Origin of the sequence: Virgifigura deserti (genome assembly GCA_003576685.1) — a bacterium.
In the GTDB taxonomy this organism is placed as follows: domain Bacteria; phylum Pseudomonadota; class Alphaproteobacteria; order Dongiales; family Dongiaceae; genus Virgifigura; species Virgifigura deserti.
Window position 1 is genome coordinate 112931 of record QOZR01000007.1, and the last position, 57671, is coordinate 170601.

52 protein-coding genes and 2 tRNA genes (2 of these 54 running past the window's edge) are annotated in these 57671 nt (G+C 66.2%); 31 read left to right on the forward strand and 23 right to left on the reverse strand.

Translation table 11 applies throughout. The annotated features are described in order from the left end of the window. Both gltB and DT069_RS13650 read right to left on the reverse strand, forming a co-directional pair. Nucleotides 1-2736 carry the 5' portion of a glutamate synthase large subunit gene (gene gltB, locus DT069_RS13645; RefSeq protein WP_119460862.1) on the reverse strand. 1815 nt of this gene lie to the left of the window's left edge, so 2736 of the gene's 4551 nt are visible here — the first part of the coding sequence; the start codon lies at nt 2734-2736; the stop codon falls past the left edge of the window. A gap of 10 nt (nt 2737-2746) precedes the next feature. After that, nucleotides 2747-4201 carry an NAD(P)-dependent oxidoreductase gene (locus DT069_RS13650; RefSeq protein ID WP_119460863.1) on the reverse strand — a complete coding sequence of 485 codons (1455 nt, stop codon included), beginning with the start codon at nt 4199-4201 and terminating at the stop codon, nt 2747-2749. Nucleotides 4202-4494: 293 nt separating this feature from the next. Here DT069_RS13650 and DT069_RS13655 point away from each other — a divergent pair, with 293 nt between their 5' ends. Next, nucleotides 4495-5292 (forward strand): undecaprenyl-diphosphate phosphatase, encoded by a 798-nt coding sequence (locus DT069_RS13655; protein WP_119460864.1) that lies wholly within the window; start codon nt 4495-4497, stop codon nt 5290-5292. 64 nt (nt 5293-5356) lie between these two features. Here DT069_RS13655 and DT069_RS13660 read toward each other — a convergent pair whose 3' ends face one another. Beyond that, a complete protein-coding gene (locus DT069_RS13660) occupies nt 5357-6307 on the reverse strand; it encodes a complex I NDUFA9 subunit family protein (protein WP_119460865.1) in 951 nt (316 codons plus the stop codon). Nucleotides 6308-6508: 201 nt separating this feature from the next. On the opposite strand from DT069_RS13660, the gene DT069_RS13665 reads away from it, so the two are divergent. The 9 genes from DT069_RS13665 (at nt 6509) to ptsN (ending at nt 13732) form a co-directional block, all read left to right on the forward strand. After that, nucleotides 6509-6595: transfer RNA gene (locus DT069_RS13665), tRNA-Leu, on the forward strand. 140 nt (nt 6596-6735) lie between these two features. Continuing rightward, entirely contained in the window at nt 6736-7353 is a 618-nt protein-coding gene (locus DT069_RS13670) for a ribonuclease D (protein WP_119460866.1), read from the forward strand. A gap of 100 nt (nt 7354-7453) precedes the next feature. Further along, nucleotides 7454-8467, forward strand: a complete 1014-nt coding sequence (locus DT069_RS13675) for a KpsF/GutQ family sugar-phosphate isomerase (RefSeq protein ID WP_119460867.1) — start codon at nt 7454-7456, stop codon at nt 8465-8467. Nucleotides 8468-8481: 14 nt separating this feature from the next. Continuing rightward, on the forward strand, nt 8482-9222 hold the full coding sequence (lptC, locus tag DT069_RS13680) for an LPS export ABC transporter periplasmic protein LptC (protein WP_119460868.1): 741 nt from the start codon (nt 8482-8484) through the stop codon (nt 9220-9222). Further along, entirely contained in the window at nt 9219-10106 is an 888-nt protein-coding gene (locus DT069_RS13685; protein WP_119460869.1) for an LptA/OstA family protein, read from the forward strand. The genes lptC and DT069_RS13685 overlap by 4 nt, the downstream gene beginning before the upstream one ends. A gap of 86 nt (nt 10107-10192) precedes the next feature. Further along, complete coding sequence (gene lptB, locus DT069_RS13690) at nt 10193-10915, forward strand: LPS export ABC transporter ATP-binding protein (RefSeq protein ID WP_425450243.1); 723 nt, start codon at nt 10193-10195, stop codon at nt 10913-10915. Between the two features lie 11 nt (nt 10916-10926). Beyond that, nucleotides 10927-12441, forward strand: coding sequence for an RNA polymerase factor sigma-54 (gene rpoN / locus DT069_RS13695; RefSeq protein WP_119460871.1), 1515 nt, complete (start codon nt 10927-10929; stop codon nt 12439-12441). Nucleotides 12442-12587: 146 nt separating this feature from the next. Then, the gene (gene hpf, locus DT069_RS13700) at nt 12588-13238 is read left to right on the forward strand and encodes a ribosome hibernation-promoting factor, HPF/YfiA family (protein WP_119460872.1); all 651 of its coding nucleotides are present in this window, start codon (nt 12588-12590) and stop codon (nt 13236-13238) included. A 29-nt stretch (nt 13239-13267) separates the two neighbouring features. Further along, nucleotides 13268-13732 carry a PTS IIA-like nitrogen regulatory protein PtsN gene (ptsN, locus tag DT069_RS13705; RefSeq protein ID WP_119460873.1) on the forward strand — a complete coding sequence of 155 codons (465 nt, stop codon included), beginning with the start codon at nt 13268-13270 and terminating at the stop codon, nt 13730-13732. A 49-nt stretch (nt 13733-13781) separates the two neighbouring features. On the opposite strand, the gene DT069_RS13710 is transcribed toward ptsN, so the two are convergent. Then, the gene (locus DT069_RS13710) at nt 13782-13970 is read right to left on the reverse strand and encodes a DUF1150 family protein (protein WP_119460874.1); all 189 of its coding nucleotides are present in this window, start codon (nt 13968-13970) and stop codon (nt 13782-13784) included. Nucleotides 13971-14090: 120 nt separating this feature from the next. Then, entirely contained in the window at nt 14091-14591 is a 501-nt protein-coding gene (locus DT069_RS13715; protein WP_119460875.1) for an Hsp20 family protein, read from the reverse strand. Between the two features lie 417 nt (nt 14592-15008). Between DT069_RS13715 and DT069_RS13720 the strand changes: the two genes are divergently transcribed. Then, the gene (locus DT069_RS13720) at nt 15009-16334 is read left to right on the forward strand and encodes a DEAD/DEAH box helicase (protein ID WP_119460876.1); all 1326 of its coding nucleotides are present in this window, start codon (nt 15009-15011) and stop codon (nt 16332-16334) included. 59 nt (nt 16335-16393) lie between these two features. Here DT069_RS13720 and DT069_RS13725 read toward each other — a convergent pair. Next, nucleotides 16394-16469 (reverse strand) — tRNA-Ala (locus tag DT069_RS13725). Between the two features lie 180 nt (nt 16470-16649). Further along, nucleotides 16650-17018, reverse strand: coding sequence for a TIGR02300 family protein (locus tag DT069_RS13730; protein WP_119460877.1), 369 nt, complete (start codon nt 17016-17018; stop codon nt 16650-16652). 339 nt (nt 17019-17357) lie between these two features. Between DT069_RS13730 and aroA the strand changes: the two genes are divergently transcribed. From aroA to DT069_RS13800, 14 genes are all read left to right on the forward strand, one after another. Then, nucleotides 17358-18722 carry a 3-phosphoshikimate 1-carboxyvinyltransferase gene (gene aroA, locus DT069_RS13735; protein WP_119460878.1) on the forward strand — a complete coding sequence of 455 codons (1365 nt, stop codon included), beginning with the start codon at nt 17358-17360 and terminating at the stop codon, nt 18720-18722. Then, nucleotides 18722-19411 (forward strand): (d)CMP kinase, encoded by a 690-nt coding sequence (gene cmk, locus DT069_RS13740; protein ID WP_119460879.1) that lies wholly within the window; start codon nt 18722-18724, stop codon nt 19409-19411. Before aroA ends, cmk begins: the two co-directional genes overlap by 1 nt. A 202-nt stretch (nt 19412-19613) precedes the next feature. Further along, entirely contained in the window at nt 19614-21362 is a 1749-nt protein-coding gene (gene rpsA, locus DT069_RS13745; protein ID WP_119460880.1) for a 30S ribosomal protein S1, read from the forward strand. A 193-nt stretch (nt 21363-21555) separates the two neighbouring features. Further along, nucleotides 21556-21843 carry an integration host factor subunit beta gene (gene ihfB, locus DT069_RS13750; protein WP_119460881.1) on the forward strand — a complete coding sequence of 96 codons (288 nt, stop codon included), beginning with the start codon at nt 21556-21558 and terminating at the stop codon, nt 21841-21843. Nucleotides 21844-21903: 60 nt separating this feature from the next. Beyond that, nucleotides 21904-22284: a lipopolysaccharide assembly protein LapA domain-containing protein gene (locus DT069_RS13755; protein ID WP_119460882.1), complete on the forward strand. Its 381-nt coding sequence runs from the start codon at nt 21904-21906 to the stop codon at nt 22282-22284. 84 nt (nt 22285-22368) lie between these two features. Continuing rightward, nucleotides 22369-23505 carry an NAD(P)/FAD-dependent oxidoreductase gene (locus DT069_RS13760; RefSeq protein ID WP_119460883.1) on the forward strand — a complete coding sequence of 379 codons (1137 nt, stop codon included), beginning with the start codon at nt 22369-22371 and terminating at the stop codon, nt 23503-23505. An 11-nt stretch (nt 23506-23516) separates the two neighbouring features. Continuing rightward, nucleotides 23517-24245: an orotidine-5'-phosphate decarboxylase gene (pyrF, locus tag DT069_RS13765; RefSeq protein WP_119460884.1), complete on the forward strand. Its 729-nt coding sequence runs from the start codon at nt 23517-23519 to the stop codon at nt 24243-24245. A 106-nt stretch (nt 24246-24351) separates the two neighbouring features. Then, a complete protein-coding gene (locus DT069_RS13770; protein WP_119460885.1) occupies nt 24352-25164 on the forward strand; it encodes a hypothetical protein in 813 nt (270 codons plus the stop codon). Between the two features lie 8 nt (nt 25165-25172). Further along, the gene (locus DT069_RS13775) at nt 25173-25817 is read left to right on the forward strand and encodes a phosphoribosylanthranilate isomerase (RefSeq protein ID WP_119460886.1); all 645 of its coding nucleotides are present in this window, start codon (nt 25173-25175) and stop codon (nt 25815-25817) included. A gap of 192 nt (nt 25818-26009) precedes the next feature. Beyond that, nucleotides 26010-26372 carry a response regulator gene (locus tag DT069_RS13780; protein WP_119460887.1) on the forward strand — a complete coding sequence of 121 codons (363 nt, stop codon included), beginning with the start codon at nt 26010-26012 and terminating at the stop codon, nt 26370-26372. 164 nt (nt 26373-26536) lie between these two features. Next, nucleotides 26537-27748: a tryptophan synthase subunit beta gene (gene trpB, locus DT069_RS13785; protein ID WP_119460888.1), complete on the forward strand. Its 1212-nt coding sequence runs from the start codon at nt 26537-26539 to the stop codon at nt 27746-27748. A 23-nt stretch (nt 27749-27771) separates the two neighbouring features. Continuing rightward, complete coding sequence (gene trpA, locus DT069_RS13790; protein ID WP_119461030.1) at nt 27772-28617, forward strand: tryptophan synthase subunit alpha; 846 nt, start codon at nt 27772-27774, stop codon at nt 28615-28617. 94 nt (nt 28618-28711) lie between these two features. Further along, nucleotides 28712-29644, forward strand: coding sequence for an acetyl-CoA carboxylase, carboxyltransferase subunit beta (accD, locus tag DT069_RS13795; RefSeq protein ID WP_119460889.1), 933 nt, complete (start codon nt 28712-28714; stop codon nt 29642-29644). Nucleotides 29645-29952: 308 nt separating this feature from the next. Further along, nucleotides 29953-31389, forward strand: a complete 1437-nt coding sequence (locus DT069_RS13800) for a bifunctional folylpolyglutamate synthase/dihydrofolate synthase (protein ID WP_119460890.1) — start codon at nt 29953-29955, stop codon at nt 31387-31389. A gap of 148 nt (nt 31390-31537) precedes the next feature. Here the strand turns inward: DT069_RS13800 and DT069_RS13805 are convergent, their stop codons facing one another. Then, nucleotides 31538-31756, reverse strand: coding sequence for a hypothetical protein (locus DT069_RS13805; protein ID WP_119460891.1), 219 nt, complete (start codon nt 31754-31756; stop codon nt 31538-31540). 474 nt (nt 31757-32230) lie between these two features. On the opposite strand from DT069_RS13805, the gene DT069_RS13810 reads away from it, so the two are divergent. From DT069_RS13810 to DT069_RS13830, 5 genes are read left to right on the forward strand one after another with little or no spacing between them, the layout of a single operon-like run. Then, nucleotides 32231-33118 carry an IclR family transcriptional regulator gene (locus tag DT069_RS13810; RefSeq protein ID WP_119460892.1) on the forward strand — a complete coding sequence of 296 codons (888 nt, stop codon included), beginning with the start codon at nt 32231-32233 and terminating at the stop codon, nt 33116-33118. Continuing rightward, on the forward strand, nt 33115-33879 hold the full coding sequence (locus tag DT069_RS13815) for an ABC transporter substrate-binding protein (protein WP_119460893.1): 765 nt from the start codon (nt 33115-33117) through the stop codon (nt 33877-33879). The genes DT069_RS13810 and DT069_RS13815 overlap by 4 nt, the downstream gene beginning before the upstream one ends. A gap of 24 nt (nt 33880-33903) precedes the next feature. After that, entirely contained in the window at nt 33904-34557 is a 654-nt protein-coding gene (locus DT069_RS13820; protein ID WP_119460894.1) for an amino acid ABC transporter permease, read from the forward strand. Continuing rightward, nucleotides 34554-35285, forward strand: coding sequence for an amino acid ABC transporter ATP-binding protein (locus DT069_RS13825; protein ID WP_119460895.1), 732 nt, complete (start codon nt 34554-34556; stop codon nt 35283-35285). The genes DT069_RS13820 and DT069_RS13825 overlap by 4 nt, the downstream gene beginning before the upstream one ends. A 14-nt stretch (nt 35286-35299) precedes the next feature. Beyond that, the gene (locus DT069_RS13830; RefSeq protein WP_119460896.1) at nt 35300-36610 is read left to right on the forward strand and encodes an NAD(P)/FAD-dependent oxidoreductase; all 1311 of its coding nucleotides are present in this window, start codon (nt 35300-35302) and stop codon (nt 36608-36610) included. A gap of 130 nt (nt 36611-36740) precedes the next feature. On the opposite strand, the gene trxA is transcribed toward DT069_RS13830, so the two are convergent. The 6 genes from trxA to tsaE form a co-directional block, all read right to left on the reverse strand. After that, on the reverse strand, nt 36741-37061 hold the full coding sequence (gene trxA, locus DT069_RS13835; RefSeq protein WP_119460897.1) for a thioredoxin TrxA: 321 nt from the start codon (nt 37059-37061) through the stop codon (nt 36741-36743). An 80-nt stretch (nt 37062-37141) separates the two neighbouring features. Then, nucleotides 37142-40648, reverse strand: a complete 3507-nt coding sequence (gene addA / locus DT069_RS13840; protein ID WP_119461031.1) for a double-strand break repair helicase AddA — start codon at nt 40646-40648, stop codon at nt 37142-37144. Further along, on the reverse strand, nt 40645-43689 hold the full coding sequence (addB, locus tag DT069_RS13845; RefSeq protein ID WP_119460898.1) for a double-strand break repair protein AddB: 3045 nt from the start codon (nt 43687-43689) through the stop codon (nt 40645-40647). The genes addA and addB overlap by 4 nt, the downstream gene beginning before the upstream one ends. Continuing rightward, nucleotides 43686-44429, reverse strand: coding sequence for a nucleotidyltransferase family protein (locus tag DT069_RS13850; protein WP_425450228.1), 744 nt, complete (start codon nt 44427-44429; stop codon nt 43686-43688). Before DT069_RS13850 ends, addB begins: the two co-directional genes overlap by 4 nt. 69 nt (nt 44430-44498) lie before the next feature. After that, on the reverse strand, nt 44499-45512 hold the full coding sequence (locus DT069_RS13855; RefSeq protein WP_119460900.1) for an aminoglycoside phosphotransferase family protein: 1014 nt from the start codon (nt 45510-45512) through the stop codon (nt 44499-44501). After that, entirely contained in the window at nt 45505-45996 is a 492-nt protein-coding gene (gene tsaE, locus DT069_RS13860) for a tRNA (adenosine(37)-N6)-threonylcarbamoyltransferase complex ATPase subunit type 1 TsaE (protein WP_425450229.1), read from the reverse strand. Before tsaE ends, DT069_RS13855 begins: the two co-directional genes overlap by 8 nt. A 188-nt stretch (nt 45997-46184) precedes the next feature. Between tsaE and DT069_RS13865 the strand changes: the two genes are divergently transcribed. After that, nucleotides 46185-47204 (forward strand): NAD(P)/FAD-dependent oxidoreductase, encoded by a 1020-nt coding sequence (locus tag DT069_RS13865; protein ID WP_119460902.1) that lies wholly within the window; start codon nt 46185-46187, stop codon nt 47202-47204. Nucleotides 47205-47209: 5 nt separating this feature from the next. Here the strand turns inward: DT069_RS13865 and DT069_RS13870 are convergent, their stop codons facing one another. From DT069_RS13870 to DT069_RS13910, 9 genes are all read right to left on the reverse strand, one after another. Continuing rightward, nucleotides 47210-49597 carry a sensor histidine kinase gene (locus DT069_RS13870; protein WP_162913188.1) on the reverse strand — a complete coding sequence of 796 codons (2388 nt, stop codon included), beginning with the start codon at nt 49595-49597 and terminating at the stop codon, nt 47210-47212. Between the two features lie 224 nt (nt 49598-49821). Further along, nucleotides 49822-51222 (reverse strand): adenosylhomocysteinase, encoded by a 1401-nt coding sequence (ahcY, locus tag DT069_RS13875; RefSeq protein ID WP_119460903.1) that lies wholly within the window; start codon nt 51220-51222, stop codon nt 49822-49824. A gap of 113 nt (nt 51223-51335) precedes the next feature. Beyond that, a complete protein-coding gene (ptsP, locus tag DT069_RS13880; RefSeq protein ID WP_119460904.1) occupies nt 51336-53138 on the reverse strand; it encodes a phosphoenolpyruvate--protein phosphotransferase in 1803 nt (600 codons plus the stop codon). Continuing rightward, on the reverse strand, nt 53128-53430 hold the full coding sequence (locus DT069_RS13885) for an HPr family phosphocarrier protein (RefSeq protein WP_119460905.1): 303 nt from the start codon (nt 53428-53430) through the stop codon (nt 53128-53130). Before DT069_RS13885 ends, ptsP begins: the two co-directional genes overlap by 11 nt. Before the next feature lie 88 nt (nt 53431-53518). Next, nucleotides 53519-53926 carry a PTS sugar transporter subunit IIA gene (locus tag DT069_RS13890; RefSeq protein ID WP_119460906.1) on the reverse strand — a complete coding sequence of 136 codons (408 nt, stop codon included), beginning with the start codon at nt 53924-53926 and terminating at the stop codon, nt 53519-53521. A 37-nt stretch (nt 53927-53963) separates the two neighbouring features. Beyond that, entirely contained in the window at nt 53964-54920 is a 957-nt protein-coding gene (gene rapZ / locus DT069_RS13895) for an RNase adapter RapZ (RefSeq protein WP_119460907.1), read from the reverse strand. Between the two features lie 99 nt (nt 54921-55019). After that, nucleotides 55020-55493, reverse strand: a complete 474-nt coding sequence (locus tag DT069_RS13900) for an HPr kinase/phosphorylase (protein ID WP_162913189.1) — start codon at nt 55491-55493, stop codon at nt 55020-55022. After that, nucleotides 55490-57112: a stimulus-sensing domain-containing protein gene (locus DT069_RS13905; RefSeq protein ID WP_425450230.1), complete on the reverse strand. Its 1623-nt coding sequence runs from the start codon at nt 57110-57112 to the stop codon at nt 55490-55492. Before DT069_RS13905 ends, DT069_RS13900 begins: the two co-directional genes overlap by 4 nt. Nucleotides 57113-57262: 150 nt before the next feature. After that, a protein-coding gene (locus DT069_RS13910) for a response regulator (protein WP_119460910.1) crosses the window boundary here: on the reverse strand, nt 57263-57671 show its 3' portion. The gene runs 293 nt beyond the window's last position; only the last 409 of its 702 coding nucleotides appear in the window; the start codon falls outside the window, past its right edge; it ends in the stop codon at nt 57263-57265.

The window sequence follows — 57671 nt, forward strand, 5'->3', positions numbered from 1 at the left end:
CCGGTTCATCGCGATGTTGAGCGTGCCGTGCGCCTCGGGGCTCAGCGCGCCCAAGGACATGCCCGGCGTGACGAAGCGCTTACGAATCTCGGTGATCGACTCGACCTCATCGGCGGAGATGGGGGCGCCGCCCGGCTTGAAATCGAGCAGGTCGCGCAGGCTGACCGGCGGCAGCTTCGTCAGCCCCTCGCTGTACTTCTTGTAGGTCTGATAGGACTCGCTGGCGACCGCGGCCTGGAGCGTATGGATCAGGTTCGCCTCCCAGGCATGCGTTTCGCCGCCGCGGCGATAGCGATAGAAGCCGCCGATCGGCAGAGCCAGAAAATCCTCGCTCCAGGCCCGCTCGTGGAGCTGCAGCACCTTCTGCTGAATGCCCGTCATGCCGATGCCGGAGATCCGCGAGGGCATGCCGGGGAAGAACTCGGCGACCAGCGTGCGCGACAGGCCGACCGCCTCGAAATTGCAGCCGCCGCGATAGGAGCTGATCACCGAAATGCCCATCTTCGACATGATCTTGAGCAGCCCCTGGTCGACCGCCTCGCGGAACGACAGCAGGCAATCCTCCAGCCCGCGGTCGCCGAACAGGCCGCGCCGATGGCGCTCGGCGGTGCCGGCCTCGGCGAGATAAGCGTTGACCGTGGTCGCGCCGACGCCGATCAGCACGGCGAAATGATGCACGTCGAGGCATTCGGACGCGCGCACGTTCAGTGAGGTGAAGGTGCGGAGCTGCTGGCGCAGAAGGTGCGTATGCACGGCACCGGTCGCGAGAATCATCGGAATCGCCGCCCGGTCCGGGCCGATCCGCTCGTCGCTCAGGATGACATGCACGCAGCCGCCGCGAACCGCGTCCTCGGCTTGGCGGCGGATGGCCTGAATCGCGTCGCGGAGCGCGTTGTCGCCGCCGTTCGCGTCGAAGGTACAGTCGATCTCGACCGCGGTGTCGCCCATATAGGCGCGCATCGCAAGGAACTCGGAGGTCAACAGCACCGGCGAGTCGAGCTGCAGCAGCCGGCACTGGCTCTCGTCCTGATCGAGGATGTTGCCGAGATTGCCGAGCCGGGTCTTCAGCGTCATCACCCGCTTCTCGCGCAGGGAGTCGATCGGCGGGTTGGTGACCTGGCTGAAATTCTGGCGAAAGAAGTGATGCAGGCCGCGATACTGGTCGGACAGCACGGCCAGCGGCGTGTCGTCGCCCATCGAGCCGACCGGCTCCTTGGCGTCCTCCACCATCGGATGGAGGATCAGCTCCAGATCCTCCATGGTCGTGCCGGTGGCGAGCTGACGACGGCGCAGCTCGTCGCGCTCGAAGCCCGCCGGCTGTCCGGGGGCTGAACGAACGAGGCTGTCGATCACCGTTACGTTCTTCACCCAATCGCCGAACGGCGCCTGGGCCGCGAGGTGGTCCATCAACTCCCGGTCGTGATAAAGCCGGCCTTCGGCCAGATCGACGGCGATCATCTGCCCCGGCCCGAGCCGCCCCTTCTCCACCACCTGCGCCTCGTTGACCCGGACCATGCCGGTTTCCGAGCCGGCGAGCAGCAGCCCGTCGCCGGTCAGCGTATAGCGCAGCGGCCGAAGCCCGTTGCGATCCATGCCGGCGACCACCCAGTTGCCGGCAAAGCCGCAGATCGCGGCGGGCCCGTCCCAGGGCTCCATCACCGCGTTGCAGTAGCTGTAGAAGTCGCGATGCGCCTGCGGCATGGTTTCGCGATCGCCCCAAGCGTCGGGAATCATCAGGCATTTGACCATCGGCAGGGTCCGGTCCATCCCGACCATCGCCTCGAACACATTGTCGAGCGCCGCCGAATCCGAGCCGCCCGGCTGGATCACCGGTTTGATCTCGTCCATATGCCCGGCATAGACCGGCGTCGCCATGCGCGTCTCGTGCGCCTTCATCCAGTTCAGATTGCCCTTGAGGGTGTTGATCTCGCCGTTATGGGCGATCACCCGGAAGGGCTGCGCCAGATGCCAGGTCGGGAACGTGTTGGTCGAATAGCGCTGGTGATAGATCGCGAAGTTCGAGACGAAGCGCTCGTCGAGCAGGTCCGGATAGAACGCGCTCAGCTGCTCGGCCAGGAACATGCCCTTGTAGATCACCGAGCGGCAGGACAGCGAACAGATATAGAAGTCCTTGATGCTTTCCTCGACGGCGCCCTTCTCGATGCGCCGGCGGATCACATAGAGGTCGGTCTCGAACTGCTCCTCGCTGGTGCCGAGATTGTTGCAGATCATGATCTGCTCGATCTCGGGCCGGGTCGCGTTCGCCTTCTCGCCGACGATCTCGACATTCACCGGCACCTGGCGCCAGCCATAGATCGTGTAGCCGTAAGTCAGGATCTCACGCTCGACGATGACGCGGCAGCGCTCTTGCGCGCTCAAATCCGTGCGCGGCAGGAACACCATGCCGACCGCGATGCGGCCATTGCCCGCGGCGTGCCCGGTGCGGCGGACATGCTCCCGGAAGAAGTCCTGCGGAATCTGGACATGGATGCCGGCGCCGTCGCCGGTCTTGCCGTCGGCATCGACCGCACCGCGGTGCCAGACGGCCTTCAGCGCGGCGATCCCGGCCTCGACAACCTGCCGGCGCGGCTTGCCGTCGATTGCGGCCACAAGTCCCACGCCGCAGGCGTCATGCTCGTCGGCCGGATCATAGAGGCCGCGGCGCGCGAGATGGTCGGCATTGGCGTGCCAATGCCGCAGAAAGTCGCGCCCTTCGACGGAACTCCGATCTGTCATGACGCTCCCCTTATTCCGCGGCGACAGCCGTCTGCCGGCCCGCCATCTTCGCGCTGAGATAGGTGTCGATATGCTCGGCGGCGTCGCGGCCGTCGCGGATCGCCCAAACGACCAGCGAGGCGCCGCGCACGATGTCGCCGGCGGCGAAGACGCCGTCGAGATTGGTCATCATCGTTCGATAGCTGATCTTCACGGTGCCCCACCGGGTGACCGTCAGATCGGGCGTGCCGAACAGCGTCGGCACCGGCTCGGCGTCGAAGCCAAGCGCCTTGATCACGAGGTCGGCGGACAGGGTGAAATGCGACCCCTCGATGACCCGCGGCGTCTGGCGACCCGAGGAATCGGGTACCCCGAGATGAATCCGCGAAGCCCGCACCGTCGTCACCCGATCCGCATCGTCGCCGACGAAGGCTTCCGGCGCGGCGAGCCAGACGAACTCGACGCCCTCCTCCTCGGCATGGCCGACCTCGCGCTGGGAACCCGGCATGTTCACGCGGTCGCGGCGGTAGAGGCATTTGACCGACTTCGCGCCCTGTCGCACGGCGGTACGGACGCAGTCCATCGCGGTGTCGCCGCCGCCGATCACCACGACATCCTTGCCAGCCGCGTTGAGGCTTCCGTTTTCGAACGCCGGAACCGTATCGCCCAGCCCCTTCCGGTTGCTGGCGACCAGATAGTCGAGGGCGGGAACGATGTTGCCGAGCCCCACGCCCGGCGCCGCCAGTTCGCGCGCCTTGTAGACGCCGCAGGCGATCAGCACGGCGTCGTGCTTGCGTCGCAGATCCGCCAGACTCGCATCGCGGCCCACTTCGAAGTTCAGCGAGTAGCGGACCCCAGCATCGGCGATCAGCCGCGCGCGCCGCTCGACCACCTGCTTCTCGAGCTTGAAGTTGGGGATGCCGTAGATCATCAACCCGCCGATGCGATCGTAGCGATCGTAGATATGCACCTGATAGCCCTTGCGGCGAAGCTGCTCCGCCGCCGCGAGGCCGCCCGGCCCGCCGCCGATGATGCCGACCGACTGGTCGAGCTCGCGCCGAGGCTTCGCCGGCTTGACCCAGCCACGCTCCCAGGCTGTATCGGTGATGTACTTCTCGACCGAGCCGATCGTGACGGTGCCATGCCCGGCCTGCTCGATGACGCAATTCCCCTCGCACAGCCGATCCTGCGGGCAGATGCGGCCGCAGATCTCCGGGAAGTTGTTGGTGGCGGACGAGACTTCATAGGCTTCTTCGAGGCGTCCCGCTGCGGTCAGCATAAGCCAGTCGGGGATGTTGTTCTGCACCGGGCAATGAACCTGACAGAAGGGAACTCCGCATTGCGAGCACCGGCCGGCCTGCTCGGCGGCGCGCACAGGATCGAATTCGTCGAAAATCTCGTCGAAATCCGTGCGGCGAGCCGCTGCCTCGCGCTTCTCCGGAAGCTGCCGGCCAACGGTCACGAATTTCAGCATGCGCGGCGCCATTGCTGCCCTTTCCTCTCTTCATTCCTTGGGCATTGCGCAGAGCCGACCCGCAATGCCCCGGATCTTGTTTCCATCGCTATACGCGATTCCGCGGCCGGCGGCGAGGGGAAAACGGCCACAAGGTCAGTTTTATTGCCCTATTTGTCAAAGTTACTCCTCGCTGAACCATTTACCAACCAAGCTCGTGTGGGAACGGTGCCTCAGTAGTCCCAATTCGAGACTATCTATCCGCTTTGGCGTCATTTCGTCCGATGATATAAGCGGCGGCGATCGCCGCGGGGGGGGGGGCAAGCGTGCCCACATTACATATTTTCGTCCTAGCCTTGGTCCAGGGCATCACCGAATTTCTTCCCATCAGCTCCTCCGGCCATCTGATCCTGGTGCCTTATTTCACCGGGTGGCCCGATCAGGGGCAGGCAATCGACGTCGCCACGCATGTCGGCACGCTGCTGGCTGTCCTTGTGTATTTCTGGCGGGACATTGGCGGGATGCTGACGGGCCTTGGCCGATTGACGACGGGACGGATGGACCCTGGGGCACGACTGGCCGGCTATCTTCTGATCGGCACGATCCCGGCGCTCGTCGTCGGCTTCCTGGTGGACCGTTATGTCGGTAACGGCGTCCGGCAGATGGAGGTGGTCGCCTGGGCGCTGATCGGCTTCGGAATTCTGCTCTATATCGCCGATCGCATCGGGCTGAGAATCCTGCGCGTCGAGCATCTGAAATTGAACCAAGCCATCGTCGTGGGCTGCGCCCAGGCCTTCGCCTTCATACCGGGGACCAGTCGGTCGGGAGTGACGATGACGGCGGCGCGCCTGCTCGGCTATGAGCGCGCCGAAGCCGCGCGCTTCTCGTTCCTTCTATCGATCCCGGCGATCAGCGCCGCCGGCCTGTGGGAAGGCTTGAATCTGTACCAGGCGGGCAAGATGGCGATGCTCGGCGACGCCCTGCTCGCCGCAGCCTTCTCGGCCGTCGCCGGCTTCCTCGCGATCGCCGTTCTGATGCAGTGGCTGCGCCGGGCGTCCTTCGCGCCGTTCGTGATCTATCGCCTCCTGCTCGGCGGCTTCCTGCTGTATCTGGTCTACGCCTAGAGCACGATCCGATCAGGTTGGGCCAATGTGATCGGTGAATCAGGCCCTAACTCAAAGCCTCTATTCAGCGTCCCCAGGGCCGGTCATAGCGGCCGCCGCGGCGGAAGCGGTCCAGATATGTGGGAAGGATCACCTCGACGGCGGTCGGCTGGATGCCGAGATCGGCGAGCGTCGGCGTCGTTCCGCTGACGACATTGTCCTGCTTCAGCAACTCCACCTGATCGCGGGTCAAAGGCGGGTTCGGCAGATGCTGCAGCACGGCGCCTTGGAGGCTGGCGAGCGAAAACGGCAGCGGCAGCAAGATCCGCCGGCGGCCGATCTCCTGCAGCAGAAGCTCGAGCAGCTCCTTGAAGCTGTAGGTCTGTGGCCCGCCGAGTTCGTACAGCTTTCCGCGTGCCGCCGGGTCCTCGATGATCCTCGCCATCGCCTCGGCAACGTCGCCGACATAGACCGGCTGAAACTTGGTCTTGCCGCCGCCGATCAGCGGCAGGGCCGGCAGCAGCCGCGCCATTGCCGCGAAGCGGTTGAAGAAGTCGTCCTCCGGCCCGAAGATGACGCTGGGCCGAAGGATGCTCGCTTCCGGAAAGGCGGCGCGAACCGCCGCTTCGCCGGCAGCTTTGGACCGCGCATATGCGGCCGGCGAGTTGGGGTCGGCGCCCAGCGCGGACATCTGAATGAAACGCTCGGCCCCGGCCGCTTTGGCCGCCATCGCCACCCGTTGCGCGCCCTCGACATGCACTGCCTTGAAGGTCTGGCGCCCGCTCTCATGCAGGATGCCGACGAGATTGACGACGGCATCCACCCCGCTCACGGCCGCCGCGACCGATCGGTCATCGCGGAGGTTCGCAGCGATCGGCGTGATCTGGCCGACATGGCCCATCGGCCGAAGAAACGACGCCGAGTCCGGATGGCGGACCGCAATGCGGATCACCCATCCCCGTCTCGCCAGTCGCTGCACCAGATAACGGCCGACGAAACCCGAACCGCCGAAGATGGTCGCCACGCGCGCGGCCATGTCTCAAGCCCCCCTTCGCTTTCCGATAGCGAAGCGCCCACGAACGGGAAGCAGCCGTGAGCCTGCCTCAGGGCCTGTCTCGCGCTCGTGGACGCCTTCCAAATTTCTCGCGGGCACATATATAACACCTGCTTGACGCGACAATAGCTTCAAAAGCTGGTTGACATTGCAGCGCGGCTGGCCACAATCGCGGCCGCTGTTGCCCAGGTGGCGGAATTGGTAGACGCGCAGGTTTCAGGTACCTGTGGCCGAAAGGTCGTGGAAGTTCGAGTCTTCTCCTGGGCACCACTAATCAGAGACTCTCAGCACTCATCGGCGGCCCGATCTGACGACGGTTTCGCCGCGGCACGGCAGCCGGAGTTCTGCCCGGAGTTCTGCAGGGCGAATATCATGCGCGGCCGGAGCGTTGCGCGCCGAGGGTGTCGGTCATGACCATCCAGTTGCACAAGGGCGATCTTCCAGCCGGTCTGCAGTTCGGGCCCATCGTCGCGATCGATACGGAGACCATGGGCCTCAACCCGGTTCGCGACCGCCTTTGCCTAGTGCAACTTTCCGCGGGCGACGGGACCTGCCATGCCGTGCAGATCCCGCAGGCGCACGGCGCGAACGATGCGCCCAATCTGGTGGCCCTGCTCGCCGATCCGGACGTGACCAAGCTGTTTCATTTCGCGCGTTTCGACGTCACCGTGCTGAAGGCACATTTCGGCGTGACCTGCGCGCCGATCTATTGCACCAAGATCGCGTCGCGCCTGGTCCGCACCTTCACCGATCGACACGGCCTCAAGGATCTGTGCCGCGACCTGCTCGGCGTCGAGTTGTCCAAGCAGCAGCAATCGTCAGATTGGGGCGCCCCGGAACTGACGCGGGAGCAGCTGAACTACGCCGCGTCCGACGTCCTCCATCTGCATGCGCTGAAGGACAAGCTGGACGCCATGCTGGCGCGCGAGGGGCGGCGCGGCTTGGCCGAGGAATGCTTTCGATTCCTGCCGGTGCGGGCGGAACTCGACCTGGCAGGCTGGGCGGACACTGATATCTTTCAGCATTAGCCACGCCGATAGGCTAATATGACGATGCGAGTGGGTGCCGCAGTGGCCGCAGGGTCGGACCTGCGCACGCGCTGCTTTTGTCACATGGCGAGGTAAGTGAATGACATCCATCCCCGCAACCGAGAGCACGAACCGCGACGCGGCGCTCGACGCCAACGGCGATATCCGTGCCATGAAGCGGGTCCTGGAGCTCGAGGCCGAGGGTATTCTGGCGCTGGCGCGCGCGCTCGACGGGAAGATGGTCAAGGCCGTCGATCTTCTGGCCGGGGCAACGGGACGCATCGTCGTCACCGGGATGGGCAAGAGCGGCCATATCGCACGCAAGATCGCCGCCACCATGGCGTCGACCGGGACGCCGGCACTCTTCGTCCATCCGGCCGAAGCCAGTCACGGGGATCTGGGAATGATCACCGCCGGAGACGCCGTGATCGCGCTCTCGAACTCCGGCGGGACGCCCGAACTCGCCGATGTCGTCGCCTATACCCGGCGTTTCGGGATTCCGCTGATCGCGCTCACCAGCGGCAGCGGCAGCGCCCTGGCGGAAGCGGCCGACGCCGCGCTCGTCCTGCCGCAGGCGGCGGAAGCCTGCTCGATGGGGCTGGCGCCGACCACCTCCACCACCATGATGCTGGCGCTCGGCGACGCCTTAGCGGTCGCCTTGCTGGAGCGCAAGGGCTTCTCGCCGACGGAGTTCAAGCTGCTGCATCCCGGCGGCCAGCTCGGTCGTCGGCTGCTTCGCGTTTCCGACATCATGCATGGCGCCGAGCAGATGCCCCTGGTCAAGCTCGGAACGCCGATGACGCAGGCCATCCTCGAGATGACGGCCAAGAGCTTTGGCTGCGTCGGGATCACGAACGATGGCGGCGAGCTGGTGGGCATCGTGACCGATGGCGATCTGCGCCGCCACATGAGCGCCGATCTGCTGTCGCTGCGGGTCGACGAGGTGATGACCGGCAGTCCCAGGACGATTCGCCCGCAGGCCTTGGCGGCGGAGGCACTTGGCGTCATGAACAATCCCACCGGGCGTCCGATTACCAGCCTTTTTGTCGTCGACGAAACGCGTCTGGTCGGCCTGATCCACATGCATGACTGCTTGCGGGCGGGCATCAGCTGAGGTGAGCCGGGCGGATGGTCCAGACCGCTGATATGCGCCTGATGCCGCGGCGTCGTTCGCCCGCCCCTCCGACCGAGGGCCCGCCCGGGGTTCCGCGCCGGGGCCCGAAGCGGGCGCGCACCACCGGCTACAGCCGGTTTGTCGGGCTGGCGAAGCTGCTGCTCGTGACGCTTGCGGCTGGGCTCATCGTGCTTTTGGTGGTGTGGTCACAGCTCAACATCGACGAGCACCGGCTTCGCATCGGCGTGACCGACTTTGCTCCCGACGAGCTCGACTCGCTGAACATGGTCAACCCGCGCTTCGAGGGAATGGACGACGATAACCGTCCGTTCAGCATCACCGCGGAAGCGGCGAGTCAGGCGGACGAGAGCGGGCGGATTATCAAGCTGGCGCAGCCGAAGGCCGATATCACGCTGACCGATGGCGCATGGATCGCGTTGACCGCCGATGTCGGCCGCTACAGCCGCGACGCCGACATGCTCGAGCTGTATGGGGGCGTTAATCTGTTTCACGATCGCGGATTCGAACTGCAGACGAGTCGGGCCCAAGTCGATCTTAAGGAGGGCGTGGCCTTCGGCAACGAACAGGTACGCGGCCAGGGGCCGGCGGGCGAGCTTGTCGCCGAGGGATTCCGGGTGACCGACGACGGCGATCGCGTCTTCCTTACCGGACAAAGCCGGATCGTTCTCTACTCCGAATCCGACAGCTCCCAGTCCGACAATCCCCAGCCCGACAGCCAAGAGCGCGGCAAGTGAGCGGGTCGCGCTTCGCCACCTTGTCGCGAGCGGCTGCCATCACGGCGATGGCCGCTCTGGCGATGCCCGGTGGCACTGCGATGCGCCCGCAGGTCGCGCACGCGCAGGCGGTCGGCGGTCTCGACCTCGGCGACTCCGAGGCACCGGTCGAGATCGAGGCCGAGAAGGGGATCGAATGGCATCGCAACGAGAAGGTCTATATCGCCCGCGGCAATGCGCGGATCGCTCGCGGCGATGTCGTGCTCAACGCCGAGGTAGTGACCGCACATTACCGGGGTGATGAGGGCGCGAATTCGGAAGTCTGGAGGGTCGAAGCCGACGGCCGGGTTCGGGTGACCACCCCGTCCGAAACGATCACCGGCGACCGCGCCGTCTATGATATCGACAAGGGAGTGATCGTCATGGTCGGCGAAGATCTGCGGGTCGAGACCGCGGAAGAAACATTGACCGCCGAGGAGAGCCTTGAGTATTGGGAGGATCGCCAGCTTGTGGTCGCCCGCGGCAATGCCCAGGTCGTCCAGGGCGACAAGCGGTTGCGCGCCGATATGCTGACTGGTCATTTCGACCAGACCGAGGCGGGCGAGCAGGAGCTGGTGAGAATCGACGCAATCGGCGACGTCCGCCTCTCGACCGAGACCGAATATGCCCGCGGCGACAGGGGGAGCTATAACTTGGAAACGGAGATTGCGACTCTGGAGGGTTCGGTCAAGATCACGCGGGGCGAGAACCAACTGAACGGGCAGCGCGCCGAGGTCAATTTCGCCACCGGCGTCAGCCGCCTTCTCAGCGATCCGGACGGAAGCGACGGATCCCGCGTTCGGACTCTCATCGTGCCCTCATCTGAATCTGAATCCGGGTCGGAATCGGAGACGAACACTCCATGAGTGCCGTAAGGAACGAGATGGAAGATCGGTTCGGTGTAGAGACAACGCAGGGCGCACCGGACCGGAAGGTCGAGGCAGCCCCGGCGATGCGCGCCCTGGCGGCGCAGAATTTGGGCAAGCAGTTCAAGAAGCGGCCTGTGCTGCGCAACGTCTCGGTCTCGGTCGAGCGCGGCGAAGCGGTCGGGCTGCTCGGCCCGAACGGTGCCGGCAAGACCACCTGCTTCTATATCATCACCGGATTGATCCGCCCCGATTACGGCACCATTAGCCTCGACGGCACCGATATCACGGACCTGCCGATGTATCGGCGCGCCCGGCTCGGTATCGGCTATCTGCCGCAGGAAGCCTCGATCTTTCGTGGGCTGACCGTCGAACAGAACATCCGGGCGGTGCTGGAAATCGTCGAGCCCGCGCGCGACGTCCGCGAAGCGCGGCTCGACGAGTTACTGGCCGAATTCTCGGTTTCGCATCTGCGCCGGGCCCCGGCTCTGGCGCTGTCCGGCGGCGAGCGTCGGCGCGTCGAGATCGCCCGCGCGCTCGCCTCGCAGCCGGCCTTCATTTTGCTCGATGAGCCTCTCGCCGGGATCGATCCGATCGCCGTGGCCGATATCCGCGATCTCGTCTCACATCTGAAGGATCGCGGGCTTGGCGTCCTCATCACCGACCACAATGTTCGTGAGACGCTTGAGATTGTCGATCGCGCCTATATCCTGCATGACGGTGGTGTTTTGCGCGAGGGAAGTCCCGACGAGATCGTGCGCGACGAGGACGTCCGGCGCGTTTACCTGGGAGAAAGGTTTAGCCTTTAAGGGTCCCCGACATGGCAGTGACCCAGCGCATGGATCTGCGGCAGAGCCAGTCGCTCGTCATGACGCCGCAGCTGCAGCAGGCGATCAAGCTGCTTGAGCTGTCGAACCTGGAACTGAGTGACTACATCGAACGGGAACTCGAGCAGAATCCCCTGCTCGAACGCGATGAGGAAGGCCGCTCCGACTTCGAGCACGACAGCGAGGGCGATGGAGCGCAGGCCGAATCGGCGAACGCCGATCTGACGGACAGCGCGGATTTCGCCACATCCGACGTCCTGGCGGCCTCCGCCGATCTCCCCCTCGACACGGACTACGATAATTTGTGGAGCGACGACTCGGCCGCGGTCGCACCGTCCTCCTCCCTGAACGGCTGGGACTCCGGCGGTCGCGGCGGGTCCGCCGATGAAGGCAGCGGCCTGGAGCAGACGCTCGGTTCCGCCATCAACCTGCGCGATCATCTTCTGGCACAACTCGGCTTGAGCATCACCGATCCGACGGATCGGATGATCGGGCTTCAGTTGATCGACATGATCGACGAGGCCGGCTATCTCGGCGGCGATCTCGAACAGGTGGCGGAGCTTCTGGGTTGCACCGTTGCACGGGTCGAGGCGACCCTCGCCAAGCTACAGGAGTTCGACCCGGCCGGCATTTTCGCGCGGAGCCTGGCCGAGTGCCTTGCGCTGCAGTTGCGCGACCGCAACCGTCTCGATCCGGCGATGCAGGCCCTGCTCGACAATCTTCACCTGCTCGCCAGCCGCGATCGGGAGGCGCTGATGCGGGTCTGCGGGATCGACGGCGAAGACCTCGTCGAGATGGTGGCAGAGATCAAGGCGCTGAACCCTAAGCCCGCGCTGGCTTATGAAATGGTCGTGACGTCGCCGGTGACGCCCGATATCCTGATGCATCGCCAGTCGGCGGGCGAGTGGATCATAGAGCTGAACAGCGAAACGCTGCCGCGCGTCCTGGTGAACAACGCCTATGTCGCGCGGATCAGCCGCGAGGCCAAGGGAAAGGCCGAGCGCGACTACATCACCGAGCGGCTGAACTCGGCAAACTGGCTGGTGAAGTCGCTGCACCAGCGCGCGACGACGATTCTGAAGGTGGCCACCGAGATCGTCCGGCAGCAGGAGGCCTTCTTCCTCCACGGCGTGCAGCACCTCAAGCCGTTGATCCGGCGCGACATTGCCACCGCCATCGGAATGCATGAAAGCACTGTCAGCCGGGTGACGACGAACAAATATCTCGCCACGCCCCGCGGCGTCTACGAGCTGAAATATTTCTTTACCGCCTCGCTCGCCCACGCCAACGGCGGCGACGCCCATTCGGCGGAAGCGGTGCGCTCGCGGATCAAGCATTTGATTGAGACCGAGACGGCGGACGCCATTCTATCGGACGACCGCCTCGTCGAACTGCTGCATGGCGACGGCATAACGATCGCCCGGCGGACCGTTGCTAAATATCGGGAATCCCTGCGCATCCCCTCCTCGGTCCAGCGCCGGCGCGACAAAACCTTGCGAATCGGTTGAGGTGTCTTACATTTTTCACATGCGAGTCGGCCCTCGGATCCGACCGTTGACTTCAGAAGCGCCCATGCTTATGGTCCCCGCCGCCATGCTAGCGGCCAAAGGGCTTTCGAAGATAATGCGGCCATTCAGCCTGGAAATCGAAGCCTATGCAACTGACCGTCAAAGGTAAACAGATCGACGTCGGCGAGGCGTTGCGCGCCCATGTCGCTGAAACTTTGGATCTGGTCTTCGGGAAATACTTTGGCGATCCGATCGAGGCCAATGTCATCTTGTCGCGGGAAGCATATCTTTATCGCGCTCAAATCTCCGTTCATCCTGGGCGCGGCATTCTGCTGCAAAGCCAGGCACAGGCGAGCGCGCCCTATGCGGCCTTCGACACGGCGGCCGATCATATCGCCAAGCGCCTGCGCCGGTATAAGCGGCGGCTTCGCGATCATCACCGCGCGGAAACCGGGGCGGAGCAGGCGCGTCAGTATATTCTGGCGCCGGAGCTCGACGACGCGGTCGAGCGAGAGGGCGGACAGGATGCCCGGCCGGTCATCGTCGCCGAGATGGCAACGGATATCCCGCTCCTGTCCGTCGGCGAGGCCGTGATGCGGTTGGACCTCGCCGATAGCGGCGCGATAATGTTTCGCAACCGGGCCCATGGAGGCCTGAACATGGTGTACCGTCGATCCGACGGGCATGTCGGTTGGGTGGATCCAGAGGGGAATTCTCAGGAAAGTTCCGAGGGAATTTCCGGTGGAGTTCCCGCGAGAATCCTGGAGGGGATTCCGCAGGGCAATCCGAGCGCCTGAGCGCACCGACTTCCAACGCGAGGAAATTCATGGATATCGAAAAGCTGATTACGCCAGCGAGCATCGTTGCCAACTTGCGGGCGAGCAGCAAGAAGCAGGCATTGCAGGAACTTGCCAAGCGCGCCGCGGAAATGACCGGACTGCATGAGCGAACGGTCTTCGACGTGCTACTTGAGCGCGAGCGGCTCGGCACGACAGGCGTCGGCAATGGCATCGCGATTCCGCACGGCAAGCTGGCGGGACTCGATCGCCTCTACGGGTTGTTTGCGCGCCTGGAGACGCCGATCGATTTCGACGCGATCGACGAGCAGCCCGTCGACCTTATCTTTCTTCTATTGGCGCCGGAAACGGCGGGAGCGGATCATCTGAAGGCTCTCGCGCGCGTTTCGCGGCTCCTGCGCGATCGGACGATATGTGAAAAGCTGCGCGGCGCCGATCGCGCCGACGCCCTATATGCGGTGCTCACCCAGCCATCGGCAAGCCACGCGGCATAGGGCGCCCCGGGAGTATCTTGGGGGCGTTCTGGGGGGACCGCGCCCCTCATCAGTGAATGCTCATCGGTTCCAGATCGTTCTGGCGGATCGTCGCGAAGGCAAGATCGCGGCTTTTGACCAGCGCCATTTCCGTGCCGTCGGCCGCGTGAATGGCATAGGCCGCCCGTCCATCGACCAGAACCGGCTTCACATAAGCGATCCCTTGCAAGCCGAAGAGAGCCAAGTCGGCGGGCGTCATTTGTCTGATTTTCTCTAGCTGAGTCACGGGATTTCACTCCTTCCAAGGGTTGTTTTGGCCGGCAGGACTCGCGCCAGTTGAACGTTAGGGGCGAGCCTTGGCGGCGGGTCAAGGAATTGGTCAGCGCCGCTTCCCAAGGCCCTCCGCCGCATCGGCTTCGGCGTCCTCGCGCGTCCCGGCCGATTTGAGCTGCAACGCGGCGTTGCGTCCCGTGCCGCTGCCGATCTCGATCGTCCGGACCTTGGTTTCGACCGTCGGCCGGATCAGATCGATGCACAGCAGCCCGTTGTCGAGCGTCGCACCGGCGACTTCGATGCCCTCGGCAAGGACGAAACTGCGCTGGAACTGCCGGGCGGCGATTCCGCGGTGAAGATAGACCCGCGCCTGGTCTTCCTCCTGTCGGCCGCGGATGACCAGCTGGCGGTCCTCGGTCTGGACCTCCAGGGTCTCTCGCGAGAAGCCGGCAACCGCCAGGGTGATGCGCAAGCCGTTCCCGCCAACCTGTTCGATATTGTAGGGCGGGTAGCCTTCGGCCGAATTCTTGGAAATCCTGTCGAGCGTGCGCTCGAACTGGTCAAAGCCCAGCAGAAGCGGGCTGTTGAAGAGTGAAAGGCGTGTCACGTCCAGGCTCCTCCTCCTGCATGAGCGAGCAGCTCGATCGTCCGGGGTCCGTCACGCGGCACCCGATACACCGGCCCGAAGGCACCGGTACAAGATAAAGTAGGAAAACCGCCTTCGCCCTTCAAGAGATTGCCTGACGGCGTGTTCGCCCCCCCCCGCACAGGCTGAAAAGGATGAGAGTCCCCGGGGGGCGCTGCCGACGCTTTCGCCCTTCCGCTCGGAGGTGCAACCCCCTATATTAGAAGGATCGATCGCTGAGGCTGTCACTCCTCGAGCGAGGTTTTGGCAGCAAAGCGCCGCGGCCCTTGGCCGAGCGGCGCGCGACGGTCCAGCGCCTCCCTGCTTTCAGCATCGTTCCCTCGGCCCGGCAGCCTTCCGGCTGGCCGGCGTATCCTGTCGCATATTTGAGGTTTTGCTTTGTCCTTTTCCGACCTTTCGCTCCATCCGCTCATCCTCAAGGCGCTCGACGCTGCCGGATATGCCGCGCCGACACCGGTGCAGGCGCAGGCCATTCCGCCGGCACTCACCGGACGTGACCTCCTCGCCACGGCAGAGACCGGCACCGGCAAGACCGCGGCTTTCGTTCTGCCGGCGCTGCAGCGCATCGCAGCGGCGCCGAAGCAGCGGCAGCGCGGCCCGCGCGTCCTCATCCTGACGCCGACGCGCGAGTTGGCCAGCCAAGTGACCAAGGCGGCACGGGCCTATGGCAAGTTCCTCCGCCTCAACACGATCGAGATCGTCGGCGGCATGCCCTACCGGCAGCAGCTCCAGCTCATGGCGAAGCCGCTCGACATCGTCGTCGCCACCCCGGGCCGGCTGATCGATCATCTGGAGCGGCGGCGCATCGATCTCTCGGAAGTCGAGTTCCTCGTCCTCGACGAGGCTGATCGGATGCTCGATATGGGCTTCGTCGAGGCGGTCGAGAAGATCGCCTCTGCATGCCCCGCTACCCGCCAGACGCTGCTGTTCACCGCGACACTCGACCGGCGGGTCGCGAAGGTCGCGGCGACACTGCTGCGGACGCCTCAGCGCATCGCGATTGCCCGGGCGACAAGCGCGCCGGACATCGAGCAGCGCATGCACCAAGTCGACGACCTCGCGCATAAGCATCGGCTGCTGCATCACTGGGCGGCCAGCGGCGAGCTGACCAAGGGAATCGTGTTCGCGGCGACGAAGCGGGATGTCGACGCGCTGGCGCGCGAGTTGGCGGCCGCGGGCCACGCCGCGGCACCCCTGCATGGTGATATGGACCAGCGGGCGCGCAGCCGCACGCTCGACCGGCTGCGCTCGGGCGCGGTGCGCCTGCTCGTCGCGACGGACGTCGCGGCGCGCGGCATCGACGTGCGCGATATCACGCATGTCATCAATTTCGACCTGCCGCGCAATGCCGAGGACTATGTCCACCGCATCGGCCGCACGGGTCGAGCGGGGGCGAGCGGCGTCGCGATCTCGTTTGCCGCGGGCGCCGACCGTGGCCTGCTCGCGCTCATCGAACGCTTTACCGGGACGCCTCTTTCGGTCCATATCGTGCCCGGCCTCGAGCCGGCGAAGCCCTTCGCGCGCGGCACCGACGCGACGCGGAAAAGGCCGTTCCGGCACGGCGGCCAGCGCACCGGCAAGCCTTCCGCCGGCAAATTTTTCAATGGAAAATCTTCCACTGGCAAGCCGTTCGCCGGCAAGCGCAAGGCCGCCGGCCCGCGCCCGACCAGAGTCCGCCGCATGCAGGACGGGGCACGCCAATAGCCGGCCCTTATCGGCAATGAAAAAGGGCCCAGCCATCTCTGGCCGGGCCCTTGTCGATTTGGTGGAGCCAAGCGGGATCGAACCGCTGACCTCTACAATGCCATTGTAGCGCTCTCCCAGCTGAGCTATGGCCCCGAATTCCTGAAGAAAGGAGGGGCGCCTGGGGGGCGCCGCGGCTCCGGCAGTGAACCTATGAATCCAGCGCGTCGGATTCAAGGGAAAAGTAGCGCCGGAAAACCGGCGCCCGAGAATAACGCCCGAAGATTAACGCCCGAAGATTAACGCCCGCTGGGGACCCCGGCTCAGGGCGCCGGCTTACCGCTCCTCTTCCTCGTCGACATTTTCGATCACCTCGGCCATGTCGTCGTCGTCTTCGCCAAGCTCGGAGGCGTCCTCGATCAGGTCTTCGTCCTCCTCGCTCTCCTCATCGAGGACGAGATCCTCGTCACCAGCCTCGACCTCCTCGGCATCGGGAACGGGAACAGCCTTCTTGCTGACCACCGGCTTCACCGCCGCCGGCGCCTTTTCGGCCACGACGCTCCGGCCGCGGCGTGTCTTCAGGATCGCCTCCGGATCATGGACGGCGGAGCATTTCGGGCAGATGATCGGATCGCGCTGCAGATCGTAGAAACGCGCGCCGCAGCTTTGACAGATACGCTTTGTACCCCAACTCGGTTTCACCACTCTAACTTCCTCCTCTGCGGCGGGTGGCGCCAGTTGCGCCGCCAATTGCCACGCCCGCCCCGCCCTGTCAAAAGATTCGTGCGTTGCCGGCAATTCTGAACTTGCCGGCATCTCGTCAATACGCCCATGGACGTCAAGCCCCAACCTCAAGCCCCAACCTCAAGCCCCTGGGCGTCGGCAATCGCCTTGTGCTAGACACCCCTGCGAGAGAGACACCGGCGCGCGGCCGGAACGGCGCCGGCGACGCGTCCCAAGACAGCGCGCCGGACAGCTGGTCGACGCGAGCGAAGGGTAGCCGCTCGTTCGCACCGGACCCAGAGTGATCAGGAGGGCACATCCTTGCAACCGCTTCGTTCCGAGCCCGTCGACGCCTTGGCAGGCGAGGCGCGCGTGCCGGGCGACAAGTCCATTTCGCACCGCGCCCTGATGATCGGCGCGCTGGCCGTCGGAGAAACCGAAATCAGCGGCCTGCTGGAGGGCGAGGACATCCTGCGCACGGCCGCCGCGATGCGCGCCCTCGGCGCCACGGTGGTGCGCGACGGCGACGGGACCTGGCGCGTCCAAGGGCGGGGCGTCGGCGGCTTGAGCGAACCGGAGGACATGCTAGACCTCGGCAATGCCGGCACGGGCGCGCGCCTGCTCATGGGCCTGCTCGCCACCCATCCGGGCACTGCGTTCCTGACCGGCGACGCGTCCCTGCGCGCCCGTCCGATGGGGCGGGTGGCGGCGCCGCTCGAGCAGATGGGGGCGCGGATCGTCGCCCGATCGGGCGGCCGGCTGCCGCTCGCCATCATCGGCACGGAGGACCCGCTGCCGATCGCCTATCGGCTGCCCGTGCCCTCCGCCCAGGTCAAGTCGGCGGTGCTGCTTGCCGGCCTGAACACCCCGGGCCGGACCACCGTGATCGAGCCTGAGCCGACCCGCGACCATACCGAGCTTATGCTGCGGCATTTCGGCGCCACGATCGATGTCGAGACCACGGAGCAAGGCCGCACCGTAAGCCTCGTCGGCCAGCCCGAGATCACCGGCCGCAAGATCCGCGTCCCGGCGGACCCGTCCTCCGCGGCGTTCCTGCTGGTCGCGGCGCTGCTGCTGCCGGGATCGGATATCACGCTCAGCGGCGTCGGCATGAATCCGCACCGGATCGGCCTGATCGAGACCCTGCGGCAGATGGGCGCCGATATTACCTCCACCGCCGCGCGCGAAGAAGCCGGCGAGCCGGTCGCCGACCTGCAGGTTCGGGCGAGCCAGCTGTCCGGCATCGAGGTTCCGGCGTCACGGGCGCCGTCTATGATCGACGAATATCCCATTCTGGCGGTCGCTGCCGCCTTCGCCAAAGGGGCGACGGTGATGCAGGGGCTGGCGGAACTCCGGGTCAAGGAGAGCGACCGGCTGGCGGCGATCGCGCGCGGGCTCGCGGCCTGCGGCGTCGAAGTCACGGTCGGCGCCGACAGCCTGACGGTGACCGGCGACGGCAACCGGCCGCGCGGCGGCGCCCTTGATGGCCAGGCCATCGCGACGGGATACGATCATCGCATCGCGATGGCATTCCTGATCCTGGGCTTGGCCGCGCGGGAGCCCGTCGAGATCGACGACGGCACGGCGATCGGCACAAGCTTCCCCGGATTCATCGAGCTGATGAACGGGCTCGGCGGACGGATCCGGCCTGTAGGGGTGGGTTTCAAACCGACGCAGGACCGATAATGTCCGTTTCGACGCGCCCCTCCCCCTTCGTCATCGCGGTCGACGGCCCCTCGGCCGCCGGCAAGGGGACGCTCGCCCGCCGGGTCGCCGCGCATTTCAATCTCGCCTATCTGGACACCGGCCTGCTTTACCGCGCCGTCGCCGCCCGGCTGCTGCGGGCCGGCATCGACCGTCCGGACGAAGCCGCCGCCATCGCCGCCGCCCGGGCCGTATCGGCCGGCGATCTGGACCTGCCGGAACTGCGCGAGGAAGCGGTATCCCAGATGGCGTCGAAAGTGGCTGCGATCAGCGGCGTTCGTGCCGCCCTGCTGGACCTGCAGCGGACGTTCGCCGCAGCCCCCCCGGCCGGACCGTCGGGACCGGTCGCCGGCGCGGTGCTCGACGGGCGGGATATCGGCACCGTCGTCTGGCCGCAAGCCCAGGTGAAGCTGTTCATCCATGCCGACCTGGAACAGCGCGCCCGGCGCCGGCATAAGGAGTTGATAGAGCGGGGTGGCGAGAGTATATATGCTCGCGTTCTGCAGGACATGAGGGAACGTGACGCACGCGACAGCGGTCGCTCGGTCGCGCCCCTGACGCCGGCGCCGGATGCCCTGGTCATCGACACCTCGGCGCTCGACGCCGACGCCGCATTCGCCATCGCCGTCGCCCATATCGGCTCACGCTGCCAAGACTCGGCAGAGCCCTGAGAGACGAGGGTTCAGGCGGCAAAGGATCGGACCAGAGTCCGATGCCGGTCTCGGGCGCTGTCCCGAATGACGGCCGGCGTCGAACGTCTTCGCCGCCGTCCCCTTCATCCCCGCAGACCACCTAATGGCGCGGCAATTCGCGCAATAGACCGCCGGAGACAACCGGCCGGCCGGAATAATTTGGAAAGGACAGACTCTAACAATGACACAAGCAACCGCTTCCGCCGGCGATACGGCCAGCAAGGAAAGTTTCGCAGCCCTGCTCGATGAATCCTTCGGCAGCAGCACCAACGTCGAAGGCAGCGTCCTGAAGGGCACGGTCGTCGCGATCGAGAACGACGTGGCGCTCATCGATGTCGGCCTCAAATCCGAGGGCCGCGTCGCGCTCAAGGAATTCGCCAGCCAGGGCCAGAAGGCCGAACTGAAAGTCGGCGACGAGGTCGAGGTCTATCTCGACCGCATGGAAGACAAGAACGGGGAAGCGGTGCTGAGCCGCGAGAAGGCTCGGCGCGAGGAAGCCTGGACGCAGCTCGAGAAGAGCTTCAACGAGAATCAGCGCGTGACCGGCGTGATCTTCGGCCGCGTCAAGGGCGGCTTCACCGTCGACCTGTCGGGCGCCGTCGCCTTCCTGCCCGGCAGTCAAGTCGACATCCGCCCGGTGCGCGACATCGGGCCGCTGATGGGGACGCCGCAGCCCTTCCAGATCCTGAAGATGGACCGCGCGCGCGGCAACATCGTCGTATCGCGCCGCGCCGTGCTCGAGGAGAGCCGCGCCGAGGCCCGCTCGGAACTGATCGCCAACCTGAAGGAAGGCCAGGTCCTGCAGGGCGTGGTCAAGAACATCACCGATTACGGCGCCTTCGTCGATCTCGGCGGCGTCGACGGCCTGCTGCATGTGACCGACATCGCGTGGCGGCGGATCAATCATCCGTCCGAGGCGCTGAACATCGGCCAGACGGTGCAGGTGCAGGTGATCCGGTTCAACCCGGAGACGCAGCGCATCTCGCTGGGCATGAAGCAGCTCGAGGCCGATCCGTGGGAGGGCGTCGAGGCCAAGTACCCGGTCGGCACGAAGTTCACGGGCCGGGTGACGAACATCACCGACTACGGCGCCTTCGTCGAGCTGGAGCCCGGCATCGAGGGTCTCGTCCATGTGTCGGAGATGAGCTGGACCAAGAAGAACGTCCATCCGGGCAAGATCGTCTCGACCAGCCAGGAAGTCGAGGTCATGGTGCTGGATGTCGATCCGCAGAAGCGGCGCATCAGCCTCGGTCTGAAGCAGACCATGGAGAATCCGTGGGCCAACTTCGTCGAGAAGCATCCGGTCGGCAGCGTGCTCGAAGGCGAGGTCAAGAACATCACCGAGTTCGGCCTGTTCGTCGGCCTGCCCGGCGATATCGACGGCATGGTCCATCTGTCGGATCTCGACTGGGAGAAGCCGGGTGAGCAGGCGCTCGCCGACTACAAGAAGGGCGACATCGTCAAGGTGAAGCTCCTCGACGTGGACGTCGAGAAGGAGCGGATCAGCCTCGGCATCAAGCAGCTCGAGACCGACCCGTTCGCCGCCGCGGCCGGCAGCATCAAGAAGGGTGACGTCGTCACCTGCACGGTAACGGCGGTGCAGGACGGCGGCGTCGAGGTCTCGGTAGGCGAAGGCATGACCGGCTTCATCCGCAAGACCGACCTCTCCCGTGAGCGCAGCGAGCAGCGGCCGGACCGCTTCGCCGTCGGCGAAAAGCTCGATGCCAAGGTGACCGCGATCGACTCCAAGACCCGCAAGGTCAACCTGTCGATCAAGGCCAAGGAGGTCGAGGAGGACAAGAAGGCCATGGCCGACTACGGGTCCTCCGATTCCGGCGCCAGCCTCGGCGATATTCTCGGAGCGGCGATCTCGCGCGCGCAGCGCGACCGGTCGACCAAGGAAGAAGCCGACGAGGGCACGGAGGAGTAGGCGGAGAGTCCGAACAGGGCTCGGCGACTATAGGGGCGGGTTTCAAACCCGCCCCTATTTTCGTTCAGGCCCGGAAATCGATTAGATCTGAGAGGCTTATCCTTGACGCCCCGGATTCGCTTTGGCAACCTCTGGTTAACTTTGACCGGCAGGGTCGGACAAGAGCCGGACGTTATCGGGGGATCGAGGCATCATGACGAAATCCGAATTGATCATGCGTATCGGTGAGCTGAACCCGCATCTTTTTCACCGCGATGTCGAGCGCATCGTCACCACGATATTCGACGAGATCTCGGCGGCACTTGCCCGCGGTGATCGGGTCGAGCTGCGCGGCTTCGGCGCGTTTTCCGTGAAGCAGCGGGATGCTCGCCTCGGACGGAACCCGCGCACCGGCGATTCGGTTTCGGTAGCGAGCAAGGTGATACCTTTCTTCAAGACCGGCAAGCAGCTGCGCGAGCGGCTGAATGGCGGAGAAGTCTAAGAGTACTTAACAGGGCCTGACTGCACAGGGCCTGACTGCGGCAGAAGGTGTGAGCCGGTCGTGAAGCATTTTTCCTGGATCTTCACCGTGCCCGTAACGGCGATCGTGGTGCTGTTCGCCATCACCAACCGATCGCTGGCGACGCTCAGCTTCTGGCCGCTGCCCTGGGAGATGAATCTCCCGATCTATCTCATCATCCTGAGCGCTTTGTTCGTCGGCTTCATGCTCGGAGCTGTCGTGGCTTGGTTGTCAGGCGGTCGGCGCCGTCGGCAGACCCGGCAACTCGCCGAGCAGGTGCGGGCGCAGTCGCGGCAGATCGCTGAACTGCAGCGGCGGCAGGCCGAGGCGTCGGCCGCGGCGACTTTCGCCGCCTCCCCTGCCGCGAACACCCCTGCGAACACCCTGGGTGGCCGACAGGTCCTTCGTGTCGCGGCTCGTTGACGCGATTGCCCATCGGCACTTCGCCTCTGGGTATCTCCCCTCTGGGCATTTTGCCTCTGGGGCTGCCGCCGCGGATATCGCCCGTTGAAGATCGTCATCGTCGGCGGCGGAATCGCCGGGCTGAGCACCGCCTGGGCTTTGTCGCGCGACGGCCATCAAATCACATTGTTCGAACAGGATTCGGTCCCGAACCCGCGCGGCGCGTCGGTCGACCAGCATCGGCTGATCCGCAACTTCTATAGCGATCAGGTCGGCTATTGCCGCCTGGTCGCGTCCGCCTTCGCGGCATGGGACCAGCTCTGGCGCGCGCTCGGGCGAAGCCATTATATCGAGACCGGCGCGCTTGCCATCTCGACCACACCGGACGACTGGACCGCCCGGTCGCGCCGGACGATGGACACCGTCGGCTTTGATTACACGGTTCTCGACGACGCGACCCTCGCCGCGCGCTACCCCATCCTGACGCCCGCGGCCGGATGCTGGGCGCTTCACACGAAGCGCGGGGGCGTCCTTCTCGCCGATCGCATCGTTGCCGATCTCGGCGACCTGCTGCGTCGCGAGGGAGTCGATATTCGCGTCGGCTGTCGGGTTCGGGACATCGATCCGGCCCGCGCCCGGATCACCCTGGAGGATGGAACCACCGCAGCCGGCGATGCCGTCGTGATCGCCGCCGGCGCCTGGCTTCCACGTCTGCTAGCGGAGTTCGCCGGCCGCGTCACGCCGATGCGGAATGCGGTTCTCTATGCCGATCCGCCGCAGGATCTTGCGGCCGCCTGGGCCGGCGCCCCAATCATCGTCGATTTCGGGGGCGAGGACGACGCCTATGCCGCTCCGCCGGTCGCCGGCTGCGGCCTCAAGCTCGCCTATGGGGCGCATCGCGCGGCCGGCGATGTGGAGGCACCGCGCGAGCCCTGGCCCGACGAGGCAGCGGCGGTTCTGGGGCGGTTCGCCGGACGTCTGCGTAATCTGCCGGACTATTCGGCGCAGCAGATGCGGATCTGTTTCTACACCATCGCGCCGGAGAGCCGGTTTATCCTGGAGCGCCTGGAGCAAGCCTGGATCGTCAGCGCCTGCTCGGGTCATGGCTTCAAGTTCGGCGCCCTGGTCGGGCACGCCACCGCGGCGGCGGTGACTGGGCGATACGGCACGCCGCAGACGGCCCGATGGCTCGCCGGCCTCGGTCCGGCGCCCGATGCCGCCTCGGATCTGATCCTCGCCTGAGAGAGCCAAAGATGACCGCAGCCACCTCACCACGCCTTTTGGTCGCCCTGGACACCATCGACAGGAATGCCGCCGTCAGGCAAGCCCAGGCCGTGCGTCGTTCCGTCGCCGGAGTCAAGCTGGGCCTCGAGTTCTTTACCGCCAACGGCCCTGCCGGCGTGCGGGAGGTCGTTGCGGAAGGGCAGCCCGTGTTCCTCGATCTGAAGTTCCACGACATCCCGAATACGGTGGCCGGGGCCGTCCGCGCGGCGACGGCGCTGGGGTCGTTCATGCTGAACGTGCATGCGGGCGGCGGTGCGGCGATGCTGCGCGCCGCCGTCGATGCGGCGGCGGAGACGGCGGCGAAGACCGCTATCGGCCGCCCGCTGGTGATCGGCGTCACCATCCTGACCAGCCTGGGCGACGGCGATCTCACCGAGCTCGGCCTGCGGGACGCGACGGGCGATCAGGTGTTGCGGCTGGCCGATCTCGCGCAACGCTGCGGGCTCGACGGCGTCGTCTGCTCGCCGCACGAGATCACCGCGCTGCGTCGGCACTGCGGACCCGATTTCACCCTGGTCGTTCCCGGCATCCGCCCCGCCTGGGCGACGGCCGGAGACCAGAAGCGGTTCATGACGCCGGGCGAGGCGGCACAACGCGGCGCCGATTATCTGGTAATCGGCCGGCCGATCACCGGGGCGGACGACCCGGCCGCGGCAGCCGAGCGGATCGCGGGCGAGATCGCCGACGCCGTGGGTTGAGGCGGTCGGGCACCCCACTTATCTAAAAAAGATTGTAGTCTAAAGAAGATTGTAGGCAGCCCGTGGCCGCGGGCCAAGGCCGGCGACCGCAGCACAAAGGAACAGAATGACCGCGCAGCCCCCGACGCCGACCGGTTCGCCATCTGGGTCGCCTCCCGGATCGCCATCTGGCTCGTCGCTGCCGATTTCCGGCACCGCCGCCGAGGTGTTCCACCTGCTTTGGAGCAACCGGGACGGCTTTCTGCGGACGGTGCTGGTTCCGGTGGCCGCCTCTTTCACTCTCGCGCTGCTCGCCTACAGCGTCGCCGAAAGCAATATCCTTCCCCTGATCCTTGCCGCCGACCTGATCCCGACGACCCTGTTTGCCGTCAGCTGGCATCGCCTGATCCTGATGGGTCCGCAGGAGGCCCTGAGCGCGCCGGTCATCCGCTGGGGAAATCGCGAGACGACCTATCTCTGGCGCAGCATCCTGCTCATGATCGGCATCGTGCTGGCGATGGCCATCCCGTTTTCCTTCGCCCTGGCGATGGCCCAACGCTCCGCCGCTGGGCATCTGATCATGGCGCTTGTCTCTCTCGCGGCGCTCTTCATCATGTTGCGGCTGGCCCTTGTCCTTCCGGCGGGCGCAGTCGATGCCCGCTATGGCTTCGCCCAGTCCTGGGGCGACACGGCGGCCCGCGGCTTTCAACTGATGGCGATCGTGCTTTTGGTCGCCCTGCCCTTGTTCGTGGCGCTCCATATCGTTAATGGCCTGATCGCAAGCACGGGACTCGCCGCCGCCGCCCCCTTGACGACGCTGCTGCTGAACAGCGTCGGCAGCTATCTGTTCCTAGCCGCCCTGCTGACCGTCCTCGCTCTTGCCTTTCGCCGGCTGTCCGGCTGGCAGGACAGCCAAGGGGCGGCGGTGCCGGCACCCTGAGCGCCGCCATGCCGGTGGACGTCAAGATCTGCGGCGTGAACAGCCACGAGGCCGCGACTGCGGCGGCGAGCGGCGGCGCCCGCTATATCGGGTTCGTCTTCTACCCGCCGAGCCCGCGCGCGGTCGACATCGCCGAAGCCGCCGCGCTGGCCAAGACGGTGCCGGCCGATGTCGGGCGGGTCGGCCTTCTGGTCGACGCGGACGACCGCCGGATCGCGGAGATCCTGGCGGCCGTGCCGCTTCATATGCTGCAGCTCCATGGCCGCGAGACGCCGGCGCGCGTTCGCGCCATCCGCGAGACGTTCGGCCTGCCGGTCATGAAGGCGATCGGCGTCGCCGACAAGGCCGATATCGACGCCGCGGCCGCCTATTGCGACGCTGCCGACTGGCTGCTGTTCGACGCCAAGCCGCCGAAGCGGCCCGGCGCGCTTCCGGGCGGCAATGCCGTCTCTTTCGACTGGAACCTGCTCGCCGGGCGGCGCTGGCCGATTCCCTGGATGCTGTCGGGCGGCCTCACGGCCGGCAATCTCGCCGCGGCGGTCCGGTCGACCGGCGCCCGCGTCGCCGATGTCTCTTCCGGCGTCGAGCATGCGCCCGGTCGGAAGAGCGTCACGAAGATCGGCGATTTCCTGGCGGCCGCTGCGGCGGCCTGACCGAAGCGCGCGGCCGCTATTACCCTGCGGCGCAGTCTTTGGGAGGCCTTCGCAAGACAAGGCTTTGTTAACCATTGCGGTAATACCGTGCCCCCCACATCGCCGAGCATGATTTGCAGGGATCACCAACCGCGCCGTGGGTTCTAGAGCAAAACCTTGTCTTCATCTCCCGCCCGAAGACCGTTCAGCGTCTTGATCGTCGAGGACGAGATGTTGATCGCGCTCGCCACCTCCGCGATTCTGGCGGAACTGGGCTATCACGTGTCTGGCGTCGCGCCATCGGCCGACGCCGCCTACCGGGCGGCCGTCGAGCACCGGCCCGACCTGGTGCTGATGGACATCACGCTGCAGGGCGGAACCGATGGGATCGAGGCCGCGCGGGAACTTAAGGGCCGCTTCGGCGTGCCGATCCTCTTCGTCACCGCGCATGCCGACGGCCCCACCATGGATCGGGCCAAGAAAATCGACCCGGTCGGCTACCTCATCAAACCCTTTTCGCCCAGGCAGCTCGAAAGAGCCGTCGCGAGCGCGATCCATGCTTCCGGACGCGCGTGACGGGAATTTCCGGTTCTCGGCAAGTAGCTGGACTCGCCGCCGGCGCGCGGATCGATCGCGCGCACTCGGCAGCGACGCGGCGGTCGCAAAGCTTTGACCTTTTAACGGCGCTATGGTTGATTGCGCGATCACTGGAACCGCTAACAACCGCCTCGTGGAAGCCGTTGAGCAAGGTCAATACATATCGCGCAGGACCCGACGAACACGGGCATTTCGGCACCTTCGGCGGTCGTTTCGTCGCCGAGACACTGATGCCGCTGATCCTCGAGGTCGAGCGGGCCTATGACGCGGCCAAGCAGGACCCGACCTTCGCGGCCGAGCTCGCTTACTATCTGAAGCATTATGTCGGACGGCCGAGCCCACTCTATTTCGCGGAGCGGCTCACCCACCATTTTGGCGGCGCCAAGATTTACTTCAAGCGCGAGGAGCTGAACCACACCGGCGCGCACAAGATCAACAATTGCATGGGCCAGATCGTGCTTGCTAAGCGCATGGGCAAGACGCGGATTATCGCCGAGACCGGCGCCGGACAGCACGGGGTCGCGACGGCGACGGTCTGCGCCCTGTTCGATCTCCCCTGCACCGTCTATATGGGCGAGACCGACATCGCCCGGCAGGCGCCCAACGTGTTCCGCATGAAGCTGCTCGGCGCTGAGGTCGTGCCCGTGAAGAGCGGCACCCGGACGCTGAAGGATGCGATGAACGAAGCGCTGCGCGACTGGGTGGCGAACGTCGATTCCACCTTCTACATCATCGGGACGGCGGCGGGGCCTCACCCCTACCCGGCAATGGTGCGGGACTTCCAGTCGGTGATCGGCGACGAGGTGCGCGAGCAGATCCTGGAGGCCGAGGGGAGACTTCCGGATTCGCTGGTCGCCTGCATCGGCGGCGGTTCCAACGCCATCGGCCTGTTCCACCCGTTCCTCGATGAATCCGAGATCGCCATGTATGGCGTGGAGGCGGCCGGGCACGGCCTGGAAACCGACAAGCATGCCGCATCGCTGACCGGCGGGCGGCCGGGCGTGCTGCATGGCAACCGCACCTATCTGCTGCAGGATGCCGACGGGCAGATTCAGGACGCGCATTCGATTTCCGCGGGCCTCGATTATCCCGGAATCGGACCGGAACATGCCTGGCTCCACGACATTGGGCGCATCACCTATGTGTCCGCCACTGACCAGGAGGCGCTCGAGGCGTTCCAGCTCTGCGCCCGGTTGGAAGGCATCATCCCGGCGCTCGAACCGTCGCATGCCCTGGTACAGGTGGCGAAGATGGCCGGCGACCTGCCGAAGGATCATCTGATCGTCATGAATATGAGCGGTCGCGGCGACAAGGACATCTTTACCGTCGCCGACCAGCTGGGAACAAAGCTTTGAGCGCGGTCGCCGCCAAATCCGCGATGGCTGGCAGGGCCGCCGACTCCGGACGCATCGCTCGTCGGTTCGACGCTCTGCGCGCCGCCGGCCGCGGCGGACTCGTCACCTTCGTCACGGCCGGCGACCCCGATCCCGAGACCTCGCGCGCCTTGCTGAAGGCGCTGCCGGCCGCCGGCGCCGATCTGATCGAGATCGGCATGCCCTTCACCGATCCGATGGCCGACGGCCCGGCGATCCAGGCATCGAGCCTGCGGGCGCTCAAGGCTGGAATGACGCTGACCAGGACGCTGGCGCTCGTGCGCGATTTCCGCGCCGACGACGGCGAGACGCCGATCATCCTGATGGGCTACTACAACCCGATCGATACCTACGGTGTCGACCGGTTCCTGTCCGATGCGAAGGCGGCCGGCGTCGACGGGCTGATCGTCGTCGACCTGCCTCCGGAAGAGGATGAGGAGCTTTGCCTGCCCGCCCTGGCGGCCGGCATCAACTTCATCCGCTTAGCGACGCCGACGACGGACGACCGCCGCCTGCCGGCGGTGCTCGCCAACACGAGCGGCTTTCTCTACTACGTCTCGATCGCGGGCATCACGGGAACACGCTCGGCGAGCGAGGTCGATCTTCAGAGTGCCGTCGAACGGTTGAGGCGCCACACCGACCTACCGCTGGCGATCGGATTCGGCATCAAGACGGCCGCGCAGGCAGCCGCGGTCGCGGCCATCGCCGATGCTGCGGTCGTGGGCTCTGCGTTCGTCAGCCGTATCGCCGAGAATCTCGATTCCGAGGATCGCGCGCGGCCGGGCTTGGTGGACGGCGTGCTGCAGCTGGTATCCGACCTAGCAACGGGTGTCCGCGGCGCGAAAAAATAGGCTTCCGAATTGAAGAGGCACAGAGACAAGAGGAATTTCTAAACCCTTCTCTGTGACTCTGCGTCTCTGTGATTGGATCAATTAGACTTATTCCATGAGCTGGCTCAACAACTTCGTCCGTCCGAAACTTCAGGCGCTGGTCCGCAAGACCGAAGTGCCGGATAATCTTTGGGAGAAGTGCCCGAGCTGCGGCCAGATGATCTTCCATCGCGAGCTCGAGGCCAATCTGCGCGTCTGCCCCCATTGCGGCCATCACATGCGGATCGGCGTGCTCCGCCGAATGGAGATGCTGTTCGACGACGGACGCTATCAACGTCTGGAGTTACCGAGAACAGACCCGGACCCGCTGAAGTTCCGCGATCAGAAGCGCTACAGTGACCGACTCAGAGAGGCGCAAGGCCGAACCAACGAACAGGACGCCCTGATCGTCGCCCACGGAACGATGGGCGGCGCGCAGACGGTCGTCGCAGCGTTCAATTTCGCGTTCATGGCCGGATCGATGGGCAGCGCGGTCGGCGGCGGGCTGATCGCGGCCGCGCGCCTCGCCGTCGCGCAACAGGCGCCGCTGATCGTCATTCCGGCGTCCGGTGGCGCCCGCATGCAGGAAGGCATCCTGTCGCTGATGCAGATGCCGCGCTCCATCATCGCCATCGACGAGGTCAAAGAAGCCGGCCTGCCCTACATCGTGGTGCTGACCGACCCGACGACCGGCGGCGTCAGCGCGTCCTTCGCCATGCTTGGCGACATCGCGCTGGCAGAACCCGGTGCGGTGATCGGCTTCGCCGGCGCACGGGTGATCGAGGGCACGGTCCGCGAGAAGCTGCCGGAGGGATTTCAACGGGCGGAATATCTGCGCGACCACGGCATGGTCGACATCGTGGTGTCACGCCCGGAACTGCGCCAGACGTTGATCCGGATCATCCGCCTGCTGCACAACCCGCAGCCGCCGGCCGTCGTCGAGCCGCCGGCGACGACCGCGGCCGAAGCCTTTAATGGGCGGTCGCGGCCGAGCAACGGTTCCGAGTGATCAGCGCCGGCGGACCGCTCGGCTCGGAAAGATTCGGCCGGCGATTGGGCCTTGCGGCGCTCGGCCGCTTTTCATAAAGTCGCCTCGAAAAGCTGGCTCCTGACAGGGTTCCGGGAGCGTTCGAAGCTGCAGGCCTCTGACAGGGTTCCGGAGGCGTCTTCGTCTTTAGCCATAGAGATGCTGAAGCCTTAGAGACGCTGACGAGCGGAACCTGATATGAGCGCCCCTCTCCATCCACGATCAAGCCAAGTCCGTTATTGCAGAACCGGCGCGCCGCCTGACGCTGCCGGAGCAGGGAATCACCGTCGATGAGCATCTACCGAAGCCAGGCCAAGCAATCGCATGGGCAAGGTAGCGGCCAGTTGCGGCGCGAGGCCGCCCAACAGGCACCGCGGGAGACGTCATCGGCGAGCGATATCATCCTCGATCGGCTGAACCGTTATCACCCGAAGATCATCGACCTGTCGCTCGACCGGATCGAGCGGCTTCTGGCGGCGCTCGGCAATCCGCAACGCCGCCTGCCGCCGGTGGTGCATGTCGCCGGGACCAACGGCAAAGGCTCGGTCATCGCCTACCTGCGGGCCATGTTGGAAGCTGCGGGCTATCGGGTCCATGTCTACACCTCGCCGCATCTGGTCCGGTTCAACGAACGGATTCGGCTCGCCGGTCGGCTGATCGAGGACGATGAGCTGATGCGGCTGCTCGACGAGTGCGAGGCGGCCAACGGCACCACGCCGATCACCTATTTCGAGATCACCACCGTGGCCGCGTTCCTCGCCTTCGCGCGGACCCCGGCCGACATTCTTCTGCTGGAAACCGGGCTCGGCGGTCGGCAGGACGCGACCAACATGGTGGAACGGCCGTTGCTGACCGTCCTGACGCCGATCTCCTTCGACCATTGGCAGCATCTTGGCAACACGCTCACGCAGATCGCCGGCGAGAAGGCCGGGATCATGAAGCCGGGCGTACCGGCGGTCATCGCGCCGCAGCCCGACGAGGCGGCCGCGGTCTTCGAGGCACGGGCGCGGGAGCTGTCGGTGCCGCTCTGCCGCCATGGACAGGAGTGGTCCACCGCTGCGACGGGAAGTAGCCAGCAGGACCCGCTGGTCTTCCGTATGGCGGGAGAGGAGCGGCGGCTGCCTCTACCGGCCCTCATCGGCGCGCATCAAATCGAGAACGCCGGAACGGCCCTGGCCTGCCTGTCCTGGCTGAAAGGCTTTGCGATCGACGAAGCCGCGATACGGCGCGGCTTGAGCGACGTCCAGTGGCCGGCCCGCATGCAGCGACTGACGCAAGGTCCGCTCGTCGCGATGCTGCCGCCCGATTGGGAGCTGTGGCTCGATGGCGGCCACAATGCAGCCGCCGGGCAGGCCATCGCCGGGATTGCCGCGGGCTGGCGCGAAGCGGCACGGGGCGTATCGGGGGGAGAACCGGGAGGAGCGCCGGAAGGCCGCCCCCTGCACCTCGTCTTCGGCATGCTGGAGACCAAGGACCCTGTCGAATTCCTACGCCCCCTGGCGCCGCTGGTTCGCAGTCTGCACGCGATCACGATTCCCGGAGAGCACGCCGCCATGAGTGCCGAACAGGCCGCGGCGGCCGCGCGCGCCGTCGGGATCGAGGCCCATCCGGCCGAAAGTATCTCGGCGGCGCTGTCGGCGATTCGCTCCGCGGATGAACCGGCTGGCCGGGTGCTGATCTGCGGCTCTCTCTATCTCGCCGGCTCGGTGCTGGGCGAGAATAGCTGACATCCGAAGCCAAAGAGCCCTCTCTCGCCTGTGAGAAAGGGCTCTTTCGGGCGCATTCGGCGTGTACCCCGCACCGACTTTCCTAGAAAGCTGGTAAAAGTTTAAGCTTCAAGCACCTGATTTGCGCGCAAATCAGGTGCTGACCGACTTACCGCAGCGCCCCCTTCGGCTTGGCGGCCGCCATGTGGACGGCGATGTAGTGCGCGTTCGGCAGGGGCGGCAGGCGCCGCGCCGGCTGACGGCGGAACAGATCCTTGATCCGGGAGATCTGCCATCCGACCGTGCGGGCCGGCTCTCCGCCCGCGTTGTGCCTGGTTACACTGCGCGACATCGTGAATTCACGAGTGCTGCTGGTCGAACCGGTCATCTTGACAATCCTTCCCTGACTGGGGCCCGCCTGGAGCGGGCGATGGTCCAAACACGAAAGCACGAACACTTCTTCAATTTGAGTGAAATTCTCTCGGTGGCTTTACGATATGGTAAGATTGATGATCTTACCAGCGTTCGGATGCCTGGGAGTCATATATAGGAGTGTGGTTAACTCTTTTTTACTGTAGGGCATCAGGCAAAGCCAGGCACCGCCCCCCAAGGCTTGCGGCCATTCCCGACTGTTCCGGCATTTGAATAAAAACTCCGCCCGAAAAGGGCAAGCCGCGCCACACAAATCCCCTCTGGAGCCCGAGACAGCTCGTCTCTTCGGCCTGCCCCGCGCATCGAATATTGACACACCGAGATTTTTTGGGTCAAGCTGACCGGTATTCGGTTCGTATGTATCGATATGCGATACATACGGTTTGAAAGCTTCGCTGATTCCTGAGAGACGGTTCCCCTGACACGCGCTTTGAAGACCAAGACCGGCAGCAAGACGGCACCGCGGACGGGACGCGGCGATCGTTCCCCTCTTTTCAACCAGTCGGTCGAAAAGGCCTTTACGATCCTGCACGCCTTCCATCCCGGTCGGACGGCAATGAACCTTAGCGAGATCGTTGCCGCGGCGCGGATCACGAAGAGTGCGGCCCAGAGATTCACCCACACCCTGGAGACGCTCGGTTATCTGCGGAAGGACGCGCACACCCGCCGCTGGGTGCTCACGCCGAAGATGCTGGACCTCGGCTATGCCTATCTCGCGGCCGATCCGCTTATCGAGCAGGCGAGCCCTCATCTGCTCGATCTCAATCAGGCCTGCGGCGAATCGGTGAATCTGTCCGAACCGGACGGCACCGACATGGTCTTCGTGGCCCGGTTCCCGAGCCACAAGCGCTTCTTCGTCCACATATCGGTCGGACGACGGCTGCCGATGTTCTGCACGGCTGCCGGGCGGGCCTACCTTTCGGCGCTTCCCGACAGTCGGGCCGAGGCAATCATCGCGCAGTCTCCCATCCACCGGTTCACGCCGCTGACCGAGACCGACCGCGCCCGTATCGCGGACCTCGTCCGGCAGGCTCGCGATGATGGATATGCGTGGGCAAATGAGGAGTACTTCCGCGGCGATCTGAACATTGCGGTCCCCCTCCTGGGGGTGGACGGGGATCCCGTGGGCGCGATCAACATCTCTGGCCCCACGAGCCGATGGACCCTGGACAGGTTGCGGCAAGAACTCGTCCCGCTCCTGATCGAGACGGCGCGAGCCGTTTCCGCCCGCAACCGGACCGAACTCAGGGCGATTCCTCCCGACCGGGGTGTCGCCCCGTCCCATATCACCAACCCGCATGGAGGCAACGAACAATGAAGATTCACGCTTGGAAGAAGGCGCTGGCCGCCGGCGCATTGGCGGCCGGCTTGGCCGTCGCCGGCACGGCCACCGCGGAGACGATCTACAAGGTCGGTTCGACCCCGACCGGCATTCCCTTCACCTTCCTGGACATCGAGACCAACAGCATCCAGGGCATGATGGTCGATCTAATCGATCTCGTCGCCAAGGAGGCCGGCTTCGAGGTCGAGGTCGAGGCGACGCCGTTCTCGTCGCTCATCCCGGCGCTCACCTCGAACAAGATCGATATCATTTCCGCCGCCATGATCGCCACCGACGAGCGGGAAGAGGTGATCGACTTCAGCGATCCGGTCTTCCCCTATGGCGAAGGTCTCGTCGTCGCCGCCGATGACCAAAAGGAATACAAGTCCTTCGACGACCTCGAAGGCGCGGTGGTCGGCGTTCAGGTCGGCACGATCTATATCGAGCCGCTGCAGCAGTCCGGCGCCTTCCAGGAAGTGAGAATCTACGATTCCCTCGCCGACATCCTTCGCGACGTGAATCTCGGCCGCATCAAGGCCGGCTTCGGCGACAAGCCGATCCTGGCCTATCAACTCTCCCAGGGTAAGTACCCGGACGTCCGGTTGGTCCAGAGCTACGAGAGCGTGGTTGCCGGCCCGGTCGCCCTCGGCGTGCGCCAGGAGGATGACGAATTGCTGAGCAAGATCAACGAGGCGTTGGCGAAGCTCAAGGCCGCGGGCGAGATCGATCGCCTGGCCAAGAAGTGGAACGTAAAGTAACCGACTACGCCTGGATCACGCAGTATGGACGCCTTCCTGACTGACGCCAGGGGCTTTCTCCCGATCCTGTTGCAGGGCGCGGTCATCACCGTTCAGGTGACGATCTGCGCCCTGCTCCTATCGACTGCGCTCGGGCTGGTCTGGGCGCTGATGCGCTATTCCGGCTTGTGGCCGCTCGTCTGGACCGCGAAGACCATTATCAACACGATCCGCGGCATCCCGATCCTGGTTCAGCTCTTCTACATCTATTTCGTGCTGCCGGAACTGGGCCTCGACTTGACCGCCTTTCAGGCCGGCTTCATCGGTCTCGGCATCGCCTACTCCTGCTACATGGCAGAAAACTTCCGGGCCGGTCTCGAGGCCGTCGAACAGGGCCAGATCGAGGCCGCGCAGTCGATCGGCATGGGCTGGGCCAAAATGATGCGCCGGGTGATCCTGCCCCAGGCCGTCCGCACGGTCCTGCCGCCTTACGGAAACACCATGATCATGCTGCTCAAGGACAGCTCGCAGGCCTCCGTCATCACGGTTGCGGAGCTGACCTTGAAAGGAAAGCTGATCGCGTCGTCGACGTTCGAGAACATGACGGTCTACACGCTCGTCGCGCTGCTATATCTGTGCATGAGCATTCCACTGATCATCCTGTCCGGGCATCTCGAGAAGAGGTTCGGCCAGCGATGATCGAGCTTCACGATGTTCATAAGCGTTTTGGCCACCTGGAGGTCCTGCGCGGCATCGATGCCACCGTGTCGCGCGGCGAGGTCGTGTGCCTCATCGGCCCGTCAGGATCGGGCAAATCGACCCTCCTACGGTGCATCAACGGCCTCGAAGCCCATGACCAGGGCGAGATTCTGGTCGAAGGCCAGCGGGTCGACCGGCGGTCCAAGACCATTCGCGAGATCCGCATGGAAGTCACCATGGTCTTCCAGCGCTTTAATCTCTTCCCGCACCGCACCGCTCTCGAGAACGTCATCGAGGGCCCGATCCAGGTAAAGGGCGAGCCCGCCAGGGAAGCGCGCGAGAGGGGGCGGGAGCTGCTGGCCCGCGTCGGCCTTGCGGAAAAGGCCGACCAATACCCAAGCTCGCTGTCGGGCGGCCAGCAGCAACGGGTGGCAATCGCCCGGGCGCTTGCCATGCGGCCGAAGGCCATTCTGTTCGACGAGCCGACCTCGGCCCTCGACCCCGAGCTCGTCGGCGACGTCCTGGCGGCGATGCGCTCGCTGGCCGAGGAGGGCATGACCATGCTCGTCGTCACCCATGAGATGAGCTTCGCTCGAGAGGTCGCCGACCGTGTCCTCTTCATGGATGGCGGAATCATCGTCGAGCAGGGCCAGGCCGCCGAGATGCTGGCCGATCCGAAACAAGAACGTACCCGTGACTTCCTGCGGCGTGTGCTGAATCCGCTCTAACGAAAAGAATCCCGATGGCCGATACCAAGCCGCAGTCGCCTTCCCTGCCCCCATCCCTGCCACCGTCCCTTTGGGCCGCCACGGCCGAGCCGGCGCCGCAGGCTCACCCCTTATCGGAGGCCCGCCAGGTCGATGTCGCTGTCGTCGGCGGCGGCTATGCCGGCCTGTCCACGGCGCTGCATCTGGCACAGGCAGGAACCGGCGTCGCGGTCCTGGAGGCCGGCGAGGTCGGCTGGGGCGCCTCCGGCCGGAATGGCGGTCAGGTTATCCCGGGACTTAAATACGACCCTGACGAGCTGGTCGGGAAATTCGGCCCCGAGACGGGCGAACGAATGGCGACGGTCTTCGGCGCGACGGCCGATACCGTCTTCGATCTGATCGAGCGGCACGGCATCGCCTGCGACGCCGTCCGCAAAGGGTGGGTTCAGCCGGCCCACTCGCCGGCCGGCATGGAAACCGCGCGCCGCCGCTGCGAGCAATGGGCGCGCTGGGGGGCCAATGTCGCCCTGCTCGACCGCGACAGGACAGCGGAGATCCTGGGGACGGATTTCTATCACGGTGGCTGGATCGACTATCGTGCGGGGTCGGTTCAGCCCCTTAGCTATGCTCGCGGCTTGGCCAGGGCGGCGATCGCCGCCGGCGCCACGGTGCATACCCGGTCTCCGGTGGTAAAGCTGGACCGCGATGGCTCCGTATGGCGTCTGACGACGGCCCAAGGCACCGAACTCGCCGCGGAGCGGGTGGTCCTTTGCACGAACGGCTACACCGACGATCTCTGGCCTGGACTTTCCCGGACCATCATCGCGGCGAACAGCGCCCAGATCGCGACCAAACCTCTGCCCGAAGACGTCCGGAATTCCATTCTTCGGGGCGGCGTCGTCGCTTCGGATACCCGTCGGCTGTTGTCCTATTTCCGGCTCGATGCGCAGGGCCGGTTCCTCATGGGTGGCCGGGGGTGGTTTCGCGAGCCGAAAGACCACGATTACTTTTCGCATCTGGTGAAGATGGTGGCGACGCTCTATCCGCAGCTTCGTGGGATCGATTACGAATATCGATGGTCGGGGCGGGTCGCGCTGACGCAGGACTTCTTCCCGCATCTGCACGAGCCGGAGCCGGGCCTGTTGTTCGCTCTCGGCTGCCAGGGCCGCGGCGTCGGCCTGCAGACGACCATGGGGGGGATTCTCGCGCGATATGTTCAGACGGGTGACCGGACCGAGCTGCCCATCCCGATCACCAGGATCAAACCGATCCCGTTTCACGCATTCCACAAGGCCTATGTGTCGGCCCTCATCGCGTTCTATCGGATGCTGGACCGCTTCCGCTGACGGCAGGCGATTCCCATTCCCGTCGGTACGGCTTCCGCACCCCGACGGGAATGGCGATCGCGGCGGTTATGAACCGCGGAAATCTTCAGCGGCGAAGATCGAACCGTTCCGCCCGAGCCGGCGGAGAACCTCAAATCACCGATTCGACCCACTCGATCAGCTTGTTCTTCGGCAGGGCACCGATCTTGGTGGCTGCGACCTGGCCGTCCTTGAACACCATCAGGGTCGGTATGCCGCGGACGCCGTACTTCTTCGGAGTCGCCGGGTTCTCGTCGATATTCATTTTGGCGACGGTAACCTTCCCGCTCATGTTGCTGGCGAGCTCTTCCAGCGTCGGAGCGATCATCTTGCACGGGCCGCACCATTCGGCCCAAAAATCCACCAGAACCGGGCCCGAAGCCTTCAGGACGTCGGTTTCGAAACTTGCATCGGATATCTTGGTCGTCGTCATGATCACTCCTTCGGTGTTGCAACGGCTCATGGGCAAGGCCGCAGCCAACGCGGCGAATTTAGGAACCGCCGCCGGGAGCGTCAAGGCGCGTAACGGTCGAGCTGCTCGACCGGCAGCGGCATGATGCGCGGACCATCGGTCCAAAGAAGCACGCAAGTAATTGGCCGATCGGGGTAAATTCGAGATAAAGCAGCACGATAGCAGGCCATCTGGCGCAGATAGAGGGCCGGCACCCCGTCGGGCGTCTCCGGCGGCGGTCGATTGGTCTTGTAATCGACGATCAGGACAGCGGCCTCGGTAACCACCAGCCGATCGATTCGGCCAGACAGGACCTCGACCGCGCCGGCTTCGCCGCGGACCTCGCCGACGACCATCACCTCCGCCCGGCTGTCGGGTCCGAACAGCGGCGCGAAGGTGGAATCTTCCAGCACGCGCAGCACCTCCGCCGTGATCTCCTGCTGCTGGGCGTCGGACAGGTCGTGGGTCGGACGGGCGAGAAAGCGTCGGCACGCCGCCGCCCGGGCTGCCGCGGGGATCTCGGGAAGCGTCTCCAGCAACCGATGGATCAACCGCCCACGCCGGAACCGCAGGCCGTCATCCGCGCCGAGCGGCGGCTGAACCGGCGGCTCTTCATCGCTTGGCCGGGACGGCGCCAACGGCCGCCAAGGCAGCGGCTCCTCCGGCGCCGGTTCCGCGAACCAGCCCGGTGTCGGTGTGTCGATTGCGGCCGTCTGCGGCGTCTGTCCGGAGCTTTCCGGCACGGCGAGTTGCGGATCGGCAAGGCGAAGCAGCCGGCCGCTCCACCCGTGATCCGGTCCCAGCAGGTCTGTGCAGTCGAAGGCCGCCTCCTCGGCGATCGCGGCAAGGCCGGCGCCGACGAGGTCGTACCAGCAGCCTGAGCGCGGGGTCTGCTTGCCGTGCCAACCGCAGACATAGAGCCGATCCTCGGCCCTGGTCAGCGCGACATAGAGAAGGCGGCGATACTCGCAGGCCTCGGCTTGCCGATGACGGGCGCGCGCCGCCCGCGCCACCGCCTCATCGCAGCCGGTGCGCGGCGACCATAGAGGCAGAGACTGGGACAGCCCTGGACTGCCGTTCGACTTGGACTCGCACCAGAGCAGCCGCGTCGTGTGGTTCGGCACCTGCATCGTGTCGGGTAGGAAGACGATCGGTGCCTGCAGGCCCTTGGCGCCGTGAATCGTCATGATCCGCACCTGACCGCGCAGATCCTGCTCCAGGTCACGCTTCACCTCGACATCGCCGACGGCGAGCCAGTGGAGAAAACCCTGCAGCGACGGCACATGCGCCCGCTCATAGATGAGCGCCAGATTCATGAACTCGTCGATCGGATCGGCCGCCTCAGGCCCAAGCCGGCCGAGAAGCGCGCGTCGCCCGCCGAGACGGCCGAGCAGGTCGGCATAGAGTTCGTAGGGCGGGACAAAGTCCACCGCGGCGAGCCGTTCCGCGAGGAAGGCATGGGCCCGGGCGAAGACATCCTCCTTCTCAGCCCGCCGGCGCAGCGCGGCCCATAATGACCCTTCGCGCCCATAGGCGAGACGGAACAGCTCCTCCTCGTCGAGCCCGACCAGCGGGCCTTTCAGCACGGTGGCGAGGGTGAGGTCGTCTTCCGGCAGCAGCAGGAACTGGCCGAACGCCACCAGATCCATCACCGCGATCTGATCGGTCAGCACCATCCGGTCGACGCCGGCGACCGGCACCTGCCGCTGCTTCAGCTCGCGGACCAGCTCCTCGACGAAGGTGTTGCGGCGGCAGACCAGAACCATGAAATCGCCGGGTCGCACCGGACGGTCGCGCGAGCGCAGCTTCTCGCCGGTCGCGATCATGGTTTCGATCTGCGCGGCGATCAGCCGGGCCAGCCGGCCGCGCGGCGAATCGCCCGGCTGCCGATCGATCGGCGGCGCCCAGGGCTCGAGCTCCGCCATCTCGCGTGGCTGCGCCGGCGGCCACAACTCGACGAGCCCGGCATGGCCGACGCGGGAGGGTTGATGGACGATCGGCTGGCCGTCCAAGGCAACGCCGGCCTGCGCCTCGGCCGAGGCGAAGACCGCATCGACCGCGGACAACACCGCGGCGGTCGAGCGGAAGGAGATGTTGAGCGGCACATCCTCCCATTGCATCCGGGCCGCCGCCGCCCGATCGCTGAAATGCCTGCGCATCGCCTCGAACGCAGCCGGATCGGCGCGCTGAAAGCTGAAGATCGACTGCTTCGGATCGCCGACGGCGAAGATCGTCCGCGTCTCGGGCCGTGCACCGGCGCCGACGAAAAACTCCTCGGCCAGGGCTTGGACGACCTGCCATTGGTCGGGGTTAGTGTCCTGCGCCTCGTCGATCAGGATATGGTCCAGGCCGCCATCAAGCTTGAACAGGACCCAGGGGGCGATGCCGGGTCGCTTCAACAGATCGCGCGACGCCAGGATCAGGTCGTCGTAATCGAGCTGCGCCCGGACCTCCTTCTGGCGGCGATAGGCATCGAGAATCGCGCCACCAAGGGTGAGCAGCGCGCCGCTCGCCGCAGCCAGCATCGCCGCGTTGAGCCGGTCGCTAAGTGCGTGCAGCCGCTCCGCCTCGGCCTGAAGGACCGCCTTCACGCCCGGCGATGCCGCCTCCGCCGCCTTGGTGATCAGGCGCTCGCGGATCTTCAGGCCGGCGGCTGATCCATCGGTCAGGAACCGGCGCCGATAGGTCTCGAACTCCGCGGCACGGCGATCGGGCGCGGCCAGCCAGGCGGCGATACCGTCGCCGCGCTCCCGGTCCGTCTTCGAGCCCTGCAGGAGCGCCTCGACGGCGAGACGGAGGCCGAGCAGGTCGATTGCCCCGTCCTCGCAGGCCGCCTTGAGCAGGCTGTCCCGGCATTCGTCGGGCTCCAGCCCCAGGAGTTCGCGGATCGCCACGACCAGGCCGTCGCAGCCGCCATGCCCCGCCAGGAGGTGAGCCAAGCGGCCGCGCTCGGCCAGGAGCGACTGCATCAGCTCCGCGAACGCGTCTTCGGAACACTGCGCCGTGACCTCGGCGAGCGCCGCGGCGAGATCCTGGTCGGCGCCGCTCCGCGCCCGGGACAGCACCGATTCGCGGGCACTCTGCAGAAGCTCGGCAGCGCTGCGATCGTCGAGAATCTCGAAATGCGGCGCAATGCCGGCTTCGAGCGGAAACCGGCGCAACAGGGCTTGGCAGAAGGCATGGATAGTCTGGATCTTCATTCCGCCCGGCGCATCGAGAACGCGGGCGAAAAGCTGCCGCGCCCGGCGGCAGAGCTCGACATCGGGCCGCTGCCCGGTAAGCGTCTCGATCTCCTTCTCCAGATCCGCGTCCAGCGCCGCGGTCCACAGGGCGAGGCGAGCGGCGATGCGGTTGGCCATCTCGGCCGCCGCCGCCTTGGTGAAGGTGAGGCAGAGAATGCGCGACGGCTCCGTGCCGGTCAGCATCAGGTTCAGCACCCGGTCGGTCAGCACCTTGGTCTTGCCGGTGCCAGCCGACGCCGCGACCCAGGCCGAGGCCGCGGGATCGGCGGCCCGCCGCTGGTGCGAGCCGGCCAGGCGGATGAGCGGTGTGCCGAGCGCGATCGTCATTCGCTGCTCATCGGCCCGCCGGCCGACCACTCCTTGATCCGCGCCAGATGACCATAGTCGCTGTAGCGCGGCGCGCAGGCCGGATTGGGCTCCGCGAGATAGGGCGTCGCCTCGTCATCGAAGGCGGCGACCAGCCGCGCGAGGCCGGCAAGCGCCGCCGCCGCGACGTCGCCGCAATCCGCCGCGCGGGAGTCGATCTTGCCGGCCGGGTCGCCGCCCACGAGCTGCCAATAGGCCAGCTCGCCGACGGGTCCCGCGGGCAGGCCATCGAACCCGCCGGCGAGCGCGATCGCCGCCTCAAGTGGAAGCTGCGGCGAGAAGCCGAGATCGATGTCGCGCCGCACCGGCAAAGCGCCGGTCTTGTAGTCGATGATGATCGCCGCGCCGTCGCGATGACAATCGACCCGGTCGGCCTTGGCGACCAGCTCGAAGGCCCCACCCGGCGCGGCCAGCGTCAGCCGGCCCCGCACCTCCGTCAGGCTGGACAGCAGATCGTCGCGGCGCTCCTGCTCCTGCGCGAGAAACCAGCGGGCGATGCGTTCGAAGCGCGGCCACCAGAAGGCCCAGACCGACGGGCGGCTCAGCGCATCGCCGAACGCGCCGGCTCCGATCGCCAGCAGGCGGTCGAGCGCATCCGCCGGCAACGGCCCGGGATGGTCCTTCACGAAGCGATCGAGCGCACGATGGATGAAGGCGCCGCGGTCGGCAGCGCCCGGATCGGCGTCGATCGGATCCAGCGGCCTCAGACGCAGGATGTGCCGCGCATAGATCGCGTAGGGATCGCGCATCCAGGTCTCGACCTCCGTCACGGAAAGCCGCCGCGGCCGGGCGCCAACCGGCGGCCGCGGCATTGGCGGCGCAATCGGCAAGACGTGCGCCGGCCGGTCCAGCTTCGCCTGCCAGTCGAGCCATTGGCTGGGCCGCATCCGGTCGGGCGTGATGCCGGCCGTCCGCAACAGCCCGTCGAAGCGCATCAGCCAGCGCGACGGCACGGTCGGCGTTCCTTCGACGCGCAACGCCCGGGTCAGCACCACCTCGGGCGCCGAAAAGGCTTGGATGAAGTCGTGCGCGGCGAGGCCGATGCGCCGTTCCGGCGCCGGCAGGCCGAAGGCGCGCCGCATCGGCCGGCTCAGCCACGGGTCGGTCCAGGGCTCCGGCGGCCAGGTTCCCTCATTCAGCCCGCCGAGGATCAGCAGGTCGACATGCTGTAGTCGGGCTTCCAGCGGACCCCAGATCGCGATGCGCGGATGCCGTCCGTAGCGCGGCCGAACCACGAGGTCGGACATCAGGCTAGAGAGCAGGGCCGGATAGCGAGCGCCCGGCAAACGGCTGAAGCTGTGCGCCGCCTGCCGCAGGTCGGCAACGAAATCCGCCGCGGCCTCGCCCGCCTCGCCGGCCCACAGCCGTTCGGCACCGGACAGCGAGGCGCTCGCCGCAAGCGCCTCGGCAAAGGCGACATGCGCCGTGAGCAGCGCGTCGAGACTGGTCTCTCTTGCGGCGATCAACGCCGCGAACGGCGCCGCGGCCGTCGCAAGCTGCCGCACCCAAGGCCCCAGCGGGTCCCGTAGATTATCCGGGAGCGCGGCAACCAATCCGTCGAACCCGGCGGCCGGGCGCGGCCCACGCAGGACACCGATCTCCAGCCTGCGGGCCAGCGCGCGGAAGGCCGGCGGCTCCATCCCGCCGGCGGCAAGCGGATGCTTCAGCAGGGCCAGCAGCGACACCGGCGCGACCCGCTCCACGAGAAGCTCCGCCGTCAGCCGCAGGAAGGTTCCGGGCGGCGTGTCGGCAAGCGGGCGACCGGCGGAGTCGTCGATCGTGATGTCCCACCGTCGGAGCTCGGCAGCGACGCGCCGCGCCAGCGCTCGGTCGGGAGTCACCAGCGCTGCGCGCTTGCCCGGCACCTCAAGGGTTTCGCGCAGCATCAGCGCGATTGCGCCGGCCTCCTCCTGCGGGCCGGGACAGTCGATTCGGGAGACGTCGCGAAGCGCGAATTCGATCGCCGTGATATTGCTGGTCGCCGCCCAATGACGCCAGCCGTCCGTCGTGGCCGCCGGCCGCAACGCCTCGGCGATCAGCCGCGCCCGCATCGGCGGCGTGCCCCTCTCCCCCGTATCCGGCCAAACCGCCACGTCGCGCGGTTCCAGGCCGAGGCGATCGAGCAGCAGATGCAGGCCGTGCTGCGGATGGCTCGGATCCTGGACGATCTCACGCCAGCAGGCCTCGCCCGCGTCGCGATCGAGGCCGGGCAGCACGACGCGGCCACGCGGCAGCCCGGCGACGACCTCGATCAGCTCCGCCGTCGCCGGAATGCTGCCAGTCGACCCGGCCACGGTGACTGGGTCGGCGGGCGGGCTGCGGCGCCAAGCCTCGGCCTGGGCGGCGAGCAGCAGGTTGCGCCGGACGGCAGGATCGACGCAGCCCTGCTCCTCGAGAATCCGCGGCCAGACCTCGGTCAGGATTTCGAGGAATTTCAGCGTCACCTGCCAATGGATCGCGTAATCCTCGGGCGCCAGCGCGCGGAGTCCGTCGAAGGGAAGCTGCTCCGTCTGGATCTGGTCGAGCAGCCGGGCCAGCTCGGTAGCGAGCCGCGCCGCCTGGTCCACCGTCGGCGGGGTTCCTCCACGCCACGCGTCGCCGTCGGCCGGGCCGTCTGCCGCCTTCCAGCCGGCAAAGGCGGCCAGAATGGCGCGGGTCAGCAGCAGATGCCGGCGCAGCGGCGGAATCGCCGGGGCCATGTCGAGCGCCTCGGCCGCCGGACCGCCGACCTCAATGCCGCTTGCAAGTGTCAGCTCGTCCGTGTCGAGGTCGCCGATCGGCATCATGCGGGGCAGTAGCAGAGGGCGCCCGCGGCTCTGCCGCAGGAAAGCCTCCTGCAGCGCGCGGCAGCCGCGGCGGTTCGGCAGAAGGATCGTGCCGCGGGCGAGCGCGAGCGGATCGCCGTCAGCCTCGGCGAGAAGGCGCGCGGCAAGCGCGTCGACGAACGAAACTCCCGACGGAATGGTGAAGACGGACCGGCGCGGGCGCGGTCCGTCCGTCATGTCCCGTACGGCCGATCGCCGCCGATCGCGATCCGCGCCTCGACCTCGGCGAGGTGGCGCGGCGTGCTGACATGGTACCACTCGCCATCGTGACGCAGGCCATGCAGCCGCCCGGCCTCGATCGCGCGGTCATAGAGAATGTTCAAGGAGAAGGCGCCCTTCGGCGCGTTCTTGAACAAACGCGGATGCAGGATCTGGATCCCCGAATAGAGGAACGGCGCGACTTCCCACTCGCGCCGGCGTCGGATCCGCCCCGTCTGGTCGAGGAAGAAGTCGCCCCGCCCGTCATAGCCCACCGCGGTCGCCGTCGGCTGCAGCAGCAGGAGGCCATCCATCGCCTCGTCGTCCCAGGCCTCGGCAAGGCGGAGCAGCGCGTCGACCTTGCCATTGAACCAAATGATCTTGCCATTGACGACATAGAAGGGTGCGTCGCCGAGTTGCGGCAACGCCTTGAGGATGCCGCCGCCGGTTTCGAGGATCTCGCGTTCGTGGGAGAACTCGATCTTTGGTCGCGTCCGGCCCTTGAGATGGTCCTCGATCATCTCGCCGAGCCAGTGGGTGTTCACCACGGCGTGGCCGACGCCGATCTCCGCGAGGCGGTCCAGCGCGTAATCGATCAGCGGCGTGCCCGCCACCCGGACGAGCGGCTTCGGCAGGTTCTCCGTGATCGGCCGCAAACGCGTGCCGAACCCGGCGGCCAGGACCATTGCATGCGTCGGCACCACGGGTTGCGCTGTCACGGGCTGCACTCTTTGATTTCCCCTCATTCCCCTCGGCATTCCCCCATCGGCATTCCCCCTGGGCTCCGCTTACGCCGTCGGCAGGCGGCGCGCCGGCGGCGGGAGATGCGCCTCGAACCAGGCGCGTACCGGCGCCAGCGCCGGGTGGGCGAGATTGCCTTCGAGCTGACGCCAGACGCGCGGCATATGCACGAGATAACCGGATTTTCCGTCGCGCACCAGCAGGCGTGTGAAGGTTCCGATGATGCGGCTATGGCGTTGTGCGCCGACAACGGCGAATGCCGTCGCGAAATCCTCCGGATCGAGATCCGGGGACGCGGCGAGATAATGCGCGCGCAGCTCGGCGGCCAAGGTCGGCGGCACGTCACGCCGAGCGTCCTCGATCAGCGACATCAGGTCGAACGGTCGGGGGGCGATGACCGCATCCTGGAAATCGAGCAATCCGCAGGCGGCGACCCCCATCCGGTCGGGCAGCCAGAGCAGATTGTCGACATGGAAATCGAAGAAGACGAAGCTGTCCGCGACGCGCCGGCGCTGCGGCAGCACGGCGCTCCAGGCCGCGATATATTCGGCCCGAAGAGCGTCCGGAACCGGGCCGCCTTGCGTCGCCGGCCAATACCAGTCGAGCAGCAGCCCGACCTCGCGCAACGCACGAGCGTCGTCGAACTCAGGCAGCCGGTCCTGGCGCTCGGGCGCGAACCGGCGATGCAGATCGATCAGCAGATCGACGGCGAGCATGTAGAGGCGCCGCTCATCGGCGCCGCGCGCCAGCAGGCGGGTGTAGGTATCGTCGCCAAGATCCTCGAGCAGCAGCAGACCGGCGTCTTCATCGGCGGCGAAAATCCGCGGCACGCTATAACCCATCGCGCCAAGCAGGCGGTCGACCGTCACGAAGGGGCGGACGTTCTCCTTCGGCGGCGGCGCGTCCATCAGTACGGCACGCCGCCCGTCCGCTTCGAGCCGGTCATAGCGACGGAAGGAGGCGTCGCCCGCCAGAACCCAACGTTCCGCACCGGCCCAGCCGTGCGCGGCAAGGAAACGAGCGATCAGGGTGTCGCGATCGCTGCGCGGACCGTCAGGCATGGTGCGTCAAGCTCTGTCCGAGGGCTACGATACGCGGCGCCCAGCCGTCCCGGCCTGTCAGCGAGACGGTGCGCACCTCCGGCTGCTCCGCGCTGGCGAAATCGAGGGTGAGGTCGAGCCGGTCTTCCGGCAGGGACGGCCCGAGCCGATCCGGCCACTCGATCAGCGAAATCCCGGTACTGAACGCCTCTTCGAGGCCGAGTTCGATCGCCTCTTCCGGCGCCGTCAGGCGATAGAGGTCGAAATGCCAGATCGCCGCGACCGGCGCCTCATAGGTCTGGACCAGCGTGAAGGTCGGGCTCGGCACTTCCGCTTCACCGGTCAGACGGCCGATAAAGGCGCGCGCGAACCGGGTCTTGCCGACGCCGAGGTCGCCGTGAAGCGCGATCACGTCGCCCGGCCGCGCCAGCGCTGCGACCTGCTCGGCAAGGCGCTCCGTCGCGGCCTCGTTCGGCAGGTGAAGCGAGACGGTCTCGGAGGGCATGGCGCGACGCATCATAGCCGCAGGTTGTAGAGCGTCTGACAGACCCTGTCCATGGTCTGCGCCGTTGCCCGGACGGCATCGCAGCGAAAATCGAGGCGGTCGCCTACGGCCTTGATAATGCAGGCAGAGCCCGGCATTTTAGCGACCATCGTTCGCCACCCCTCAAAGCCCAATGGGAGAAGCCCTGGATGTCCGAAGCCGTTCAAAAGACCGATGTCGCGATCATCGGGGCGGGCCCGGTCGGTCTGTTTGCGATCTTCGAGTGCGGTATGCTGAAGATGCGCTGTCACGTGATCGACGCGCTGGACACGACGGGCGGGCAATGCGCGGCGCTCTATCCGGAAAAGCCGATCTATGACATTCCCGGCTACCCGCAGATCGACGCCGCCGAGCTGATCCAGAAGCTGGAGGAACAGACCTCGCCGTTCGAGCCGGTCTACCATCTCGGCCAGCAGGTCGAGCGCCTGACCGACCTCGGCGGCGGCTGGCGGTTGGAGACAAGCAAGGGCACGGTGATCGAGGCGCGGGCCATCATCATCGCCGCCGGCGTCGGCGCCTTCGGCCCGAACCGGCCGCCGCTGCCCGATATCGAGTCCTATGAGGGGAAGAGCGTCTTCTATCTGGTCAAGCGGCGCGAGGATTTCCGCGGCAAGCGCGTGGTGATCGCCGGCGGCGGCGATTCGGCGGTCGATTGGGCGCTGTCCCTGGCCGGGCTGGCTGAACAGGTCTATGTCGTCCATCGCCGGCCGAAGTTCCGCGCCGCGCCGGAGTCGGTGGCCCGCCTGGACGCGCTGGCCGCCGAGGGGGCGATTGAGATGGTGGTGCCCTATCAGCTGGCTCGCCTGGAAGGGGCGGACGGCCGGTTGGAGGCGGTGGTCGTGGCGACGCTGGACGGCCAGGAACGACCGCTCGCGGCCGATGCGCTGCTGCCGTTCTTCGGTCTGGCAATGAATCTGGGACCGATCGCGCAATGGAACCTGAACCTGGAGCGCAACCATATCAGTGTCGATCCGGCGACCTGTGCGACCAACGCACCGGGCATCTTCGCGATCGGTGACATCGCCACATATCCCGGCAAGCTTAAGCTGATTCTATCGGGCTTCTCGGAGGCGGCAATGACCGCCCACGCCATCTATCCGCTCGTCCATCCCGGCGAAGCCCTGCATTTCGAATATTCCACGACCAAGGGCGTGCCCGGCGCGGCATAGGAGGTCTACGCCGTCGGCGCCTCGTCCTCGGCGGGCGTCGCCGGCGGTTCGGCGCGCAGGGGGATGTGGCAGGTGACGCGGGTGCCGCTGTCGGGCGCCGATTCCAGTTCGATGCTGCCGCCATGCAGTTCGATCAGGCTCTTCACCAGCGCAAGGCCGAGACCGGCGCCGCCCTGCCGCCCTTGCGTGCCAACCTGAGCGAACTTCTCGAAGACGCGCGCCTGATGCTCCGGCGCGATGCCGATGCCGGTGTCGGCGACGACGATCGCGATTTCTGACTCCTCGCGCCGGGCGGAGACTGTGATCCTGCCGCCCTGCGGCGTGAATTTGATCGCGTTACTGATCAGATTATAGATCGCCTGCTTCAGCCGCCGCTCGTCCGCGACAACGGCACCGATATCCGGCTGGCAGTCGATCTCCAGTGCCAGCTCGCGATTGCGCGCCCGCTCGCTCACCAAAATCTGCAGACCGGACAGAAGGGCGGCGATATCGACGGTATCGAGGTCGAGATGCAGGTAGCCGGCCTCGATCGTCGCGATGTCGAGGATATCGTTGATGAGCGACAGCAGGCGCTGCGACGCCGCGACGATGCCGCGGCTGTATTCGACTTGGCGATCGTTGAGCGGACCGAAATATTGGTGATCGAGGATCTCCGCGAAACCGATGATCGCGTTGAGCGGCGTGCGAAGCTCATAGGAGACGTTGGCAATGAATTCGGATTTCAGCCGGTCGGCCGTCTCCAGCGCCGCGTTGCGCTCGCGCAGCGCTCGCTCGGCGCGGATGCTGTCCGTGACGTCGACATAGGTGAGCAGCGAACCGCCATCCGGTAGAGGCACCGCCGTAAAGTCGAGCACGGAGCCGTCCGAGCGTTCAAAGCGGCTGCTGCGGGTCTCGCGGTCGGAAACGCGGCTGATGATCATGTCGCGCAGCGCTTCCCAATCCGCCGTGTCGCCGAAGAACCCCCGCACCTGATCGACGATCGTCGACACATGCGGCTCGTTCTGAAGCGCCTCCGGCGCCAACCCCCACAAGCGGGCGAAGGCCGGGTTACTGAGCTTCAGCCGTCCGTCGCTGCCATAGACCGCGATGCCTTCATAAAGATTGTCGAGCGTTTCGCGCTGGACCTCGATCAGCGTATTGTAGGACCGCTCGAGCGCCAGCGTGTCCGTCACGTCTTCATAGGTGATCAGCACGCCGCCGAACGGATGGGGTGCCGCGACCATTCGCAAGGTCGAGCCGTTCGGCAGGTGCAGCAACTCCTCGTGCGGCCGGATGATACCGGTGAGATGGCGCACCAGCTCCCGCTTATAGCTAGGAAAGTCGGCATGCTCGGGCAGCCGGCGCCGCTCGCGCAGGGCTTCCAGAACCTCGGCCATGGTCGGCTCGCTGCCGAGGAACTCCTCGTCGAGCCCGAACTGCTCGATATAGGCCGTGTTGAAGAACTTCACGCGGCTGTCCGGGCCGTAAATCACGATGCCGGTGCCGAGATGCTCGAGCAGCTCGGCGTGGGCGGCGATATGGCGAGCCAACTCGGACTGCGTGTTCTCGAGATTGGTCATATCGAGCGCATAGCCGATGATGGCGTCCGGCCCGAGGGGCTGCTCCACGAAATCGAACAACCGCCGATCACCGCCGACCACGAGGTGCTGACTTTCCGACTGGGGCATGCCGAGGGCCTGCGCGCGTCGCGCGACGGCCTTACCGTTCTCGGCGATCACGCCGCCGCCGATTTCCATGCCCGCCGCGATGACGGCGTCACGGCTGCCGTCGGCGATCCGCGCATAGGTCTCGTTGCAATAGGTGAGACGCAAATCCGCGTCGCGGTTCCAGATCGGCAGCGGCAGGTTATCGAGCAGGGTCGCCAGACGATCGCGCTCGCGCGCGGCGGTCGCTACGGCACCGATATAGCTTGTGATGTCGCGGAACCAGAGCACATCGACGGGCGCCGTGGCGGCACCGCGCGCCCGACGACCGCTCACCTGAAGGACGCGATCGCCGCTCGTCAGCCGCAGCGTCAGGTCGAAGGCCGCCCCCTGCTCGCGCAGTCGCGCCACCTCGGCATCGAGCAACGCGCGATCGGTCGCGGACAGGCAATTGCCGATCGCCGCATAGGTGAAGGCCCGCCCCGGCGGCTGGCCGAGCAGGGCGGCGAGGCCGATGGAGACCTGGGTGGAAGCCTGCGGCTCGTCCGCTTTGCCGCGCCACAGGAAGAAGCCTTCCGGCGCGCTGTCGAGGGCCGTCGAGAGCAGGCCGATCTCGGCCTTCAGCAGCCCCTGCTCAGCGGTCAGGGCCCGCAGCCGCCGTCGATACCAGAGCAGGCCGGCGATGGAGATGAGCGCGACCGTACCGGCGGCGAGAGCAGCCAGGGTCGGCAGGCTCAATTCACCGACCACGGCACTCGGAAGGGTGGATTGGGCAGCAGCGGGAAGGCACGGCGCCGCGATCGTCGCCGCAACCGCACCTATGAGTCTTACGCACCAAGAGCGCGTTATCTCCAGATCCCCCACACGCGGGAGTTTATTCTTCAAGACTCTCGGCTACAAGCTATCACAACAGCAAATCGCTTCCGAGCCCGCAATCGCGGGCTCGGAAGCGATCGCACCATGCCAATCGTCGCTCAATAGCGATAGGTTTCCGGCTTGAACGGGCCGGCTGCGGGCACGCCGATATAATCGGACTGCTTGTCGCTGAGACGCGTCAGCTTGGCGCCGACCTTCTCGAGATGCAGTGCCGCCACCTTCTCGTCGAGATGCTTCGGCAGGACGTAGACCTTGTTCTCGTACTGGTCGCGACGGGTCCAGAGCTCGATCTGCGCCAGCACCTGGTTGGTGAAGGAGGCGCTCATGACGAAGCTGGGATGGCCGGTGGCGCAGCCGAGATTGACCAGCCGCCCCTTGGCGAGGACGATCAGCCGCTTGCCGTCGGGGAAGACCACCTCGTCGACCTGCGGCTTCACCTCTTCCCACTTGCAGTTGTTGAGCGCGCCGATCTGGATCTCGCTGTCGAAGTGGCCGATGTTGCAGACGATCGCCCGGTCTTTCATCGCCCGCATATGGTCGAGCGTGATGACGTCCACATTGCCGGTCGCGGTCACGAAGATGTCGGCGTTCGGCGCGGCATCCTCCATCGTGACCACCTGATAGCCCTCCATCGCCGCCTGCAGCGCGCAGATCGGATCGACCTCGGTGACCATGACACGCGCGCCGGCATTGCGCAGGGATGCGGCGCTGCCCTTGCCGACGTCGCCAAAGCCGCAGACCACCGCCACCTTGCCGGCCATCATCACGTCGGTCGCGCGCCGGATTCCGTCGACCAGGCTTTCGCGGCAGCCATAGAGATTGTCGAACTTCGACTTGGTGACCGAGTCGTTGACATTGATCGCCGCGAACAGGAGCCGCCCCTCCTTCTCCATCTGGTAGAGCCGGTGGACGCCGGTCGTCGTCTCTTCGGTCACGCCCTGGATGCTCGCAGCGAGCTTGCTATAGAAGCCGGGTTTCTCCTTCAGGCGCTTCCGGATCGACGCGAACAGCGCCTCCTCCTCCTCGTTCTGCGGTTCGCCGAGCACCGAGGCGTCCTTCTCCGCTCGGGCGCCGAGATGGACAAGAAGCGTCGCATCGCCACCGTCGTCGAGGATCATGTTCGCCACCCCGCCATCGGCCCATTCGAAAATGCGGTGCGCGTAATCCCAATAATCCTCGAGCGATTCACCCTTATAGGCGAACACCGGCGTGCCGCTCGCGGCGATCGCCGCCGCGGCGTGATCCTGGGTCGAATAGATGTTGCAGGACGCCCAGCGGACCTCGGCGCCGAGTGCCGTCAGCGTTTCGATCAGCACCGCCGTCTGGATCGTCATATGCAGAGAGCCCGCGATGCGCGCGCCTTTGAGCGGCTTGCGCCCGCCGAACTCCGAGCGCACCGCCATCAGGCCGGGCATTTCGGTCTCGGCGATCGCAATCTCGCGGCGCCCCCAACCGGCGAGCGACAGGTCGGCGACCTTGTAATCGGTGGAAGCGGTCATAGGGTTCTCCTCGCGGGCATGAGATGGAGTATGGGCGGCCGTATAGCAGCCGGACCTAAGGCGGGCAAGAGCCTGGGTTTCGGGACCTGCATTACGGAGCCAAAGAGAGCGGGTCAGGCAAGCGTGTTGAAGTCATCGAGCAGGGCGGCGATCCGGCCCGAATCGGCCTGCTCCATGATGAACCCCGCGCACCGATTCGCCGCCTGATAGTCAAGGCTGCGGATCCGCTGCTTGACCCGCGGCAGGGCGGTCGCCGCCATCGACAAGTCGCGGATGCCGAGGCCCAGCAGAAGCGGCGTGTAGCGCGGGTCGCCGGCGATCTCGCCACAGACGCTGACCGGGATTCGCGCGCGCAGCCCCGCCTCCGTGGCGAACTGCAGGAGTCGCAGAACGGCCGGATGGAGCGGGTTGTACAGATGCGCGACCTGCTCCTCGCCGCGGTCGATCGCCAGCGTGTACATGGTCAGGTCGTTAGTGCCGATGGCGAAGAAATCGGCGACCTGAGCCAAGGCGTCGGCGGCAAGTGCGGCGCCCGGGATCTCGACCATCACGCCGAGCGGCGGCAGCGGATCGGCGATCCGCACGCCCCGGCGCTGGAGGCGACGGGCGACCGTCTTCAGGATCTCCCGAACCTGCCGCACCTCGCCCACCGACGAGATCATCGGCAGCAGAATGCGGACGGGGCCGTGAGCGCCGGCGCGGAGCATGGCCGCCAGTTGCGCATCGAGCAGGGAGCGTTCCCGAAGCGACAGCCGGATCGCCCGCAGGCCGAGAGCCGGATTGTTGCCCACGCCGATATGATGGCCCAGGGAGTAGGCGAGCTTGTCGCCGCCGACGTCGAGAGTCCGAATCGTGATCGGCCGCCCTCCCAGCCCTTCGGTCAAGCGGCGGAACGCCTCATACTGCTCCTCCTCCTCGGGCAGGTCCTCGCGATTCATGTAGAGGAACTCGGTGCGCAGCAGGCCGACGCCCTCGGCGCCGGCCGCGAGCGCCATTTCCAGCTCGCGCGGCAGCTCGAGATTGGCCTGCAAGGAGACCGACGTGCCGTCGCGGGTCACCGCCGGCAGGTCCTTGAACCGTGCGAGCTGGCGTTCGACCCGGGCGATCTCCGCTCGGCGGCGCTCGTACTCCTTGAGCGTCTCGGTCGTCGGGTGGATGACGATCCGCCCCATCGTGCCGTCGATAATGACCGGGTCGCCCGTCTTGACCGCCCCGATCAGGCCCGCCACCCCGAGCACCGCCGGCAGGCCGAGCGAACGCGCCATGATCGCCGTGTGGCTTTCGGGACCACCGAGAACCGTCGCGAAGCCGCCGATCCGCCGTGGATCCATCAGCGCCGTGTCGGCCGGCGTCAGCTCCTCCGCGAGAAGGATGCTGCCTTCCGGCAATCTCGAGAAGGCCTGATAGGGCGTCTGGGTCAGATTGCGGATCAGGCGATCCCCCACCTCGCGGACATCGTCGGCGCGCGCCGCCAAATAGGCATCCCCGAGCGCGGCGAAATCCTGTGCCACCTGAGTGACCTCGGCCTGGACGGCGGCTTCGGCATTGAGCCGCTCTTCGGCGATCCGCCGATCGACCCCGCGCACTACGCGTGAGCCGGTCAGCATCTGGAGATGGGCGTCGAGCAGAAAGCCGATCTCTTCGGCCGCGGCGCCCTGCAGCGTTGCAGCCTTTGCCTTGATCTTGCGGATCTGCTGTTGGGCGGCGGCCAACGCCTCGGCGAAACGGTGCCGCTCCGCTTCCACGGCCTCGGGCTCGATCCGATATTCCGGTACGTGGACCGCTCCGGACTCGACGAGGTGAGCCGCCCCGATCGCGATCCCCGGCGCGACGGCAAGCCCGTCGATGATCTTCTCGGCCTTCGACGGGCTGGCGGAGGGAGCCTGGTGCAGCGAACTCTTGCCCTCAGTCTTCATCGAACTTGCCAGCAATCAACGCAGCGATGGCGGTCAGCGCAGCCTCGGCCTGCATGCCGGTCGCCCGCAGGCCGATTTCCGAGCCCGGCCCGGCGGCCAGCATCATAAGCCCCATGATCGATCGGCCGGACACGACCATGTCGCCCTTCACGACCGTAACCTCGGCGTCGAACTGATCGGCGAGCTTGACCAGCTTCGCGGCGGCCCGCGCATGCAGGCCGCGCTGATTCCGGATCGTGACGAGACGACTCGCCGTCGCACCCGGTGCCGCCGCCTCGTTGCTTCCGCTCAACCCGTCTGCCCCGCCGTCTGCTCCGATGTTCAGGCGATTATTAGCCTATGTTCAGCCCGGTGTCCCGCGTTGGCGACGGGACATCAACCTAGCTGCCGGTGTCCGCGAGCAGCTGCGAGGCGACGTTGATGTATTTGCGTCCCGCCTCTTGCGCTGCGGAGACCGCGTTGGCCAGCGTCTCCTCGCCGCGCAGGCTGGCGAGCTTGATCAGCATCGGCAGATTGACTCCGGCGATCACCTCGACATTCGCCCGGTCGAGGACCGATATCGCCAGGTTGGACGGCGTTCCGCCGAACATGTCGGTGAGGAGAACCACGCCGTTGCCTCCATCGACAGCGGCGATGCTGTCCAGAATATCGCGCCGCCGCTGCTCCATATCGTCGTCCGGGCCGATGCAGACCGCGGCAACGCGCTCCTGCTTGCCGACGACATGCTCGAGCGCGGCGATGAATTCCGCCGCCAAGCGCCCGTGGGTAACCAGAACCATTCCGATCATCCGTCGTCCCCCAGTAGCTCTTATTATCGTTCCGCCATCAGGCTTCCTCGACAGCGACCCGCGCCATGTCGCGATGACGTACACTGACCTCCAGGCCTTGGCCACGCAACCACTCCGCCAGGCGCTCCGCCGTGAAGACCGAGCGATGCCGGCCGCCGGTACAGCCGACGGCAATGGTAAGATAGCTCTTCCCTTCGCGTTCGAAGCAGGGCATCAGCGGCAGAAGCAGGCCGGTGATCGACTCGAAGAACGGCTGAAAGGCGGGATCGGTCTCGACGAAACGGCCGACCGCCGCGTCCTTCCCGGTGAGATCGCGCATCGAGGGCACATAGTGGGGGTTGCGCAAGAACCGGACGTCGAAGACCAGGTCCGCTTCGCGCGGGAGGCCATGCCGATAGGAGAAGGAAACCACCGCGATCGACGCCGTCGGCTTCTGATCGAGCGCGAAATGACCGCGAAGCAGGCGCCGCAGATCGTTGATCGCCAGATCCGTCGTATCGATCACCAGATCGGCGCGCTCCCGCAGTGGCGCCAGCAGCAGCCGTTCCTTGCGGATGCCGTCATCGACCGGCCGATCGAGCGCGAGCGGATGCCGGCGCCGCGTCTCGGTGAAGCGACGGCGAAGGATCTCGTCGCTGCAGGTCAGGAAGATCAGCCGCACATCCAGGCCGGGGTCCGCCTGCAGCCGGTTGAGCTGGTCGGCGAGCGCATCCGCGGTGAAGTCCCGGGTCCGGCTATCGACGCCGATGGCGATCGGCCGGGCAAAATTGTTGCCGCCGCGCGTCACGCCATTGAGCAAGGACAACGGCAGGTTATCGACCGCCTCATAGCCGATATCCTCGAGAATCTTCAGGGCGGTGGTGTGCCCGGCACCGGAAAGTCCCGTAACCAGGAGGACCCTTGGCCGGCCCGTGACAGACTCGTCCGGCGTCGGCGATGGGTCAACCGGGCCTGACGGCAGTCCGGCAACCGTCGGCTTGTCTGTCGTAATCATTTGAGCCGTATTATAACCTCCGCCCGTGGCTCGATGCCAATGAATGATTTCCGTTCATTCGCCGAATCAAACTACAAGCTTTTGATTTGGCGCGCTAAATCATGCAATGCGCGCACCACGCGACCAGGCTGCCAGTTCTCGAGCGGCAAGGCGAATCTTGGCGGCAGCCGAGGCGGCGAAGGGGTCGAGCGCGATGACCGGCAACATCACGCCGAGATAATCCTGCGCCGGCAGAATCGGCAAGCGCTCGATCGGCATGCCGGGCGCGAGGTCGAAAACCAGGCGCAGCGGGGCTTCGGGCAGGCTCGGCACGGGCAGGATGCCAAGGCCGCGGACCTCCAGATGCCCGCGCGTCTCGGGTGCCGCGCGTGCCGGAAAGCTGGCGAACACCGCATCTCCGCGCCGCGTCAGCTCCGTCAAATCGTCGGCGATCAGGACCGCCCCGCCGTCGATCAGCCGCAAGGCAAGATCGGACTTGCCGCTACCGGAAGGGCCGCGAAGCAGCACGCCGACACCGTCGAGGGCGACGCAACTGCCGTGGACACGCAGATCCGCTGCCGCCTCCCGCATCATCGCGCCGGCAGCGAGACGGTGAACTGGGCGCCGACGATGTTACCCGCGGCATCCTTTCGGTTTTCCGCCATGATGGTTCCGCCATAGGCCTCGACGATCTGCTTCGAAATGCTGAGGCCGAGACCGGAATGGGTGCCGAACTTCTCGCCGGCCGGCCGCTCCGTGTAGAACCGATCGAAGATCGCCGTCAGCTTATCGGGCGGAATGCCGGGCCCCTGGTCGGCAATGGTGACGCGGACAGCGTTGCCCGCGCGCATGGCGCTGAGCCGGATCACGCCATCGGGCGGGCTGAACGAGATCGCGTTGCTGATCAGGTTGCGCAGCACCTGGACCAGCCGCCCCTCGATGCCGTGGACATCGAGATCCTGGTGGCTCGCCACGTCGAGTTCCAGATGCGGGCCGCCGCCGCGGCTGGTCGCGCGATGCACTTCGGCGAGCGTCGCCAGCACCTGACCCAAATCGACGGGGCCGGTCTCGCCCCGCGACAGTTCGGCGTCCAGTCGCGAGGCCTCGGAAATGTCGCTGATCAAACGGTCAAGCCGCTGCACGTCGTCCATGACGATCGACATCAGCTTGCGCTGCTGCTGCGGATCCTCGATGCGCGCCGCGGTCTCGATCGCGCTGCGGAGCGACGTCAGCGGGTTCTTGATCTCGTGCGCGACGTCGGCGGCGAACCGGTCGATGGCGTCGATCCGCTGCCATAAGGCCTCGGTCATGTCGCGGAGCGACGCCGACAGATCGCCAATCTCGTCGCCGCGGCGGCTGAAATCGGGGATCGTCGTCTGCCGCCCCTTGCCGCGACGCACCCTGTCGGCCGCGTCGGCCAACCGGTGGATCGGCCGGGCGATCGTGCCGGCAAGATAGATCGACAGCAGCACGGTTACCGCCAAGGCCACGCCGAAGATCTTCAGAATCTCGAACCGGATCGCACGGATCGACTCCTCGACTCCCTGCCCGTTGGTCGACAGCAGGAGCACGCCCAGCACCTGCTTGACCCGTGTTACCGGGACAGCGACGCTGAGGATCATTCCGCCGGCGCCGTCGCTGTGCACGGCCTTGGCGGGCTCGCCGGACATGGCGCGCACCGCCGTGGGATAGTCGGTAGCGTGTTGTTCGGCCGGTTCCCGATAGAGCGGCAGGGCGCGGCCATTGGGCAACAGATCCACGACCCAGTCGTAAAGGTCGGTCACGAAGGCGATCAGCGGGTCGTTCGGGGCCAGCGGTTTCAGGATTTCAATTTCGACCTGGCCGCCCGGCCCGGCAAGCCGGAAGCTGTCGGCGAGCAGCGTGCCCTCGCGGTCGAACAAGCGGGCGCGCCGCGCCGAGGTTTCGACCAGACGCCGCACCGTATGGCGCGTCGTCTCCGGCAACAGGCGCTCCTCGCCATACGGTCCGATCACCACGCCGCTCGTGCCGAGCGCCCCGGCGATCAACTCGGCCTCGGTGCGCAGCGCTTCCAGCTCGGCGGTGACCAGATTGTCGCGATACTCATCGACATAGAGGAGGCCCACGATCGGAATCGCGATGGCCACAATGTTCACCGCCAGGATGCGACGCGTCAGCGGCGACAGCCGGCCGCGGCGTCCTTCCCGCGTCTTCACGTCCTCCTTCGCGGCCACTGGCCTGTCGCCCTGGTGGTCAGCCGGGCGGTCACTTGATGGGCGTTCGGCCGGGTTTGTGGCACGCCGGCCAAACCCGAACCGACCAAACCCGAGATTGATGTCAGCACTCATGCTCCTATCGCGACCCCGCGTCGCGTCGGATGCGTGCTATCGGTCCCGATAGCGATATCCGACACCATAGAGGGTTTCGATCTGGGCGAAGTCGGAATCCACCGTTTTGAACTTCTTGCGCAGCCGCTTGATATGGCTATCGATGGTCCGGTCGTCGACATAGATATGCTCACCATAGGCGGCATCCATGAGCTGATCGCGACTCTTGACATGCCCCGGACGCGTCGCCAGAGACTTCAGCAGCAGGAACTCGGTGACGGTGAGGTCCACCGCCTGGCCCTTCCAGGTGCAGAGATGACGCGCTGAATCGAGCATCAGCTCGCCGCGGGCGACCACGTCGCCGCTGGCGGGCTCCGCGGAACTTTCGCGCACCAGCGTCTCGCGGCGCAGCAAGGTCCGGATCCGCTCGATCAGCAGCCGCTGCGAGAACGGTTTCTTGATATAG

Coding starts and splice junctions, on each gene's coding strand:
- DT069_RS13670 (WP_119460866.1), top strand. CDS start 6,736: ATGACCATCCAGTTGCACAAGGGCGATCTTCCAGCCGGTCTGCAGTTC.
- ihfB (WP_119460881.1), top strand. CDS start 21,556: ATGACGAAATCCGAATTGATCATGCGTATCGGTGAGCTGAACCCGCAT.
- DT069_RS13855 (WP_119460900.1), bottom strand. CDS start 45,512: ATGCCTGACGGTCCGCGCAGCGATCGCGACACCCTGATCGCTCGTTTC.
- addA (WP_119461031.1), bottom strand. CDS start 40,648: ATGACGATCGCGCTCGGCACACCGCTCATCCGCCTGGCCGGCTCGCAC.
- DT069_RS13710 (WP_119460874.1), bottom strand. CDS start 13,970: ATGACGCCCGCCGACTTGGCTCTCTTCGGCTTGCAAGGGATCGCTTAT.
- DT069_RS13865 (WP_119460902.1), top strand. CDS start 46,185: ATGTCCGAAGCCGTTCAAAAGACCGATGTCGCGATCATCGGGGCGGGC.
- ahcY (WP_119460903.1), bottom strand. CDS start 51,222: ATGACCGCTTCCACCGATTACAAGGTCGCCGACCTGTCGCTCGCCGGT.
- trxA (WP_119460897.1), bottom strand. CDS start 37,061: ATGACGACGACCAAGATATCCGATGCAAGTTTCGAAACCGACGTCCTG.
- rapZ (WP_119460907.1), bottom strand. CDS start 54,920: ATGATTACGACAGACAAGCCGACGGTTGCCGGACTGCCGTCAGGCCCG.
- DT069_RS13650 (WP_119460863.1), bottom strand. CDS start 4,201: ATGGCGCCGCGCATGCTGAAATTCGTGACCGTTGGCCGGCAGCTTCCG.
- DT069_RS13900 (WP_162913189.1), bottom strand. CDS start 55,493: ATGATGCGGGAGGCGGCAGCGGATCTGCGTGTCCACGGCAGTTGCGTC.
- cmk (WP_119460879.1), top strand. CDS start 18,722: ATGTCCGTTTCGACGCGCCCCTCCCCCTTCGTCATCGCGGTCGACGGC.
- DT069_RS13805 (WP_119460891.1), bottom strand. CDS start 31,756: ATGACCGGTTCGACCAGCAGCACTCGTGAATTCACGATGTCGCGCAGT.
- trpA (WP_119461030.1), top strand. CDS start 27,772: ATGGCTGGCAGGGCCGCCGACTCCGGACGCATCGCTCGTCGGTTCGAC.
- DT069_RS13770 (WP_119460885.1), top strand. CDS start 24,352: ATGACCGCGCAGCCCCCGACGCCGACCGGTTCGCCATCTGGGTCGCCT.
- DT069_RS13825 (WP_119460895.1), top strand. CDS start 34,554: ATGATCGAGCTTCACGATGTTCATAAGCGTTTTGGCCACCTGGAGGTC.
- addB (WP_119460898.1), bottom strand. CDS start 43,689: ATGACGGACGGACCGCGCCCGCGCCGGTCCGTCTTCACCATTCCGTCG.
- DT069_RS13660 (WP_119460865.1), bottom strand. CDS start 6,307: ATGGCCGCGCGCGTGGCGACCATCTTCGGCGGTTCGGGTTTCGTCGGC.
- DT069_RS13820 (WP_119460894.1), top strand. CDS start 33,904: ATGGACGCCTTCCTGACTGACGCCAGGGGCTTTCTCCCGATCCTGTTG.
- lptC (WP_119460868.1), top strand. CDS start 8,482: ATGGTCCAGACCGCTGATATGCGCCTGATGCCGCGGCGTCGTTCGCCC.
- ptsP (WP_119460904.1), bottom strand. CDS start 53,138: ATGAAGACTGAGGGCAAGAGTTCGCTGCACCAGGCTCCCTCCGCCAGC.
- DT069_RS13830 (WP_119460896.1), top strand. CDS start 35,300: ATGGCCGATACCAAGCCGCAGTCGCCTTCCCTGCCCCCATCCCTGCCA.
- rpoN (WP_119460871.1), top strand. CDS start 10,927: ATGGCAGTGACCCAGCGCATGGATCTGCGGCAGAGCCAGTCGCTCGTC.
- lptB (WP_425450243.1), top strand. CDS start 10,193: ATGCGCGCCCTGGCGGCGCAGAATTTGGGCAAGCAGTTCAAGAAGCGG.
- DT069_RS13815 (WP_119460893.1), top strand. CDS start 33,115: ATGAAGATTCACGCTTGGAAGAAGGCGCTGGCCGCCGGCGCATTGGCG.
- rpsA (WP_119460880.1), top strand. CDS start 19,614: ATGACACAAGCAACCGCTTCCGCCGGCGATACGGCCAGCAAGGAAAGT.
- DT069_RS13800 (WP_119460890.1), top strand. CDS start 29,953: ATGAGCATCTACCGAAGCCAGGCCAAGCAATCGCATGGGCAAGGTAGC.
- ptsN (WP_119460873.1), top strand. CDS start 13,268: ATGGATATCGAAAAGCTGATTACGCCAGCGAGCATCGTTGCCAACTTG.
- DT069_RS13775 (WP_119460886.1), top strand. CDS start 25,173: ATGCCGGTGGACGTCAAGATCTGCGGCGTGAACAGCCACGAGGCCGCG.
- pyrF (WP_119460884.1), top strand. CDS start 23,517: ATGACCGCAGCCACCTCACCACGCCTTTTGGTCGCCCTGGACACCATC.
- hpf (WP_119460872.1), top strand. CDS start 12,588: ATGCAACTGACCGTCAAAGGTAAACAGATCGACGTCGGCGAGGCGTTG.
- tsaE (WP_425450229.1), bottom strand. CDS start 45,996: ATGCCCTCCGAGACCGTCTCGCTTCACCTGCCGAACGAGGCCGCGACG.
- DT069_RS13675 (WP_119460867.1), top strand. CDS start 7,454: ATGACATCCATCCCCGCAACCGAGAGCACGAACCGCGACGCGGCGCTC.
- accD (WP_119460889.1), top strand. CDS start 28,712: ATGAGCTGGCTCAACAACTTCGTCCGTCCGAAACTTCAGGCGCTGGTC.
- DT069_RS13890 (WP_119460906.1), bottom strand. CDS start 53,926: ATGATCGGAATGGTTCTGGTTACCCACGGGCGCTTGGCGGCGGAATTC.